This window comes from Roseicella aerolata (assembly GCF_020523605.1).
Taxonomy (GTDB): Bacteria; Pseudomonadota; Alphaproteobacteria; order Acetobacterales; family Acetobacteraceae; genus Paracraurococcus; species Paracraurococcus aerolatus.
Map to the genome: position 1 here is coordinate 56,823 of NZ_JAJAQI010000016.1, position 55,907 is coordinate 112,729.

Below are 55,907 nucleotides of genomic sequence, written 5' to 3' on the forward strand. Positions count from 1 at the left end.
ATCTCGACGTCGTTGTTCTTCGCGCCATGCGCCAGCCGCTTGTAGTGGTTGTGCACGGCCACCGAGAGGACCCGCTTTGCATGGTCCTGACCGATGACATAGTCATCGAGGACCTTGCAGATCTCCTTCGGAGTCGGCACACCATCGCGGCTCTTCACGAGGTGCGTCTTGTGCTCCTCGCGGATGATGTCCATGCACAGCTCGACGCATTCGTCGCAGATGAACACGGTGGGTCCGGCGATGAGTTTGCGGACCTCGTGCTGCGACTTGCCGCAGAACGAGCAGTAGAGGGTGTTCTTCGAGTCGCCGGACTTGCTCATGGGCACTCCGCCTGGATGGGCCGGCCGGGCCGCTCGCGCCTTCCCGACAGGAAAGGCGCGAGCGGTCCCGGCCCCTCCCCCCGTTAGCCGAGGGGGGACCTTGGATGAAACTCTAGCCCCCCTGTCACCGGGGGGGAAGCACGACGGAAGCTCCGGCCCCAGCCGGCAGCCCGCCGGACCGGCAACATCCCGTCAGGATGGCACCGGGGGCACGCTGCCGCTGGCGCGGCGGGCGGGGTGGCGGTCAGCGCCGTCCCCGGCTCAGGCCTTGGTCTCGGCCCCGGGCGCCGCCGGCCGCTGCTCGACCACCTGGTCGATCAGGCCGAAATCGCGGGCCTCCTCGGCCGACATATAGGTATCGCGCTCCAGCTTGCGCTCGATCGCCTCGATGGGCTGACCCGTGTGTTTCACATAGATCTCGTTCAGCCGCTGGCGCAGCTTCAGGATCTCGCGGGCCTGGATCTCGATATCGGTCGCCTGCCCCTGGGCACCGCCGGAGGGCTGGTGGACCATGATCCGGCTGTTCGGCAGGGCGAAGCGCTTGTCCTTGGCACCGGCGCAGAGCAGGAGCGAGCCCATGGAGGCCGCCTGGCCGATACAGACCGTGCTCACGGGGGACCGGATGTATTGCATGGTATCATACATCGCGAGGCCGGAGGAGACCACGCCGCCCGGGCTGTTGATGTAGAAGGCGATGTCCTTGTTCGGGTTCTCGCTTTCCAGAAACAGCAGCTGGGCGCAGATCAGCGAGGATACCTGGTCGAAGACCGGCCCGGTCAGGAAGATGATCCGCTCCTTCAGCAGGCGCGAATAGATGTCGAAGGCCCGCTCGCCCCGCGCCGTCTGCTCGACGACCATCGGAACCAGGGTGTTGTTGTAGACCTCGACCGGATCACGGTCCCGCATGGTGCAACCTTTCACTCTCTACCAGCCCGCCGGGCCGGAGCCCGGGGGAGCAGGTGGCCGGGGCGGCCACCCCGCCCGATGGCCAGACCTGCCTCAACCAATGTGGGGCAAGGTCGGGGCCGCCGGAAGTCCCCGCCATTCGGCGGGGGTGCCCGGCTGGTTGCCGCCGGGGCTTGCCCCGCTCAGGCCGCCGCCGGCGCGGTCAGCTCCTCCGGCGACACCTGCCGGTCGGTCACCTGGGCCAGTTCCAGCATGAAATCCACGACCTTCTCCTCGAAGACCGGGCTGCGGAGGTTTTCCGCGGCCTGGGGGTTCTTGCGGAAGAACTCCATGACCTGCTGTTCCTGGCCCGGGTACCGGCTTGCTTCCTGCCGCATGGCCCTTGCCAGTTCGTCACCACTCACGGAGATGTTGTTTGTCCGGCCGATCTCGGAGAGCAGCAGGCCGAGGCGGATCCGGCGCTCCGCGATGCCGCGGTACTCCGCCTTCAGCGTCTCCTCGTCCTTGCCCTTGTCGTCCTCGTCGAGGCGCCCGGCCTTCAGGTCCTGCTCCACCCGCTGCCAGATCTGCGCGAACTCGGCCTCCACCATGCCCGCCGGCACGGGGAATTCGGCGCGGGAGGAGAGCGCATCCAGCAGCGCCCGCTTCACCTTCAGCCGCGCGAGCTGGTCGTATTCCTGCTGCAGGCTGCCGCGCACGGCCTCCTTCAGGGCGTCCAGCGTCTCGAAGCCGATGGACTTCGCCATCTCCTCATCCGCCGGGGGGACGATGGAGCGCTTCAGTCCCTTGGCCGTCACCGTGAAGGTCGCCTTCTTCCCGGCCAGCGCCTGGGAGCCATACTCCTCGGGGAAGGTGACCTTCACCTCGCGCACATCGCCGGTATTCATGCCGACCAGTTGCTCGGTGAAGCCCGGGATGAAGCCCGGCCCGTCCACCTCGACCGGCATGTCGGTCGCCGTGCCGCCCGGGAAAGCCTCGCCCGGCCCCTCCTCGCCCTCGGCCGGGTCGAGCCGCCCGACGAAGTCGCAGACCAGGATGTCACCCTTCTCGGTCGCCTTCGGCTCGGTGACGTCCTCAAGCTTGCGATTGCGGGAGGCAATGGTCTCCAGCGCCTTCTCCACCTGCTCGTCCGAGGGCTCGGCCTTCAGCCGCTCCACCGCAATCCCGGCGAAGTCCGGCATCGGGATCTCGGGCAGGATCTCCAGCTCGACCTTGAACTCCAGGTCTGCCTCGGGGGCGAAATTCACCAGCTCGATCTTCGGCTGCAGGGCCGGGCGGAGGCCGCGGTCGGTGACCACCTGGTCGGTCGCCTTGTTGACCGATTGCTCCAGCACCTCGCCCATCACGGCCTGGCCGTAGCGCTGCTCGACCACCTTGGCCGGCACCTTCCCTGGGCGGAAGCCGGGCAGGCGGAGGTCGCGGCCCAGCTCGGCCAGGCGCTTCTGGCGCTCGGCCGCGATGTCGCCCGCGGGGACCACCACCGTATAGGCCCGCTTCAGCCCCTCGTTCGCGACCTCGGTCACCTGCATCGTATCGTTTCCATCAGCCCAGGAAGGCGGACGGCCTGGTGCGGGCGGAGGGACTTGAACCCCCACGGCTTGCGCCACTGGAACCTAAATCCAGCGTGTCTGCCAATTCCACCACGCCCGCGCGGCCAGCCCGCGGTATCGAAGAGGGCGCGTGTAGCGCAGAGCCGGCGGCTTTGAAAGGAGGGGCCCGGCGCCGGCGCCGCCGGCTCGGAAACCGGCAAGGATTCGCGGCTTTGCCTCCCGGACTGCCCGTACCGGGAGCGGACATGGCCATCATCTTCGAGGACGACCACCTGCAGGTGCTGCACGCGCCGGGGACCTCGCCCTATGCCGTCGCCAGCTTCAACGCCCGCGACCAGCGGGCGAACGGGCGGGATTTCTGGGCCCGGGTGCTGGCCGATCGCTACGGCGTGGAATGCGTCGGATTCGTTACGAAAGGCCCCAACTGGTTTCCCGCCGCCTCCATGGCGGCTGCCGCGACGGCATTGGCGTCACGCCGGTCGAAGCCCCTGCTCGGCTACGGCCACAGCATGGGTGGCTATGCCTGCCTGCGCTATGCCGCGCTGCTCGGGCTGGAGGGTGGCATCGCGAGCGCACCCCTGCTCTCCATCGCCCCCAACCACCGCTTCGACGACCTGCGCTACGCGGCGGATTACGATCCCCTGTTGCACCGGGACATGCCGATCCGGGCGGAGCACCTCGCGGGCCGGCTCATCCTGGCCTACGACCCGCGCTTCCCGGCGGACCGGCAGCATGCCGAGGCGATCCTCCATCTCTCGCCCAGGGTCGAGGCGCTGCCCCTGCCCCATCTCCGCCACCGCGCCGCGCTGGCGCTGAAGCCGGCCAGCGTGCTGCTGCCGGCCTTCGAGGCGATTCGTTCCGGTGTCAGCCTTGCACCGGTCAGGGTGTCGGCCCGTCGCAATGCCCGGGCGCAGCCGCTCTATCGCATCCATCTCGCCCGGGCCCTGCTGATGTCCGGCCGGGCGGCCACGGCCCGCCGCCTGCTGGAGGCCCTGGCGGAGCCGCTGGAGGCCGATGCGGCCCTGGAGCGCCGGCTCTACCTGGCGCGGGCCTGCGCCCGGACCGGAGCGGTGCCCGAAGCCGTCGCGCTCCTGCAGGAGCTGGTGGGCCGACGGCCGGAGAATCCGGCCTACCGGCATGAGCTGCACCGGATCCGGAGCCTCCGGGCGGCTTGACCCGGTGGCGGATCGCGGTCCGCCCTGCCCCTGCCCCTGCCCCTGCCCCTGCCCCTGCCGCGACGGCGCGGCGCGTTCCGGCATCACGGCCGCCTGCCAGCCGATGGACGCTGCCGCTCGCGGACCGGGCTGCCTGGCGCCGGCCCGCCGCCACCCGGTCTCAGGTGCCGAGCAGGGCCTGGGCACAGGCATCCAGGATCGCGTCGGTGTCGAGGCCGTACTCCCGGTAGAGGTCGGGGATGTCGCCCGCTTGGCCGAAATGGTCCACGCCAAGGGGCACCACGCGCTGGCCGCGCACCGCGCCCAGCCAGGCATGCGCCGCCGGGTGGCCGTCCAGCACCGTCACCAGCGCGGCATCCGGCGCCAGCGGCGCCAGCAGCGCCTCGATCCAGGAGGGCGCGCCGAAGCCCGCCCGCGCCTTCCGCCGCGCCGAGAGCCATTCGGCATGCAGCCGGTCGGCCGAGGTGATGGCGAGCAACCCGGCGCCCGGCTCGTCCTCCCGCAGCGCCTCGAAGGCGGCCATGGCCTCCGGCGCGACCGGCCCCTGATAGGCGATGGCGATGCGCGCCCCGGGGGCCGGCGGCACCATCCAGTGTGCGCCGGCGATCACCGCCGCCGGGTCGAGGCTGCGCTGCGGCTGCTCCAGCCCGCGGGTCGAGAGCCGGAACCAGACGGCGCTGCCATCCGGCTTCTGCATGTGCTCGAAGCCCCAGCGCATGAGGATGGCCAGCTCATCGGCGAAGGCCGGCTCGTAACTGGCCAGGCGGTCCTGCGCGATGCCGATCAGCGGCGTATTGACCGACTGGTGCTGCCCGCCCTCCGGCGCGAGCGTCAGGCCGGACGGCGTGCTCACCAGCATGAAGCGCGCATCCTGGTAGCAGGCATAGATCAGCGCATCGAGGCCGCGATTGACGAAGGGGTCGTAGACCGTGCCGACCGGCAGCAGCCGCGCCCCGTAGAGATCATGCGCGAGGCCGAGCGCGCTCAGCAGCAGGAAAAGGTTCTGCTCGGCGATGCCGAGCTCGATATGCTGCCCCTCCGGGCTCATGCCCCAGCGCTGGGCGCTGGCCAGCTTGGCATCCCGGAAGACGTCGTTCTTGAGGTGCCGGTCGAAGATGCCGCGCCGGTTCACCCAGGGGCCGAGATTGGTCGAGACCGTCACATCCGGGCTGGTGGTCACGATCCGCCTGGCGAGCTGGGCCGCCTCGCCCTGGCCACGGCCGAGCTCGGCCAGCACCTCGCCGAAGGCGGCCTGGGTGGAGAGTTTGCGGCCGGCCGGCACCCGCGGCACCGGGAATTGCGCCATGGGCACCGGCACGGGCGGGGCGGTCAGGCGCCGGCCTTCCGGCGCGATCGGCGTCGCGAACGGCACGCCCTCAATGAAGGCCTGCAGCTCCGCCTCGGGGATGTCGAGCCCCTCGAAGCGGTCCCATTCGTGGCCGTCGCGGATGCCGAGCTCCTGCCTGAAGCTCGCCATCTGCTCCTTGGTCATCAGCCCGGCATGGTTGTCCTTGTGCCCGGCGAAGGGCAGGCCCATGCCCTTGATGGTATAGGCGATGAAGCAGGTCGGCTGGTCGCCGGCAGCGTCCTGGGCGCGGAAGGCCTCCAGCAGCGTCGCCACGTCATGGCCGCCCAGATTGGTCATCAGGGCGCCGAGCTCCTCATCGGACATGGGATCGATGATCGCCCGGATCCCGTCCTCCCGGCCCAGATCGGTCAGCAGCGCGCTGCGCCAGGCGGCGCCGCCCTGGAAGGTCAGCGCCGAGTAGAGGCTGTTCGGGCAGTCATCGATCCAGCGGCGCAGCGCCTCCCCCCCCTCCCGCGCGAAGGCGGCCTGCAGCCGGCGGCCGTATTTCAGGGTGACGACGTTCCAGCCCATGTCGCGGAACAGGCCCTCGATCCGGCCGAAAAGCCGGTCCTGCACCACGGAATCGAGGCTCTGGCGGTTGTAGTCCACCACCCACCAGACATTGCGGATATCGTGCTTCCAGCCCTCCAGCAGGGCCTCGTAGATATTGCCCTCGTCCAGTTCGGCGTCGCCGACGATCGCCACATGCCGGCCGGCCGGAATCTCGGCCCGGCCGAGGCCGTGCAGGCGGACATAGTCCTGCACCAGGCTGCCGAAGCTGGTGAGCGCGACGCCGAGGCCGACGGAGCCGGTGGAGAAATCCACCTCCGCCCCGTCCTTCACGCGCGAGGGATAGGGCTGGATGCCGCCGAACTGCCGCAGCGTCTCCAGCTTCTCCCGCTGCTGCCGGCCGAACAGGTAACTCACCGCATGGAAGACCGGCCCGGCATGCGGCTTGATCGCCACCCGGTCCTGCGGCTTGAGGATTTCGAAATACAGCGCCGTCATGATGGAGATGACGGAGGCGCAGGAGGCCTGGTGGCCGCCCACCTTCAGCCCGTCCCGGTTCGGGCGGGTGTGGTTGGCGTGGTGGATCATCCAGGCCGAGAGCCAGAGCAGCTTGCGTTCGATGGCATGCAGCTGTCGCAGGCGCGCGGCCTCGGGGTTGCGGTCGTCCGGGGCGGTTGCCGCATCGGGCCCGCTGCTGGTCAGGACGTTCACCCTCTCGTCTCCACCGCTTGGTTTGGCTGGCATGTGGCCCCTCCGGCGGGGATGCGGCAAGGGCCCGGGCGGCCAGCCAGTGCGAAATCAAGGCTGATGGGGCTTCCACTCCCCGCCAGACGCTGCCCTGCGGCCGGCAGTCGGCACCGGCCCAGCGCCGTTCAGCGCTCCCAGCCCCACCAATGGAAGCCCTTGCATGGATGCCTCCGTCATCCGCGAATTCGCCGCTCCGGCCCAGGCTTCGCTCATTCCGATCAAGTCATTGTTAGTATTACGACATGTCGTGGCCGGGCTCGTACTACGCCGCTATGGTCCGGCGCGGCATTTCGACGGAGCACGCCCCGCATGCGACATCCCGGCCTGTTGGTGCGCCTCCTGCTCGGCACGCTCATTCTGGCCGCCCCGGCCTTCCTCAACCGCCAGCCGTTGCTCTACGAAGACATCTTTGCCTATTTGCGCGGGCCTGCGGTCCTCTCGCTCCAGCTTGGCGGGCCGCGCTTCGAGAACAGCTGGTCGAGGGTGCAGACGCCGCTCGCCGCCCCCACAAGTGAGGCCGCTGCGGGCCAGGCTGGCGCGCCGGCCACCATGCCGGCACCACCGCCCAAGGCGGAGCGCGATGTCGAGGCAGGCCGATCGATCTACTGGGGCAGCCTCGCCTATCTGAGCTGGCTTGCCGGCGGCTTCTGGCTGCTGGTGGTGCTGCAGGCGGCGATCATCGCCTGGCTGCTCGACCTGCTCCTCCTCCGCTGCCTTCGCCTCGGACCCGGCTGGTATGCCGGGACGCTGGTCGCGCTGCTGCTGCTCTCACCTCTGTCGTATTATATCGCCTACGTCATGCCGGACCTCTTCGCGGGGATCGTCATCCTCGGCGCCGGGCTGCTGGTCGCCTTCTGGCGGGACCTCCGCCAGCCGGAGCGTGCCGTCCTGCTGCTGCTGGTCGCCTTCGGCGTCGCGGCGCATGGCAGCCACCTCGCCACGCTGATCCTGCTGCTCGTCGCCGGCACCCTCGCCGCGCTGCTCCGCCTGACGCCGGCGCCGCGCCGCGCGCCCCTGATCGCCCTGGCCGCCTGCGTTGTCATGGGGATCGCTGCGGAGCTGCTCTTTGCCCAGGCGGTGCGCCTCGCCCTCGGCCATCCGCCGCTCCGCCTGCCGCACATGACCGCCCATCTGATCGAGCTGGGCCCCGGTCTCGACTATCTCCGCCAGCATTGCGGCCTGGGGGCGCCCTTTGCGGTCTGCACCTATCTCGACCGGCTGCCGACCGACTGGATCTCCTTCCTGTTCGAGAGCGATCCCGCGCGCGGCGTCTTCGGCGTGGCGGATGCCGCGACGCGACGGCGCATCTCCGAGGAGCAGGCACGCTTCCTGCTCGCCGTCCTGGCGCATGACCCCTGGGGCACCATGCTCGGCCTCGCCGCGGACGGGTTGCGGCAGGTCGTCACCTTCGACCTGGACGACATCCTCTACACCCCGAAGCGGCTGGACTTCTTCGCCACCTATTTCCCGGCGGAACTGGCGCAGGGCAGCACCACGACCTTGCTGCAGACCCGTCCCTGGATCCCGCCGCTGCACCAGGCGGTGATCTACGCCGCCGCGCCGCTCGCCGCCGGGGCCGCCGGCTTCGCCCTGCTGCGCCCGGGGCCGGCGGTCCGCGACCCGGCCTGGGGGCAGGCCGGGATCCTGGCCCTGATCGTGGTGGCCGGGCTGCTGGCGAATGCGGTGGTCTGCGGCGTGCTCGCCTCGCCCTATGGCCGGTTCCAGGCCCGGGTCGTCTGGCTGCTGCCGATGGTCGCGCTGGCGCTGATGGCGCTTCGGGCCCGCAGCCTGGCCCGGCTGCGGGTCCGGCGGGGGCGTGAAGCCCTGGGCCCGGCCTGATCACGGGCGGCCAGCCGCCCCGCCCATCAGGGCGGGGCGGGCGACCGCCTACTGCCAGCCTTTCACCAGCCGGCGGATCGCCGCGGCCGCGGGGCGCCGCCCCTCGCCCACATAATCCTCGTGGTGCTCCTCGATCCGCGCCGGGTCATAGAGGTAGTTCACCATCAGCCCGGCGCTCTCCTTGAGCCCCTTCTCCGAGATATCGCCGCGCCAGTTCAGCCGCTCCACCCGCGCGCCGTTCGAGAGGTGGAAATGCGCGACCGGGTCCCGCGCCCGCTTCGGGTGGCGCGGCGAGGCTTCCTGCAGCAGGTAGCCGGCGCAGAGCCGGGTCAGCACCGGCTCGAGCGCCTTCGCAACCGCCTCCTCCCGCAGCCAGCCGCGGCGGGCCAGGACGCGCAGCAGCGTGTCGGAGGGGTGCTCGGCCAGCACCAGCGCGCTCGCCGCCCCGGCGGCCGCCGGCACGGGTAGCGAGGCCGGCGGCGGGGCCGCGGCGCGCAGGGCAGCGGCTTCCTCCTCGGTCAGCAGCGGGCGGTCGCGCTCCGCCGCGCGGGCCTGCAGCCAGCGCGTGAAGCCCGGAATGGGCGAGAGGGTGGCGAAATTCTTCAGGTTCCGCAGTTCGCCCCCCAGCAGCGCCACCACCCGCTTGATCAGAAAATTGCCGAAGCTGATGCCGTCCAGGCCCCGCTGGCAGTTGTTGATGGAATAGAAAATCGCGGTGTCCGCCTGAGTGGGGTCGAGCACCGGCGCCTTCTCGTCCAACAGGCGCTGCACGCTGTCCGCCATGCCCTTGACCAGCGCCACCTCGACGAAGATCAGCGGCTCCTCCGGCATGCGCGGGTGGAAGAAGGCGTAGCAGCGCCGGTCGCTGTCCAGCCGGTTCTTCAGGTCCCGCCAGGTGCGGATGCGGTGCACCGCCTCATAGCGCACCAGCTTTTCCAGCAGCGCGGCCGAGGAGTTCCAATCGATCCGCCGCAGCTCCAGGAAGCCGACATCGAACCAGCTCGCCAACAGGCCCTTGAGGTCGGTCTCCAGCGCCTGCAGCAGCGCATCGCCCTGCATCACCTGCAGCAGCTCGTCCCGCAGGTCGACCAGGAACTTCACCCCGTCCGGGATGGTGGTGAACTGGGTCAGCAGCCTGACCCGTGGCGGCTCCAGCGCTCGCCGCAGCGCCGCCTTGGCCGAGGCGCGCTCCGCCGCATCGCGCGCCCGTGCGGCGCGGTCGATCGCCGCCTGCATCGCGGCCTCATCGGAATCGAAGGCGGCCAGCGCCCGCAGGAACTCCGTGCGCCCCGCCAGGTCGAGGGCCAGATAGTCCTGGGCCAGCCGGGCCGCGCGGTTGCGCGCCGAGACCTCGCCGCCGCGGCCTTCAAGGCAGGCGCGCATCTGGTCGGTGATGCTCTCCGTCTCGCCGCCCGTCACCCGCTCGGCCATGTCGCGCCACAGGCTGGTGACGCGCCGGAGGGCGCGGTCGAAAAGGCCGGTTTCCAGGGCGAGGTCGGACATCGCGAGGCTCTCCGGGACACTGTCAGAAACGTGGTGAAACCTTGTGCGATTTCGAGGCCGGAGTCAGTTCACGCGCGCGGTTTCGAGCGCGCGTGGCAGCAGCGTGATCAGATCCTCTGCAACCAGACCGGGTCCATGCCGGCGCGCCGCCTCCCCCTGCGCCCAGGCGCCGCAGCAGGCGGCCTCGAAGGCCGGCATGCCCTGCGCCAGCAGCGCGGCGATGGTGCCGGCCAGTACATCGCCCGTGCCGCCGGTGGCGAGGCTCGGCGGTGCGTTGTCATTGATGGCGGCGCGGCCATCCGGCGCGGCGATCACGGTATCGGCGCCCTTCAGCAGGACCACCGCGCCGGTCGTCGCCGCGGCGGCGCGGGCGGCGGCGAGGCGGTCCGGCCCTACCGGGCCGAAGACACGGGCGAACTCCCCGGCATGCGGTGTCAGCACCGCCGCCCCTGTCAGGGCCGCGGGCGCGCCGGCGCAGGCGGTCAGCGCCCCGGCATCGGCCACCACCTGCCGCCCGGCCTCGATCAACCTGCGCAGCGCGGCGCCGGTTGCCGCATCGGCCGGCTGGCCCGGGCCGATCAGCCAGGCGCGCCGGCGCTCATCGGCCAGCAGGGAATCGAGCCCCGCCTCGCTCACGATCGTCCCCGGATCGCCGGCGCGATAGAGCGCGGCGGCCGCAGCGTCGGGGGCCGCGATGGTGACCAGCCCGGCCCCCGCCCGGTGCGCCGCGCCGGCGGCGAGCCGCGCCGCCCCGGTCATCTGCGCCCCGCCCAGGATGGTGAGGTGGCCGCGGCTGTATTTGTGCGAGTCGGGGCCGGAGGCCGGCGGGCGCCACGGACCCGGCGCGTTGCGGAAGGCGCGGGGTGCGACCTCGGCCAGCACGGCATCGGGCAGCCCGATATCGGCGAGGATGGTCTCGCCGCACAGCGTCCGGCCCGGCAGCAGGAGGTGGCCGGGCTTCAGGCGGAAGAAGGTGACGGTCAGCCCCGCCTGCGGCGCGAAGCCGCGCGGCTGCCCCGTCCCGCCATCGAGGCCCGAGGGCACGTCCACCGCCAGGAGCGGCGCCCGGATGGCGCCGAGCGTCTCCGCCACGATCCCGTCCACATCGCGCGCCAGCCCGGCGCCGAAGACCGCATCGATGACAAGCCCGGCGCGCGCCGCCTCGGCCGGGGAGAAGGATGCCATGGGCCCGCGCCAGGCCGCGGCCGCGAGCGCCGCGTCGCTCCCCGGCCGCGGCGGGGCGAGCGCGGCGACCGCGACCGGCCAGCCCGCCTGCTCCAGCAGCCGCGCCGCGACATAGCCATCGCCGCCATTGTTGCCCGGGCCGGCGAGCACCAGGCTGCGCACCGGACGGAATCGGCGCAGCGCCGCCCGCGCCACCGCCCGGCCGGCCGCCTCCATCAGGCGGATGCCGGGAATGCCGCGGGCGATCGCCAGGGCGTCGGCGCGGCCCATTTCCTCCGGGGTCAGCAATTCCAGGCGTTCCGGCTGCGGCATGGCGGGGCCTCCTCGGCGCGCAGCCTAGGCAATGCCCGGGAGGTTTGCGCCCCATGAAAACCTGCCGGGTGCCCCGGGCCAGGAGCCCGCCACCGCGAGGCACGCTGCTTCCCGCCGCCATGCCTCTCTGGCGGTCTCCATGGGCCGCCAGCCCCATCCCCATCCCCGCGCCCAGCAGCACGACACATGGCTGCACCGGGCACCCGTGCCCAGGTGGTGGCTCGCCATGCCCTGCTGATGCCCTGCGTCCTCCATCGGGTACCGCGCGCATCCGGGGTCAGGCAGGTGGCGGAGGACGGGGCGGCGAACCCGGCTGCCCGCCGCGCGCTTTGCCAGGGGCCTGCCCCCGCCGGACGCAACCGCCGGAAGCGACGATTCGGGAACAGGCCACGGAGACCATCGGCTCCTGGACCCGGAACCGCAGGCGCCACGCGGTGGCAGCCCTGTGGTTCCGGGCATGTGCCGATCCATACCGGGGGACGCCCATGCCGCGCCTGTCGCTTGCCGTCATCATTCCGCCGGCCCTGCTGGCCATTACCCTTGTGCTTTTCATTCGGAGTTGGACCGCGGAGCCGCCGGCCGGTCCGCCACCGCCCACCACCGCGGCGATGCGGGAGCAGCAGGGCCTCGCCGCCGCCGGTTCGGATGTCGGCGGTCAGGGCCTGGCCGCGGGCGGCCTTGGCATGGCAACCGGCAACCAGGTGCAGCAGCCCGCGGCCAATGCCGCCCTGCCGCCGGGCGAGATGAACCCGGTTCCGGCCGGCACGCCCGACCTTGGCGTACCCGGCAACCCGCCCGCCGCGGCGACGCCGACCGCGCCCTCGGGCGAACCGGCCCGCGCCCCGGGCGGCGGTTGAGCCTCGCGTCCAAGGCCGTGCGGCATCGGATCGGGTCGCCCCCCGATCCTGTTGCTGGCCAGCCTGGGAAGGTGCTTGCCCGGCGGGGCCTTGCACCCGGCCAGGGTATCGGCCCGCCGGGTCTCCTGCTGCCCCTGGCCTTGGCCCGGCCAGCCTGGCCGAGGTCCGGCGACGCGCGCCCGAGGCTCCACCCCTTCGATTCCGCCGCCTGAGTGGGATCCCCTCAGCCGTCATTTGCTCTAGCCTCCACATGGCAGGGGCGGAGTCGCGGACATGGCCTTCGTGGTGGCGGTGGCGCAACAGAAGGGGGGCGCCGGGAAGTCGACCGTGGCGGCCAATCTCGCCGCCGCGCTCGCCGCCGAGGGGCACAGCGTCGCCCTGCTGGACACCGACCCGCAGGCCTCCCTCGCCCGCTGGCACGAGGAGCGGGTGAAGCAGGGGGCGAAGGCCCGGCCCCTCGCCTTCGATACCTCTTCCGGCTGGCGCGTGCCCGCGACGCTCGACCGGCTGCGCCGTGCGCATGACTTCGTCATCCTGGACACCCCCCCGCATGCCGAGACCGAGGCGAAGGTCGCGATCCGCGCCGCCGATCTGGTGCTGATGCCCCTGCAACCCTCGCCGGCCGATTTCTGGGCCTGCGAGGCGACGCTGAAGCTGGCGCAGGAGGAGAGGCGGCAGGTCGCCGCGGTGCTGAACCGCGCCCCTGCGCAGGGAAGGCTGAAGGCGACCGTCCTGGCTGCGCTCGGGCAGAAGGGCGTGCCTGTGCTCGATCAGGCGATCGGCAACCGGGTGCAGTTCGCCAATGCCTTCCTGGACGGGCTGGCGGTGACCGAGGCGGCGCCGAGGAGCCCGGCCGCCGCCGAGATGCGCGCCGTGGCGGCCGAGATCATGGCCATCACGCGCCGAAGGTAATATGGCGCCCCGGAGGCGGGAACGCCCCCGGCCGGCAACACCATGGCTCGCCAGCCGGGAACACGATCCAATCGGACAAGGGGCCGGGATGCTGGGAAATCTGTTGTACATGCTGCACGTGCTGGGCGCCGTGCTCTGGGTGGGGGGCATGGCCTTCGCGCTGCTGGCGCTCCGCCCGGCGCTGGGCGCGCTGGAACCGCCGCAGCGCCTCGTGGTGCATGAGGGCGCGCTGCGCCGCTTCTTCCTGATCGTCTGGATGGTGGCTTCCGCGGCGCCGGCTGGCATGTGCATGCCATGCACCTGACGGCGCTGATCATGGCCGGCATCTTCGTCGCCCTCTTCACCGGGCCGTGGAAGGAGTTCCGCGCTGCCCAGGCGGCGGGCGACCGCGCCCGGGCGGCGCAGGCCATGGACCGGGTCCGCCAACTGGTGAGCATGAACCTCGTGCTCGGCCTGCTGACCGTGGCGGTCGCGGCCTGGGGACGGTTCGGCGGCTAGCGCGGATCGCGGAGGGGCATGAACGCCCCGCAGCGTGAATCTGCTCTACAAACAACGACCTGCAGCGGATTGGCGTTCAATTTCAAACGCAATCCGCTGTAGCGCGGATCGCGGACGGGCGTGAACGCCCGGGAGCGTGACTCTGCTCGGAACACAAGGAGCCACAGCGGATGGGCGTTCGGATATGAACGCCTGGGCGCATGCATCCGCTCGAGGGAGGGCGCCTGCCAGCGGGTCGCGGCGCGGCGGGGGTGCCAGGGCCACCCCCCTGCCCCGCTCCGGCCGGACCCTTCGGCGGAGGAGCGTCCGGACCGCGGCGCAATCCGCCTGCCGCCGCGATTTGCGCCCCTGGCAGGAAAGCGGGAGCATGCGGCATCCCGTTGCTCCAGGCGGGAAGCGGCGGTGCGCGCCGTGATCCATCAAAGGGCAACTCCCCGGCTGCAACCTGCTTCTCAGGGCGAAACCGGGACCAGGACATCCGGAGGCACATGAGCGTCGGCGGCATCGAGATCAGCGAGGACGACTACCCGGAGATGGAGGCGGTGGCCGCCATCCAGCGCGGGCTGCACGCCTTCAACCAGGAAATGGGCGGCCCCTATGACCGGGAGCCGGTCACCGTCCTGGCGCGCGACGCGAACGAGACGGTGCGCGGCGGCCTGCTCGGCCTCACCTACTGGAACTGGCTGTTCATCGACTGGCTCTGGCTGGCGCGCGACGCCCGCGGCCAGGGGCTGGGGAGCGAATTGCTGCGGCGGGCCGAGGACATCGCCCGCCGGCGCGGCTGCACCGACGCCTATACCGATACCTTCAGCTTCCAGGCCCCCGGCTTCTGGGAGCGGAACGGCTATCAGGAGTTCGGCCGGCTGGACCACATGCCGCGCGGCCATGCCCGCATCTGGTTCCGGAAGACGCTGTGACGGAAGGCCTGGCCCTGGAGGTCACGGCCGAGCCCGCGGAGGCGGACCGGCATGCGGTCGGCCGCGGCCTCGGCGCCTATAACCGGGCCGCCTATGGCAGGCTGGCGCGGGAGGAGCGCTGGATCCTCGCGCGCGACGCGGCCGGCGCGGTGCAGGGCGGCGCCCGCTGCGAACTGGCCTGGGGCTGGGTCTATGTGGACTGGCTCTGGGTGGCGGAGGGGCGGCGGCGGCAGGGTCTCGGCGCCCGGCTGCTGGCGGCGGCCGAGGCGCTGGCACGGGGGAATGGCTGCCTCGGCGTTCATCTGAATACCTGGAGCTTCCAGGCGCCGGATTTCTACCGCAAGCAGGGCTATGCCGAGGTCGGGCGGGTCGAGGACATGCCGCCGGGCGCCGCCCGCTACTGGTTCGCGAAGCGCTTCCAGGCTTAGCTCGCCCCCCTGAAGCGAGAGGGGGAGCAAACGCCATGAAAGCCGCCATCGTCACCGAATCCGGGGTGCAGGTGAAAGACGTGCCGGAGCCGCAGCCGGCCCCGCATGAGGTTCTGGTCCGCGTCCGCGCCGCCGGGCTGAACCGCGCCGATCTCGGCGTCGCCGCCGGCCATGCGCATGGCCGCATGGGCGGGCCCGGCACCATCATCGGGCTGGAATTTGCCGGCGAGGTCGCGGCGGTCGGGTCCGAGGTGCCGGAGTCCATCCGCCCGGGCATGCGGGTGATGGCGAGCGGCTCCGGCGGCTATGCCGAATATGCGGTGGCGGACTGGGGCCGCTGCACCCCGGTGCCGGATGCCAATATGGGCTGGGTGCAGGCGGCGACCCTGCCCGTCGCGCTGCAGACCATGCATGACGCGGTGGTGACCAATGGCGGGCTGAAGGCGGGCGAGAGCATCCTGATCCAGGGCGCGAGCTCGGGCGTCGGGCTGATGGGCATGCAGATCGCGAAGCTCATGGGCGCGAAGCAGGTGCTCGGCAGTTCCACCAATGCGGCGCGGCGGGCGAAGCTGGCCGAGTTCGGCTGCGACCTGGCCATCGACACCAGTGATCCCGCCTGGCCGGACAAGGTGCTGGAGGCGACGGGGGGCAAGGGCGTCGAGGTCATCGTGGACCAGGTCTCCGCAAGTGTCGCCAACGGCAACCTGCGGGCCTGCGCCATCCTCGGGCGCATCGTGAATGTCGGGCGTCTCGGCGGCAGCAAGGGCGAGTTCGACTTCGACCTGCATGCGATGCGGCGCATCTCCTATATCGGCGTCACCTTCCGCACCCGCAGCCTGGAGGAGGTGCGGGAGATCAACCGGCGCATGCGCGCGGATCTGTGGGGCGCGGTGGAGGCCGGGAAGCTGCGGCTGCCGATCGACCGGACCTTCCCGCTGGCCGAGGCGGCCGAGGCGCTGGCGCATATGAAGGCCAATGCGCATTTCGGGAAGATCGTCCTGGAGTGCTGATGCCCTCCCCCGGCCCTCGGTCGCGACGCGGAACATCCTTCCGCGCCGAGCCTCCTGTGCCAGGATCGCCTCGCTAAAGGCTGGCGGCGGCATGCCGGACGGCCGGGGGTACCGGGATCGCGCCTCCGGCATGGCGCCGGCGGGGTCCGGACCTCAGCCAATCACTGGACCGGGAAAGGACGGACCCATGGCACTCAAGGAACTGCTGGTCTATCTCGACGGCTCAGACCGGTCCGAGGCACGGCTGACGCTGGCCGTCGGCCTCGCCCGGCAGCACGGCAGCCGCCTGACCGGGCTCTGCGTGACGGATCCCTCCTATCCCCTGGCCATCCGGACCGGGCAGGCGCGGCAATCCGATCCCGCCACCCTCGACCTGCTGGTCAAGCGGGCACGGCAGGAACAGCGCGACCATGCGGCCGGGATCGAGCGGGGATTCCGGGAGCGGACGGAGCGCGCCGGGATCCAGGCCAGTTGGCGACTGCTCGAGGGAGAGGTGGCCAGGACGGTGGCGGCGCAGGCGCGGTCCGCCGACCTGGTCGTCGTCGGCCAGCCCAATCCGGACGACCCCGGCGCGGACGGCGAGGATGAGTTGGTCGAGCGCGCGCTCATCTCGGCGGGATGTCCGATCCTGCTCGCACCTTTCATGGGCCGTTTCGATGGCGGTGTCCGGACCGTGCTGGTGGCCTGGAAGTCCACCCGGGAATCCGCCCGTGCCGTGCGGGACGCCCTGCCCCTGATCGAGAAGGCGCAGTCGGTCAGGGTGCTCACCATCGGGGGGCGCCTCGGGGGCGGCGAGCGGGACGTCCCGTCCGGGGCGGATATCGCCGCCTACCTGACCCGGCATGGCGTCGCGGCTACGGCGCTCGAGACGGAGCGCCAGGGCACGAGTGTCGCCGATACGCTCCTCAACCACGCGGCCGATATGGGTGCCGACCTGCTGGTCATGGGGGGCTATGGGCATTCGCGCCTCAGGGAACTCGTGCTGGGCGGCGTCACGCGGGACATCCTGCGGCACATGACGATTCCGGTGCTGATGTCCCACTGACATGCGGGCCGGAGAGCCCTGGCTTTCCAAGCCGGCACCAAGGCGCGGGGCTGGTATGGCGGCTCCGTCCGACGCAGGTGACGATGTGCATCGGATGGTCCGGCGCATTTTTGTTCGGACGAGCCGAGCACGCCGCCTGAGTCGCTCCGCTCGGCTGTCATCCGCTCCGGCCCTGCGGCCGGATTTCCGGATTCCTGGCAGCCGGCATGCGGGCCTTCGCCGCCTTCGCTCCCGCATCCGCTGCCGCCGCGGGGGCGGCGGATGCCGGGGGCACCCGGCCGGGCGCCCTCCCACTGTTACCCCCTCGCCGCCAGCACCACCCCGCCGAGGGTCAACCCCAACGCCACCACATGCCGCATCCCCAGCGGCTCTCCCAGCAGCATGCCGCTGGAGAATACCCCGATCACCGGCACCATCAGGTTGCCGATCGCCGCCGTCCCCGCCGGCAGCAGCTTCAGCGCCCGGAACCAGGCCAGATAGGCCAGGCACTGCGCCACCAGCCCCAGATAGACCAGGCACCCCCACCCCACCCAGGTGATGCGGGCGAAGTCCACGCTCTCGAAGCCCAGGGCGATCACCCAGACCGGCAGCGTCCCGATGGCGATCTGCCACGCCACCAGCGGGACAGGCGTCATCTGCACCGGCCAGCGCTTGGAGAAGACCGCACCGCCCGCGAACATCAGCGCGGTGGTCAGGATCGCCACCACCCCCGGCAGCTTGCCCCAGAGCGCCGATGCCCCACCCGCCGCCAGGGTGCCGGCCATCAGCAGCGTGACGCCGGACAGGCCGAGCGCCAGCCCCGCGAGCCGGCGCCAGGTCGGCCGCTCCCCCAGCACCGGCCAGGCCAGCACAGTCGCCCAGACCGGCATGGTATAGGCGATGATCGCCGCCTCCGCCGCGTCCAGCCAGAACAGGGACAGCGGCGCCACCACGCTCCAGGCGGAGACATTCAGGACGGCGCAGGTGACGAGCCGCCCCCACTGCCCCCGCCGGGGCCAGAGCGAATCCCGCTGCGCCGCCGCCACCAGCGCCAGCACCGTCACCGCGCCCAGCGCCGCGAAGACGCGGATGGTGTAGGGTGGCCAGTCCTGCATCAGCGCCTTCATCACCGGCCAGTTCAGGCCCCAGGCGAAGGCGGTGATGGCCAGGAAGGAAAAGCCCCGCAGCGGCACCCGCGCCGCCGCGCCCTCGGCCGCCGCGCTCACGCCAGCAACGCGCCCATGCGCTCCACCGCACCGGGGGACAGCGGCCCCTTCTCCACCGCCGCGATCGCCGCCTCCAGCTGCTCGACCGAGGCGGTGCCGATCAGCGCACAGCCCATCCCGGGCGCGAAGGCGGCATGGCGGATGGCGAGCTCGGCCAGCGACCCGGCCATCCCCGCCTCCACCAGCGGCAGCAGCCGCCGTGCCGCCGCCAGGTCGGCCTCGTAGGAGGGGCCGGAGGCGATGGGTGCGACCGCCTGCATCGCCACCGGGTGCCGCCCGGCCTCACCCGAGAGCGCGCCGGCCGCGAGGATGCGGATGCCGATCAGCCCCATCCCCCTGGCCGCCGCCAGCGCGCCGAGCCCGGTGAAATCCTGCGCCGGCAGGCCGGGATGCCCTGGCGCCAGCCAGCTCGGGTTCAGGGCGTTGAAGGGGATCTGCGCCGTGTCGAAGACGCCGGATTCCAGCACTGCCCGCAGCGCCGGCACCTCGCCAAGGGCGGTGATGCCGAGAAATCGGCACTTCCCCTGCCGCTGCAATCGCTGCAGGGCCGGCACCGCCTCCCCCAGCACCTGCTCGACCGTCAGCCCTTCCGGCGTGCCGATCTCGTCATGCAGCTGGAACAGCTCGACACTCTCGCGGCCGAGCCGCCGGAGGCTCGCCTCCAGGGAGGCAGCGATGGCGCCGCCGATATCGCCCCGCGCCTCGGCCGGCAGCCGCACCTTGGTGCCGAGGACCGGCTCCGCCCCCAGCGCCCGCAGCGCCCGTCCCAGGTTCTTCTCCGACTCCCCATTGCCGTAGAGGGGAGCGGTATCGACATAGGTGATGCCGGCCTCGAAGGCCCGGGCGAGCGAGCGCTCCTGCTCCGCCGGGCTGCCGCGCACCATCAGCCCGCCCACCGCGCCGGCCCCATAGCCCAGCGCCGAGACCGTCAGCCCCGTCCGCCCCAGCACCCGCTGTTCCATCCGCCCGTTCCTCCCGCTAGGAGCAGATCGCCGGGAAGCGCCCCGGGGCGCCGCCCCGAACCCTTCGCCGGCGTCACTCTGCCCGCCAGACACGCGTCCGGCACACCATCCCGCGCCCGCGCCGGCCGGTCCACCTCGCCCCGAGACCCATGATCCGCCTCACCGAGCTCCGCCTGCCGCTGAATCACCCCGAGGAGGCACTGCGTCCTGCCATCCTCCAGCGCCTCGGCATCCCCGACCGGGAGCTGGAGGAGGTGCGCGTCTTCCGCCGCGGCTATGACGCCCGGAATCCGCGCGCGATCGTGCTGGTCTACACCCTGGATCTGGCGGTGCGCGGGGAGGCCGCGCTGCTCAGGCGCCATGCCGGAGACCCGCGGATCGGCCGGGCGCCGGATACCGGCTACAATTTCGTCGCCCGCGCGCCTGGCGGCGCGACGCGCCCCGTCGTCATCGGCACTGGCCCCTGCGGGCTGATGGCGGCGCTGGTTCTCGCCCAGATGGGCTTCCGCCCGATCATCCTGGAGCGCGGCAAGCTGGTGCGGGAGCGGACCAAGGACACCTGGGCGCTGTGGCGCCGCGGTGTGCTGACGCCCGAGAGCAACGTCCAGTTCGGCGAGGGTGGCGCCGGCACCTTCTCCGACGGCAAGCTCTATTCAGGCATCAAGGACCCGCGCTTCTACGGCCGCAAGGTGCTGGTGGAGTTCGTGAAGGCCGGCGCACCGGAGGAAATCCTCACCGTCTCCAAGCCGCATATCGGCACCTTTCGCCTGGTGACGATGGTCGAGAGCATCCGCGAGCAGATCGAGGCGCTCGGCGGCGAGTACCGCTTCGGCAGCAAGGTCGTGGATCTGGTGATCGAGCCGGATGGGGAGGGCCAGCGCCATGTCCGCGGCGTGGTGCTGGAGGGCGGCGAGACGCTGCGCACCGACCAGGTGGTGCTCGCCATCGGCCACAGCGCGCGCGACACCTTCGGGATGCTGCGCGACCGTGGCGTCTACATGGAGGCCAAGCCCTTCTCCATCGGCGTCCGGATCGAGCACCCGCAGTCGCTGATCGACCGCGCCCGCTTCGGGCCGAATGCCGGCAACAGGCTGCTGGGCGCGGCCGACTACAAGCTGGTGCACCATGGCCGCAACGGGCGCAGCGTCTACAGCTTCTGCATGTGCCCCGGGGGCCGCGTGGTGGCCGCGACCAGCGAGCCGGGCCGCGTGGTGACGAACGGGATGAGCCAGTACAGCCGCGCCGAGTTCAACGCCAATGCCGGCATCGTCGTCGGCATCACGCCGGGCGATTATCCGGAGCATGTGCTGGCCGGCGTCGATTTCCAGCGCAGGTGGGAAAGCCTGGCCTTCGAGGCCGGCGGCGGCGACTACCGCGCGCCGGGCCAGCTTGTCGGCGATTTCCTGCAAGGGCGCGCCAGCACCGCGCTCGGCGATGTGGAGCCCAGCTACAAGCCCGGCGTCACCCCGACCGACCTGGCCCGCTGCCTGCCGGATTACGCGATCGACGCGATACGTGAGGCGCTGCCGGCCTTCGAGGCGCAGATCCCCGGCTTCGCCCGGGCGGATGCCGTGATGACGGGCGTCGAAACCCGCACCAGCAGCCCCATCCGCATCCGCCGCGGCTGGGATTTCCAGAGCCTGAACACCGCCGGTCTGTTCCCCGCCGGCGAGGGCGCCGGCTATGCCGGCGGCATCCTCTCGGCGGGCGTCGATGGTATCCGCGTGGCGGAGGCCGTCGCCCTCACCGCCACCGGTCAGCCCGTGCCGCGGGAGCTGAGCCGCGGCGCAGAGGCGGCGATGGCCTATGGCTGATATCGGCCTCGGGTGGGCGTGAGCGTCCGGGAGCGTGAATACGCTCGGAAACAATGACCTACAGCGGATCGGCGTTCAGTTCTGAACGTGACCCGCCATAGGCCCGTCCGCCTGCTGAGCCCTCGCCAGGGGGCCGCACCCGGAGACGAGGGCGGCCCGCTCCCTCCTCATGCGAAGAGGTGATCCTTCAGCACGTCGTGCGACCCATACCCTGCATGGTCCACGCCGTGATGCGCCGCCTCCGTCTCGGACCGCGCCTGCAGCAGCGGATGTACGGCCGTCTCACGCCCGCCGAGCGGCCCGACCGGCTCATGGTCATGGCGAGACGAGATGTCGGAAGACGCCTCGCGGTCGGCCGCCGCCAGCCGCACCGACAGTGCCGCCTGGTCCGGGTCGAGAGCACTGACGGCCGCCGCCTTGGCGCCCTGCGGCCCCTCGTCCCGACCCATCGCGCCCTGCGTCCGGGCGGGGAGGCTCGGCGACGCACCATGTCCCGCCTCAGTCGCCTCCCAGGCGGGTCCGGCGCGGTCCGCCACCTCCACGGCGTCCTTCGCTGCTTTCGCGGCTGCCCATGGTCGGGCCTGATGCGAGTCCGAAGCCTGATCGGCCCCCGCGGATGGCTTCGCGGTCGGCAGCGCCACCGCATCGCCTTGGCCGGAGGCAGGCGGCGCCTCCGCCATCGCAGCGGGCTTATTGGCCTGAGCGAAGGCCGGCGCCTCCATCGGCATCCCCAGTCCCGTCTCGGGCCCAGCCGATCCCTTCCCTGGCACGGAGGACGCGACAGGGTCGGCCAGCTTGCCTTTGCCAATCCCATCATATGTCCGGGGCGCAACACCCTCCTCGGCCTTGGCCCATTGCACCGGCGCAGGGATGGCGCCACCAGGCGATTCCGCCAGCGCGCCCTTCGCCTCCTTCGCCGTTGCACCGGACCCGCCCGGCGAGGCATCCTCGGCCGAGCCCGACGGCGTACCGCCCTTGATGCTGTCACCCGGCTGATCAGCAGCCTTGGACGGTTGCGCCAAGTCGGAGACGATGCTGTCGATTGCCTTCGGCACTCCGCCCGGCTTGCCGGCCTGTGCGCTCCCGCCGGCAGCGCCCGGCTGACCACCACCGGCTCCGGGCTGTGCGATGGCCGGCGCCACATCGGCCAGAACCACACCCAGCCCATCCGGCATCCCAGCCGGCTTGCCGGATGGCACGCTTTCGACCGCCGGTGAGCCGCCTTCCGTGGCGTTGTCTGGCTGATCGGTTGCGGTCCCAGGCCGCGCGACGGCAGGCATCACCTCGCTCAGGACCGCGTCCGCGCCGTCCAGCGATCCACCCGGCTTGCCGGGCTGCTCCTTCCCGGCTGCCAGCTTGCCGTTCGCGGCGATCCCGGTTGGCTGGTCACCGGCCGCCTCCGGCTGGACCTTGACGGGACTCAGTCCGGCCAGGGGCACCCCAACCCCATCGAGCCACCCACCCGGCTTGCCGGGCTGCCCCTCCTCGGCTGTCACCTCGCCGCTTGCGACAGCCTTGGTCGGCTGGTCGTTGCCCGCTTCGGGCTTGGCCTTAGCCGGGATTACGCTGCCCAGCACCGCACCCAGCCCGTCCAGCCATCCGCCCGGCTTGCCCGGCAGCGCGCGCTCCGCCACCACCGCCGTGCCATCCGCGCCGGCATTGCCCGGCTGGGCGTCCGTCGCCGCGGGCTGCGCCACGGCAGGGATCGCGCCGCCCAGGGCCGCATCCAGCCCGTCCAGCCATCCGCCCGGCTTGCCCGGCAGCGCGCCCTCCGCCACCACCGCCGTGCCATCCGCGCCGGCATCGCCCGGCTGGGCGTCCGTCGCCACGGGCTGCGTCACGGCAGGGATCGCGCCATCCAACCCAGGTTCGATCGCGCCGGGCATGGCCGGAGGCGTGCCCTCCGGCTCCAGGACAGCGCCGGAAGCCTCCGCCACCTGGCCAGCCTTCTCCCCGCCGGGCGTCGCGACAGGCAGCTTGGCGGGAGACGCACTCCCCGCGGCGGCATCCTCCGTCGAGGTCACCGCCTTGGCGGGGGGTGCCTTCACCTCGCCCAGCGCCGCCTTGCCGGCCTCCGTCGCCGTCGCAAGCTTCACCGGTTCGGTCGCCGTGCCCGATACGGCCTTCGCCAGCCCCGCGCCCGCCTCCTGCGCCCCCGCAGTATCGGAGGCACCGGAGCGCGTCCCCGCAGCCTCCGTCGCCTGCTTCACCGGGCCAGACGCCTTGTTCCCGACCGTGGAGGCACGCATCGCCGGCTCGAGCGGAGTCTCCGCCGGGCTGGCCATCCATGCCTTGGCCTGGCCCGGGCCCTGGTCCGGCGCCGCGGCCTTGCCGGCCACCGGCTCGTCGAGGACCGCCTTCACTGGCACCGGGGCCTTCAGCGCCGTCGCAGGCTCGACGATGGGCGCGGCCGGCGGCACGCGCGCCTCGGCGGCGACCACGGCGATCTTCGGCGTCCCATCGGCCGGCTCCGCGGCGCGCGCCGGCGCAGTCTCGGCCTTGGCGGTGGCGGCCGCCGGCTCGGCCGGCTGGGCCTTGGTCGCGGCCTCGACCTGCATGGTCCGCGCACCGAGCGCCGCAGCCTTCCCGGCCTCCGCGCGCGCCGTGGCGGCCTCCATGGGCAGCGCCTCGCGCAGCGGGGCCCGGAAGCTCGCCGGCAGCACCTCGCCGAGCGCCTCGGCAACGCCGCCCTGCACCGCAGTTCCGACCGGCTGCAGGACCTCGCCCTGGCCCGTGGCTGGCCGCAGCACCGCGACATCCACCATCTCGCCAGTCGGGGCGGGCGCTTCCAGGGCTGCCAGGGCCGGCGCGACGGTGCCGCCCGTCCCCTGCGCCGAACGCGGCAGCGGAGCGGCATCACCGCCGAACTGGCCCGGCTCCGGTTCGTCCCCCCCGGCATCCGCGGGAAGGCTCGCCTCGGCCAGGTGCATCGCAGGGTCCGCCCCGCCACGGAGCGCAAAGAGCGGCGCCTTGGGTTCAACCAGCGGCAGACCTTCCTGCGGGCCGTTCGGGACTTGCCGACCCAGCAGCAGCAGGAACAGCGCACCATACAGGCCGAGTCCGGTTGCCTCGGTCCAGGTCAGCTTGCCGCGGAATTTCTGGTGCAGTGCGGCACGCGCCCAGGCGGCGTTGCTCGCCTTTTCCTCCGCGCGGGTGATGATGCGGGCCGGCCTGCCGGGGCGCGGCTTGCGGAGCGGCGGCAGTTCGCCATCCTCGAAGAAGGAGGCATCACGGCGCGAGGCGGGGCGGAACCGAAACCGGATGCGGCCTGGCCGATGATGCACCATGAATGGCGTCTCCCTCGCTGGCGTGGCATGGGCGCCCATCCGCCCTGCCCGAAGCCCGGCGATGCGACGCCAGGCGCATCTGAGGGAATAGTATACGATTCCGCCGGGTGCCCATGGCCCCCCGCGCACGAAGCCGTGGGTGCCCCCTTCCGCCTGCCCCCTGCGGCGCCCGCGCAACGCCAGTCAGGCTTGCCGCGGGCCACTCGCCTTGCGACGCTCCCCGCACAAGAGAAAAGGGGAGAGGAATGCCATGCGCGTCGCCAACAAGGTCGCCCTCGTCACCGGCGCCGCCTCCGGGATGGGGGCCGCGACCGCCCGCCTCCTCGCGCGCGAAGGCGCGAAGGTCGCCGTCGCCGACATGCTGGAGGCAGAAGGCCAGGCCGTCGTCGCCGAGATCGAGAAGGCCGGCGGCACCGCGCGGTTCATCCACCTCGACGTCGCGGAGGAGGCGCAGTGGGAAGCGGCGATCGGCACCGTGACCTCCGCCTGGGGCCGGCTCGACATCCTGGTGAACAATGCCGGCATCTCCGGCAGCAACACCAACAACCTCTACGACACCGCGCTGTGGGACCGGATCATGGCGGTGAATGCCCGTGGCGTCTTCCTCGGCGTGAAGCATGCGATTGCCGTGATGCGCGGCCAGGGCGGCGGCAGCATCATCAATCTCTCCTCCATCTCCGGCGTGGTGGGGCAGGAGCGGATCCACTGCGCCTACAACGCCTCCAAGGCAGCGGTGCGGCTGTTGAGCAAGTCGGTGGCGGTGCAGGAGGGGCCGGCGCGCATCCGGGTGAACACGGTGCATCCCGGGCTGATGCCGCCGATGCGCACCAGCGGCGCCACGGCCGATCCGGTGTTCCGCGCCAAGATGCTCGGCCATGTGCCGCTCGGGCGGTCGGGCGAGGTGGACGAGGTCGCCTATGCCATCCTGTTCCTCGCCTCGGACGAGAGTTCCTACATGACCGGGACGGAGTTGCACGTGGATGGCGGGTATCTGGCCTGCTGAGAGAGACGCCGCCCCCGGTGCTGGGCGGAATGGACAAGCGGAGCGTCCGGCATCCGAGGAGCCCATCTCGCGCCGATCGGCGGCCGTGGCTTGGCGGAGTGGCCGCCCGCCCCGCCGGTAGGCCGGGCGGCGGGGCCGGACGCGCCGCCGCCGCGATTCCGCCACGCGCGCCCCGCTCCCGCCGCGAAGGCGCCGAAGACCCGCCTTTCCGCCCCGGCATGATCGGATCACAGGAGGTTCCCGACCATGCCCAACCGCTTTCTCGCCGCCGCCGGCCTTTCCGCCGCCCTGCTGCTGGGCGGCTGCCAGAACCCGGACGGTTCCACCAATTGGGGCAATACCCTGCTGCTGGGCGCCGGCGTCGGCACCGCCGCGGCGCTGGTGGCCGGCGCGGCCTCGGACCAGCCCCGCCACAAATACTATGCCGGCGGGGGGTATGGCGGCGGGTATCGCGGCGGCTACCACCCCAGCCATGGCCGGGGCTATGGCGGCTATGGCCGCCCGGGCTACGGCTACGGCCACTACCGCGGTTGGTGACCGCCGCCGGCATGGAGCGGGCGGGCGCCTCCCCGCCCACCCGGCGCATCGCCGCCCTGGGCTCCCTTGGGGCGCCGCCTTCAGTCGAAGCCGAGGAAGCCCTCCATCCCGCTGATCGGCGCTGCCGCCCGCAGCGCCGCGAGGTCCGGCACCGGTCGGCCCAGCATGGCATCGCCGGCGAAGGCCTCCTCCAGCGCCGCCGCGACGCCGAGCACGAAGGCATCGCCGCCGCGCGGCCCGACGATCTGCAGGCCGAAGGGCATGCCCTGCGCATCGCGGCCGAGCGGCAGGCTGATCGCGGGATGGCCGGTCAGCGTCACGTAATAGGCCAGCGCCAGCCAGTGGAAATAGGTCCGGGTCGGCTGGCCGTCGATCTCGCGCGGGAAGAGTTCCCGCCAGTTGCGCGGGCTGATCGTGATGGCGGGCGTCACCAGCACGTCATGCCGCTCGAAGAAGCGCTGGAAATCGCGGTAGATCCGCGTCTGGATCTGCGCCGCGCGTGCGGCGTCCTCCAGTGTGTAGCGCAGGCCCTCCTCGACATTGGCGATGATGTTGGGGCCGCAATCCTGCGGCCGGGTCCGCACCTTCTCGCCATGCGCCGTCAGCATCATCGTGGCGCGCAGGATCTCGAAGGCCTCGTCGCCGCCGCCGCAGTCGGGATGCGCTTCCTCGGCCGCGCGGAAGAGCGGCGCGAGGGCGCCGACGCGTGCCCGGAAGGCCTCCCGCACCACGCGCTCGGTCGGCGCCTGGCCGAGATCCTCGCTGAAGCCGAGGCGGAGCCGCGCCAGGTCGATCCCCTGCACGGGGTGGAAGAGCGCGGGCTCGCCCCGCACCGGCCGACCATGCAGGGTGTAGGCCAGCGGGTCCCGGGCATCGTCCGAGGCCATGGCCGAGAGCAGCAGCGCCGTGTCGGGCACCGTCCGCGCCATGGGGCCGAGGACGGGCAGCGGCGACCAGCCATGCGCCCGCTTCTCCGAGCAGACCAGGCCGGCGCTCGGCCGGTAGCCGACGATGCCGCAGAAGGCCGCGGGGTTGCGCAGGCTGCCGCCGGTGTCGGAGCCGGAGCAGAGCGGCGCCATGCCGGCCGCGAGCGCAACGGCCGAGCCGCCCGAGGAGCCGGCGGCGGAGCGGGTGTTGTCGAAGGGGTTGCCCGTCGCGCCATAGACCCGGTTGCGGGTATTGGCGCCGAGGCCGAATTCCGGCGTGTTGGTCTTGCCGATGACGATGCCGCCGGCCCGGCGGATATTGGCCACCATGCCGCAATCCTGCTCGGGCACGAACTCGGCGAAGATCGGGCTGCCATAGGTGGTCCGCAGCCCCGCGGTCTCCTCCAGGTCCTTGATGCCGACCGGCAGGCCATGCAGCAGGCCGAGTTCGTCGCCCCGCATCACCGCCGCCTCGGCCGCCTTCGCCGCCTCGCGCGCGCGCGCCTCATCGAGCGCGACCATGGCATTCACCGCCGGGTTCACGGCGACGATGCGGGCGAGGCAGCTCTCCAGCAGTTCGACGGGCGATAGCGCCTTGCGGCCGATCAGGCGGCGCGCCTCCAGCGCGGTCAGGTCGCAGGACTCGGTCACGGATCCAGTTCCTTCTCATAGAGCGCAAGGGTGCCGGCATCGAAGCAGGCGAAGGTGACGTCGAGATCGCCATGGGCGGCGAGGTCCTCCCGCACCGTGGCGACGGCGATCGCAGCCGCCCGGCCGGCGGGGTAGCCGAAGATGCCGGTCGAGATGGCGGGGAAGGCGATCGAGCGGCCGCCCGCCCGGCGCAGCAGGGCCAGGCTGCTGCGGTAGCAGGTGGCGAGCAGCGCCGCCTCCCCCTGGCCGCCACCATGCCAGACCGGCCCGACGGCATGGATCACCTGCCTGGCCGGCAGGCGGAAGCCGGGCGTGATCCGGGCCTCCCCGGTCGGGCAGGGCGCGAGCGGGCGGCAGGCGGCGGCCAGCGCCGCCGGGCCGGCGCCACGGAAGATGGCGCCGCAGACCCCGCCGCCCGCGGCCAGCGCCTCATTGGCCGCGTTGACGATGGCATCCACCGCCAGCGTGGTGATGTCGGCGATGCGGGCTGTCATCGGCATGCCGGATCCTCCCCGGGCGGGTGGCGAGCGGCGGTGCTGCCCGATCGAAGGCCGCCGGCATGGCGCCCCTGCACGGGCAGCGCCACCACGCCCCGACGCCGCCCGCGGCGGCGCCTTAGAAGCCGAGCGCGCAGCCATCCTTGCGGGGGTCGCTGCCGCCGACCAGCAGCCCCGCCTTGCGGTCGATGAAGATCGCCTGGCCGCCGCCATGCGGCTTGTCGATCAGCTTCACCTCATGGCCGAGCCGCGTGAGCCGATCGACGATATGGCCCGGGATGCCGCGCTCCAGTTCCACCGGTCCGTTGCCCGGCGCGGGGAAGAGGCGCGGGCAGTCCAGCGCCTCCTGAACGTCCAGGCCGAATTCGAAGTGGTTGGTAAGGAACAGGGTCTGGCCCATGGGCTGGAAATGCCCGCCCATCACGCCATAGGGCATGATGGCCTCGCCATTCTTCATCACCATGCCGGGGATGATGGTGTGCATCGGCCGCTTGTTCGGGGCGATGCAGTTCGGGTGACCTTCCTGCAGGCGGAAGCCGAAGCCGCGATTGTGCAGCATGACGCCGGACTTCTCCGCCAGGATGCCGGAGCCGAAGCTCTGGAACAGGCTGTTGATGAAGGAGCAGGCATTGCCCTCCGCATCCACGACGCAGAGATAGACCGTGTCCTTGTGCCTCGCCCAGTCGCTCTCGCCGGCCGGCGGCAGCTCGCGCAGCGCCCGGTCGTCGCGGATCAGGCCGCGTAGCGCGGCGAGATAGGCCGGGTCGGTCAGGCGCGCGACGGGCACATCCACCTGGGCGGGGTCGGCCAGGAAGGCGTCGCGGTCGCGATAGACCAGGCGCGCCGCCTCGATGTGGCGGTGGTAGCGCTCGGCGCTGATCGGGCCCTGCTCCGGCGTCTCGAAGCCGTCGAGGATGCCGAGGAGCTGGAGCACATGCAGGCCGCTGCCGTTGGGCGGGCACTGATAGACCTCCATGCCGCGCCAGCCGGTCCTGATCGGCTCGACGAACTCGGCTCCGGCGAGGGCGGCGGCGAAATCCTCCTCGGTGTGCAAACCGCCCAGGGCGCGCAGCGTCGCCACCATGTCGGCCGCGATCTCGCCCTCATAGAAGGCCCTGGCGCCCCTGGCGGCGATGGCGCGCAGCGTCCGGCCGAGCTCCGGCTGGACGAAGCGGTGGCCGATCTCCGGCGCCATCCCATCCACCAGGAAGCGGCGGGAGGAGGCCTCGTTGCCCCGCAGCTTGTCCGCCGCGTCGTACCAGTCCATCGCCACGCGGGCATGCACTGGCCAGCCTTCCTCGGCGCAGCGGATGGCGGGCTGCAGCAACTCGCCGAGCGGCAGCTTGCCATGCGTCCGGTTCAGCAGGTCCCAGGCGGAGACGGCGCCGGGGATGGTGACGACATGCGCCGAGGTATTCACCAGCCTGTCCACGCCCCGGGCGCGGAGCGCCTCCGGCGTCGAAGCCGCCGGCGCCCGGCCGCTGCCGTTGATCGCGACCACCTTGCCGGTGCCGGACGGAGCGTAGAGGCAGAAGCAGTCGCCGCCGATGCCAGTGCTCTGCGGCTCCACCACCGCCAGCACGGCGGCGGCGGCGATGGCGGCATCCAGCGCGTTCCCGCCCTTTCGCAGGACCTCCAGCGCCGTGAGGGTGGCGATGGGCATGGAGGTGGCGGCCATCCCGGCGGTGCCATAGACGGCGCTGCGGCCGGGGGCGTGGAAGTCGCGCTTCATGGGTTGTCCGTTCTTCTTCTGGGCGTGCGATCTCGGTCCGGTCGCGCGGGCCGCGGCGGCGGCCTCCTCCCGGGTGCTGGGGGCCGTGTGGCATGGGTGCCGCGACCGGGCAACCCGCCCCTTCCCTGACCCCGGCCGGCCGGGCTATGCCATCGCGATGGCGGACACGATCAGCTATGGCGACTTCGAGAAGGTCGACATCCGGGTCGGCACCATCGTCGATGCCCAGCCCTTCCCCGAGGCCCGCAAGCCGGCCCTCAAGCTCTGGGTGGATTTCGGCGCCCCGCTCGGGGTGAAGCAATCCTCCGCCCAGGTCACGGTGCACTATCTGTGCGATCGGCTGATCGGCCGGCAGGTGCTGGCGGTGGTGAATTTCCCGCCACGGCAGATCGGCCCCTTCACCAGCGAGGTGCTGGTGCTGGGCGTGCCGGACGAGAATGGCGCGGTCGTGCTGCTGAAGCCCGACCTGAAGGTCCCGGACGGGGGCAGGATGTACTGACATGGCAAATCGTTACTACACCGTCTCCTGGGACCAGCTGCACCGGGACAGCAAGGCGCTCGCTTGGCGGCTCATGGAGCGCGGGCCCTACAGGGGGATCGTGGCGATCACCCGCGGCGGGCTGATCCCCGCCGCCATCGTGGCGCGGGAGCTGGAGGCGCGGCTGATCGAGACCGTCTCCGTGGTCACCTATGATGAGGAGGAGCGCGGCCTGCCGCAGGTGGTGAAGCCGGCCGCCGCCGCGGGGGACGGCGAGGGCTGGCTGCTGGTGGACGACCTGGTCGATACCGGCACCACGGCGAAGGTGGTGCGCGCCCTGCTGCCCAAGGCGCATTTCGCCACCGTCTATGCCAAGCCGAAGGGAAGGCCGCTGGTCGATACCTTCATCACCGAGGTGAGCCAGGACACCTGGATCCTCTTTCCCTGGGATACCGAGGCGCAGTTCATCGCGCCGATCGCCCGCAGCGCGGGGAAGTAGAATTGTCATCACCCAGCCGCAAAGAAGCGGTGATTAGCGAATCCTAAGCACTCCGCCCGGCAGCATCACCCCATGCCTGTCCGGGATGTCCTCCCAGCCCTGGCGCTCTGCCTGCTGGTGTCCATTGCCGTTGCGCTCGGCCGCATCATGCAGGCCGGCGAGGGACCTGTGCTGGTCCGGATCGGCCCGTCAGGCCTCACGCGGCTCGCCGCGGATCCCACACTCGCCGATATCGCCCTGATCGACCTGCCGGCCCCGGGCTTCGCGCTGCTGCGCGGAGATGTGCCGCGCATCCGCGCGGCCTTCGGTCTGGCAGTCGCCTGGAAAGGACGCCCTGCTTGCTTGCCCAGACCCCACGGCCAGCCACGGCCGGCCAACTCGTGAGCCTGCGTGCCGCCTCGGAGCGCGCCATCCTCCTCATCATCCTCCTGCACGGGCCGGCGCTTGCGCTCACCGGCTGGCAGCTCGGCGGCGCCTTGCTGGTCCCACTGCTGCTCTGGGCCGGCATCACCCTGACCGCCATGGCGGCTTGGTGGACAGGCGCGGGCCGGCCGATCTCCCGCAGCACGCTCGCCGTCGCGCTCTGCCTCATGCCGGCCGTGCTGGTCGAGCAGCTCTGGGACCATCCCTGGCAGGCCGATGCGCATATGCATTTCTTCGCGGCGCTGGCCGTCACGGCCGCCATGATGGATCGCCGCGCGGTGCTGGTTGCCGCCGGCGCCATTGCACTGCATCACCTGGTGCTGAATTTCGCCCTGCCGGCGGCGCTTTTCCCTGGTGAGGCAGAACTGGGCCGCGTGCTGTTCCACGCCTTGATCGTCATCTTCGAAGCCGCGGCGCTCTGCTGGCTGGTGGAACAGGCGGCAGAGGCGATCGCAAGGGCGGAGCGTGGCGCTGCCGAGACGGCACGCCTTGCCGCCCTGAGGGAGGAGGAGGAGAAGGCCGCGCAGGCCCGGGCGGCGGCAGCGCGCCGTGCGACACTGGCCGAGACCGCCTCGGAACTCGAACACTCGCTCGGCGCCGTTGCTGACATGCTGGCCGCATCCGCCCGTGCGCTCACCCAGTCGGCCGATGCCCTGGCCGCCTCGGCCGAGCGGACCACCGGTGATGCGGCCGGCGCCGCATCCGAGGCACGGGAGGCAGCGATGGGCGTGCAGACCGTGGCCTCGGCCGCCGAGGAACTGACGGCGACGGTGGACGAGATCAGCCACCGCGTCGGGGAAACCGCGAACATCGCCCGTGCCACGGTGCAGGAGGTGCGGGCGACGGACCATGTGGTGCGCGAGATGTCGGACGGGGCTGCCCGCATAAGCGAGGTCGTCGGGCTGATCAACCAGATCGCGGGCCAGACCAACCTGCTCGCCCTCAATGCGACCATCGAGGCAGCGCGCGCCGGCGAAGCCGGGAAGGGCTTCGCCGTGGTCGCCGGCGAGGTGAAGGCTCTTGCCACCCAGACCGCGAAGGCGACCGAGGAAATCGGGGCCCAGGTCGCGCATATGCAGCAGGTCACGCAGAAGGTTGTCGATGCCATTCGCGGCGTCGGCAATGCTGTGGGACGCACGAGCGAGGTTGCGACGGCCATCGCCGCCGCGGTCGAGCAGCAGGGCGCCGCGACGCGGGAGATCAGCCGGGCAGCGCAGGGCGTGGCCGCCAACACGGAACGCGTGACGGTCGGCATCGCCGATGTCAGTGCCGCCGTTTCGGAATCGGGCGGAGCGGTGGAGCGGGTCCGAATCTCGAGCAGCGAGGTCGCACGGCAGGGCGCGGCGCTGCGCACCGCGATCCAACAGGTGACGGAGCACCTCCGTCGGCAGAGCGCGGCTGCCTGAGCGACCGGGCGGGGGCGATCAGACCGCCCCCGCCGCCTCCTCCTTGCTCGCCAGCACCTTGTCCACCCGGCGGCCATCCATGTCGATGATCTCGAAGCGCCAGCCGGCCCAGACGATCCGGTCCCCCTCCCGTGGCACCCGCCGCAGCAGCGCCAGCATCAGCCCCGCCACCGTGTGGTAGGTCCCGGCATAGGGCAGCGCCGGCAGGTCGAGCTGCGCGCGCAACTCGTCGCTCGGCATCATCCCGTCCAGCAGCAGCGTGCCGTCGGCCCGCTGGATGGCCTCGCCCGGCTTCTCCGGCTCGTCCGGCGGGCCCAGCTCGCCGACGATCGCCTCCAGCAGGTCGGAGGTGGTGACCACCCCCTCGAAGCTGCCGTACTCGTCCAGCACCAGCGCCAGCCCCACCGGGTCATGCCGCATCCGCTCCAGCGCATCGATCGCCGGCAGGCTGTCCGGCAGCACCAGCGCCTGGCGCTGCGCCCGGGCGATCGACAGCGGCGCGCCGTCCAGCGCCTGGTCCAGCAGGTCCTTCGCCGCCACCACGCCCACCACATTGTCGATCCGCCGGTCGGCCACGACGAAGCGCGTCACGCTTTGCGCCCGCAGCCCCGCCTTGATCTCCTCGGGCGGGGCGTTGCGGTCGATCCAGGCGACATCGTTGCGGGGCGTCATCAGCGCGCGCACCGGCTTGTCGGCCAGCCGCAGCACGCGCTCGATCATGTGGCGCTCCTCATGCTCCAGCGCGCCGGCCTGCGCGCCCTCGGCGACCACTGCCTTGACTTCCTCCTCCGTCACCGACTGGTCCTGCGGGCGGTGCGCGCCGAACAGCCGCAGCACGCCGGAGGAGGAGCGTGAGAGCACCCAGACCACCGGGGCGCTGACGCGGGAGAGCCAGGCCATGGGCCGCGCCACCACCACCGCGAAGCGCTCCGGGTCGCGCAGCGCCAGTTGCTTCGGCACCAGTTCGCCCAGGATGAGGTTGGCATAGGTGATGGCCACCACCACCAGCGTGAAGCCGACCTGGGTGGCAAAGGGGGCGAAGCCGGGAATCTCCGCCAGCGCCTCCCCCACCGGTCCGGCCAGTTGGGCGCCACCGAAAACGCCGGCCAGGATGCCGACCAGGCTGATGCCCACCTGCACCGTCGGAAGGAAGCGCTGCGGGTCCTCGGCGAGCGCCAGCGCCGCGGCAGCCCCCGGGCTGCCGGCGCGCTGCATGGCCATCAGCCGCCCCCGGCGCGCCGAGACGATCGCCAGTTCGCTGAGGGCGAAGACGCCGTTCAGCACCACCAGCAGCAGGATCACCGCGATCTCGAACCAGATACCCATGCCCGTCCCCGTTCCGGCGCGGTTCTTACGCCCGGCGGCGGCGCGAGGGTAGCGCCGCGGGCGGGATCAATCCCCGGCGAGGCAGCCGGGGGTTGCGCTGGCGCCGGGCGGCGCGATCTGCTGGCGCATGGAGTCGCCCCTGCCCCGCCCCGCCCTCTGGCTTGGCCTGTCCGGCCTGCTGCCCTTCCTCGCCACGGCGCTGCTGTCCTGGATCGCACCTGAGGACTGGCGCGGCGTCGCCCTCTATGCCCTGGCCGCCTATGGCGCGGTCATCCTCAGCTTCCTCGGCGCCGTGCATTGGGGACTGGCCCTGCGCGCCCCGGCCTCCGAGGCGGAGGCGGCGGCACCGCGGCTGGGCCTTGGCGTCCTGCCATCCCTGATCGGCTGGGTCGCGCTGCTGCTGCCGCCCGGCCTTGGTCTGCCGCTGCTCGCCCTCGGCATCCTCGGCACGGCCACGGTCGAGACCCTGGCTGCGCGGCGCGGCCTGCTGCCGCCGGCCTATCTGCGGCTGCGCTGGATCCTGAGCCTCGGCGCCGCCTTCAGCCTGCTGGCCGGGCTCGCCTCGCCGGCGTGAGTGACGGGCATGTGCATTGGGCGAGGCGGCGGAAACGTTTACCAAAAATTAGACGTTTCCACGGGGCCCAGCCATGACCGAATGCTCCGCCACCCTTCTTGCCTTCCCCGCCCGGGAGGATGACCGGCTGCGCTTGGCGCTGCGCGGCCTGGTCGCCGCGCTGGACGCGCAGTCCGAGGCCGTCGCGGGCCTGCGGAGCGAGTTGCGCCACTTGGCCGGCGCGATGGAGGACCTGCAGGGCTCCGTCGCCGGCTATCGCGATGGGCTGGACACGACCCTGGCGGCGCTGCGCCGGGCCGGCGCGAACGCCCGGACCCTGGAGCGGACCGCCGAGGGCTGGCTGGCCGCCGCGCGATCCTGAGGTCCGGCACGGACAGTCCGGCGTCCTGCGGCCGGCACCCGCGCGGGGTTACGGTACCCGCTGCGCGCCGAACGAGGTCGCATACCGGCCGGGCGATCGCTGACCATCGGCCGGGCTCGCATGCGGCCCGGCCGAAAAAGCGCAGCGCTGGGCCCGCCCTGACCATCAGGCTGCGTGGCGATTCCCGCCAGGCCCGATTGCTTCCGGCCGGCGGCTCGAAGCCTCCTCAACCGGCCCGTGCGGCCGGCATGCGGGGCCGGGCAGGCGCGCCCCTGGCCCCGCTCCGCCCTTCGCCGCAGGATGGCAGCCTGGCAGGGAGGCCGCCCATGACCCATCCGTTGATTCCTGAATTGCGCCGGGCGCGCGTGGTGCCGGTGATCCGCACCTCGACCGCCGCCCTGGCCGCCACCGCCTGCCAGTGGTTGCGGGAGGCGGGCATGACCGTCCTGGAGATCACGCTCACCATCCCCGATGCCATCCCGCTAATCCGCGAGATGGCGGCCGAGCCCGGCCTTGTGGTCGGCGCCGGGACGGTGCCGGATGCCAGGGCCGCCGAGGCCTGCCTTGCCGCCGGAGCCCGCTTCCTCGTCACGCCCTGGACCGATCCGGATGTCATCGTCGTGGCCCGCGCCGCCGGCGCCTGCGCCATGCCGGGCGCCCTGACGCCCACCGAGATCCGCGCCGCGCTGGCCGCCGGCGCCGATGTGGTGAAGATCTTCCCGGCGGGTTCCGCCGGCGGCCCGGCCCATGTGAAATCCCTGCGGGCCGTCTTCCCGCGGGCGGTCTTCTGCCCGACCGGCGGCGTGGATGCCGCGAATGCGCCCGCCTATCTCGCCGCCGGCGCGGATTTCGTCGGCATCGGCGGCAAGCTGGTGGATGAGGCGCGCATCGCCGCTGGCGACAAATCCGCGATCCAGCGCGCGGCGCGGGACGCGCTCGGCCTGATGCAGGCGTGACGGCCATGCCCGAATTGCTCTGCATGGGCGAGCCCATGCTGGAACTGAACGCCCAGCCGCCGGGGCCGGACGGGCGGAGGCTCTATCTGGAAGGCCATGGCGGCGATACCAGCAACGCCGCCATTTGCGCCGCGCGGCAGGGGGCGAGCGTCGGCTACATCACCGCCATCGGCCAGGACCGGCCAGGCGACAGCTTCATGACGCTCTGGGCTGCCGAGGGCGTGGACACCGGCACGGTGCTCCGCAATCCCGACGCACCGACCGGCCTCTACCTCGTCACCCATGACGCGGGCGGCCATGCCTTCACCTTCTATCGCGGCAACAGCGCAGCCAGCCGCTACCGCGTGGCGGATGTGCCGGAGGCCGCGATTCGCAGCGCGCGCATCCTGCATGTCTCGGGCATCAGCCAGGCGATCTCGACCAGCGCCTGCGATGCGGTCTTTCATGCCATCGCCCTGGCCAAAGCCGCCGGGGTGAAGGTCTCCTACGATACCAATCTGCGCCTCCCGCTCTGGCCACGGGCGCGCGCCGCGGCGGTGATTCATGCGGCAGTGGCGCAGGCGGATATTGCCCTGCCCTCCCTCGACGATGCCCGCTTGCTGACGGGGCTGGAGGCGCCGGAGGCGATCGCCGAATTCTACCTGCGGCTCGGCTGCCCGCTGGTGCTGCTGAAGCAGGGCAAGGATGGCGTGCTGGTGGCGACGCCCGAGGAGCGCAGGGTGCTCAGGCCCCACCGGGTCAAGGCTGTGGATGCAACCGGCGCGGGGGATGCCTTCGCCGGCGCCTTCCTGGCGCGCAGCCTGGCGGGCGACCCGCCGCTGGCGGCGGCGCGCTACGCCAATGCCTGCGCCGCGCTGTCCACCACGGGCTATGGGGCGGTGGCACCGCTGCCGCGGCCGGAGGCCGTGACCAGGCTGCTGGAGGATGGTGCCAGCGGCCCGGATGCGTGACCGCATCCGCGCAGGAGCACCGCATGGCGGCGGGCGGCAGAAGCCGCTTCGGCACGGGCTGCTGCCCCCCGCTCCAGGGCTCACCGATCACTGCCGCCGGTCCCAGGCTTGACCCGCGGCAGGCGGGCGGAATCGCGCCTCCGCCGCCCCTTTACCGGTTCGCGCCTGGCCGCAGGCGCAGCCCCGGCCGCAGATCGGTGAAAGGCAGCACCGCCGGGTCCGCCACCACCGGGCCAGGCGCCGCCACCACGATCACCTTCTCCGCGATCGGCTGGAAATGCGCGCGGAAATGCACGCTGGACTTCAGCGCGACGATTTTCTGCGCGGCGGGCTCCACGCCGATATGGGTGAAGAGCGCCTGGTCCAATGCCTGCATCTTGCGCGTCACGACGATGACCCGGACACCCGGGACACTTACGTTCCGCGCACCTTGCGGCGCGACCCGGATCAGCGCCGTCGGGCCCAGGTCGCAGGGATTGCCCTTCGACATCGGGCCGGTCGCGGTAAAGCGGCCATCGGTCAGCGCCTCCACCACGGCCGTCACGGCCAGCGGCGCGCCGTCGCTCCTGCCGCCGAGCGAGAGGTCGAGCATCGCGCCGACCCCGGCGGCATGGCAGGCCGCTGCGCTCTCCGCATCGTTGATCAGGCCGAGCACCGCGCCTTGGGCATCCTGCCGGATCAGCTCCGCCAGCAGGCCGGTGGTGTCGCCATGGCCACCGCCGCCGGGATTGTCCTGGGTATCGGCCATGACGACGGGCTTTGACGCGCCGCGCGCGATGGCGATGGCCTCCGCCACGCCCTCCTCGGCCGGGGCGACGCCGCCGGCGAAGTCCGGCTCATGCGCATCGAGATAGGCCTTCAGCCCGGCGACCGCGGCATCGGCGGCGGCCTGGGTCTCGGCATAGCCGGCAATGGCGACGCCACAGCCGGGGAAATCGGCATAAGGAAAGCCGAAGCAGAAGGCGAGTTCGGCACAGCCATGCGCCGCCTCCAGCCGCGCCCGCTCCTCCAGCACCCGGGACATGGGCGGGACCATGGTGCATTGCATGGTCAGCGGAATCAGGAAGTCGATCTCGGCGAAGGCGCGCGCCCAAGGGGACAGACCTTGCTTCCCGCGCCGGATGCGCTCCAGCAGCAGCCGCGTCGCCTGCGCGCCAGCCGGCTTCATGTCCACATGCGGATAGGTGCGGTACGGCACCAGCGCATCCGCGAGGTCCACCATCTGCCGGGTCATGTTGGCATGCGGGTCGAGGCTGACGGTGACGGGAAGCTCCGGCCCGACCACCGCGCGGATCCGACGCAGCAGCTCGCCCTCGGCATCCGGAAAGCCGACCGCCACCATGGCGCCATGCAGTTCCAGATAGAGGCCGTCGAGCGGCCCCTCCTCCAGCGCATCAGACAGCGCGGCGATCATCAGGGCGGCGATGCGCTCGAAGGCCTCGGCCGTCACCGGGCCGGCCGGGTTGGCGAAGCACCAGGTGAGCGGGACGATGGTGGCGCCGGCCGCTTCCAGCACCTCGATGGCGCCGGCGCAGGGGACGGAGGTGGGGCGGAGGGCCTCGACCAGCGTCGCCGGCCGCTGCAGCGGCGGGAAACCGCCGGGCTTGACGAATTCGCGCCAACCGGTCGGCAGCGGGGCGAAGGAATGGCTCTCGTGCTGGAAGCCGCCGATGGCGATGCGCAAGGCGTTACTCCGGGGCGTTGGCGGTTTCGATGACGGCATCGGCCAGCACGCGCAGCCCGATCTCCGCCCAGGCGCGGGAGATCGACTCGGTCGGGTGGTGGCTGATGCCGCCGTGGCAGGGGATGAAGAGCATCACCGCCGGCATGCGCGCGGCGGCGTGGTAGGCATCATGGCCGGCGCCGCTCAGCATGTCGCGGTGCTTCGCGCCATGCCGCGCCGCGGCGGCGCGAAGCCGGGCGGCGAGCGACTCCTCGAACACCACGCGCGGGAAGGACCAGTAGGGCTCGCGCCGGACGCCCACGCGCCGGCGCGCGGCGATGGCGGCGATGGCCGCATCCGCCGCGTCCAGCAGGGCGCGCAGGGTGGTGTCGTCGGGATGCCGGTATTCAAAGGCGAAGCGGGCGCCGCCGGGCACCACGCCATCTGCGCCGGGGTCCACCAGCAGGCGGCAGACCGTCATGCGGCCCTCGGGGGCGCGCTCGTAGAGGATGCGCTCGCCGGCCGAGATCATCTCCACCGCGGCCAGCAGCGCGTCGCGCCGCATCTCCATCGGCGTGGTGCCGGCATGGCTGGTCTCGCCGGTCACGGTCACCAGGGCGCGCTCAGTGGCGAAACCGCCGGTGACGATGCCGAGATCGTATCCCTCCGCCTCCAGCACCGGGCCCTGCTCGATATGCGCCTCGAAATAGGCCGCGGCCTCGCGCAAGGCGGCGGGATCGGCCGTGCCGGCCCAGCCGGTGCGGGCCAGCGCCTCGCCATAGCGCTCCCCGTCATCCATGGCGGGCGCGGCGAGGACGGTCGCCTCGTCCAGCACGCCCATGGCGCCGGCGGCGCCGATCATGGAGGGGCTGAAGCGGCAGCCCTCTTCGCTGGTCCAGTTGACCAGCACGATCGGCGCCTCGGTCTCCGCCCCGGCCTCGTGCAGCGCCCGCAGGATCTCGAGGCCCGCCAGCACGCCATAGGGCCCGTCGAATTTCCCGCCGGAGGGCTGGGTGTCGAGATGGCTGCCGACCAGCACCGGCCTGCGCCGGGGATCCCGGCCCTCTCGACGCAGCGCCATGTTGCCGAGGCGGTCCACGCTCAGCGTCAGGCCGATCTCCCGGCCCCACTGCGCCAGCAATGCCCGCGCCTCGGCATCCATGGCCGACAGGGCGGGCCTGTTGCAGCCGCCCTCCGGCGTGGCGCCGATCCGCGCCATCGCCATCAGGCTGTCCCAGAGCCGGTCGGGCGAGAGCGGCAGGTTCACCGCCGGACCAGCCCCGCAGTGGCCAGAGCCGCATCGGCCAGCACCTGTAGCCCGGCCGTCGCCCAGTCCGGCGTGATGCTCTCCGCCTCATTGTGGGAGAGGCCGCCATGGCAGGGGCAGAAGACCATCACCGTTGGCACCTTGCGCGCCATGTAGACCGCGTCATGGCCAATGGCGGTCGGCATCTCCTGCCACGTCAGCCCGCGCGCCTTGGCCGAGTCGCGCGCCCGGGCGACCAGCGTCGGGTCGAACGGGGTGTGCGGCGAATACCAGAAGGGCGTGACGGTCGCCTTCACCTTGCGGGCCGCCACGATCTCCGCCGCGCGCGCTGTCAGCGCCTCACCCATCCTCGCTAAGGCGTCCGGGTCGCTGTGGCGGAAATCCACGCTGAAGAAGACGCGGCTCGGCGCGACGTTGCGGGAGGCGGGATGGACCTCCACCACGCCCACTGTCCCACGCCCCGGCTCGCCCTGGGGCGAGAGCGTCCCGAGCGCGATCTCCTCCACCGCCGAGATCAGCGGCGCCGCCGCCATCATGGCATCCTTGCGGCCGGCCATGGGGGAGCCGCCATGGGCATCCTCCCCCTCCACCACCACCTCGAACCAGTGCTGCGCCAGCGCATGGGTGACGATGCCGACATCGAGGCCGGCATCCTCCAGCAGCTTGCCCTGCTCGATATGCAACTCGAGATAGGCGCCGACCTTCTGCAGCGCCGCCGGATCGGCCTCGCCCTGCCAGCCGATGCGGCGGAGTTCCTCGCCGAAGACGGCGCCGTCCGCGGCGCGCTTCGCCAGAATCTCCGCCTCGGTGAAGATGCCCATCGCCGCGCCGCTGCCCATCATGGGCGGGGAGAACCGGGCGCCTTCCTCATTCGTCCAGTTGATGAGCAGCAGCGGCGCCTCGGTCTCCGCCCCCGCCTCGTGCAACGCCCGCATGATCTCGAGGCCGGCCAGCACGCCGAGCACGCCGTCGAACTTCCCGCCTGTGGGCTGGGTGTCGAGATGGCTGCCGATCGCGACCGGCGCCCGCGTCGGGTCCCGGCCCTCCCGCCGGAAGATCATGTTGCCGAGGCGATCGACGGTGAGCGTCAGGCCGCAGGCCTCGCCCCAGCGCTTGAAGAGGGCGCGCCCCTCGGCATCCAGGTCGGTCAGGGTCTGCCGGTTGCAGCCGCCCTTCGGCGTGCCGCCGATCTTCGCCATCTCCATCAGGCTGTCCCAGAGTCGGGCGCCGGACAGCGGCAGGTTCGTCGCGCTCATATCCCTCAGACCCTCTCCACCCCGCACCACTCGGCCATGGCGAGGGCGATGGTGCGGGTGATGCCATGCATGCTGTCGAGCCCGACATTCTCGTCAATGCCATGGATGTCGACCGCGTCGGGGCCGAAGCATGCAACCGGCGTGCCTTGATAGAGCGCAAAGAAGCGCCCGTCGGTCAGCCCGGTCGCGGGGTAGTCGCGGAGCGACCCGCCCGTCACCTCGGCATAGTTGCGCCGCGCCAGTCGGACGATCTCGGCTTCCGTGTCGAAGACGCAGGGATCGGCCATGAAGCCCTTGAATTCCAGCTTCACCTGCGCGCCGCGCAGCCGCTCATGCTGCCTCGCCTGCTCGACGATCCGCTCGATATCGGCCCGGGTCTGCGCCGCGGTGTAGCCCATCATGATGCCGACGCGGAGCCCGATGCGGCAGCGGGTGGCGACGGAGGAGTTCCACTCGCCGCCCTCGATGGTGCCGAGGTTCACATTGACCGGGTGGTTGACGCCGCGGAAGGCCGGGTGGATGCGCGAGCCGTCATTCATCTCGCGCTCATAGTCCTTGAAGGCGGCGCCGATGATCTGCGCCGCCTCGATGGCGTTCAGCCCGGCCTGCATGTCGCGCACATGCGCCGGCCGGCCGCTGACCGTGACCCAGGCCCAGACCACCCCGACCTCGGCGGTATAGAGCGCATCGAGCCCCGGCCCCGGCTCCGGGATGATCACCGCATCCGCCTTGGGCAGCGCCAGCATGCAGGCGAGCGCGCCATTGCCGGTGCACTCCTCCTCGATCACCGACTGCATCTGCACCTCGGCCGCGGGCTGCAGCCCGGCCAGTTGCATGGCCTTGAAGGCCGTCAGGTAGCTGACGATGCCGGCCTTCATGTCGCCGGCGCCGCGGCCATACATCCGGCCATCCCGGACGCTCGGCTCATAGGGCGGCGTCTCCCACATATCGGCCGCGCCCTCCGGCACGACATCGACATGGCCCTGCAGCGCCAGGCTGCGGCCGCGCGCCTCCCGCGGCCGGTGGACGGCCACGACATTGTCCCGCCCCTCATAGGGGATCAGCGGCGGCGAGAAACCGGAATGCGTGGCGAGCTCGGCCGGAACGGTCGGCACCCGGCGCGGCGACAGGCCCAGCGCCTCGTAGTTGCGCGCCATCGCCTCCAGCGCCGACTGCTCATGGCCGAGGGTCGAGGGGCAGCGGACCAGCCGCGCCAGCGTCTCGACCGACCAGTCCCGCAGCGCATCGACCGCGTCGAGGATGGCGCGCCGGGCGCCGGGATCGAGGGGCTGGGTCATGGGGGCTCCGTGTTGCAGCGCGGCAGTCCACTCCAGAGCCCGGGCCCTGTCCAGCCACCCGGCGCATGGACAAGGACGCCGCCGCTGCTAGCCTTCCCGCCATGCGCGCCTTCCACCATCCCGACCAGATGCGGCACACGCCGCGCTTCTTCCTCGTGCGCGGCGCCGTCCGCCCGAATTTCGAGGTGCCCGAACGCGCCGCCTCGCTGCTCGCGGGGCTGGAGGCGCTGGGCATCGCGCCGGACCTCGCGACGCCGGCGGACCGGGCGGCGCTGACGCGCGTCCATACTCCCGACTATGTGGAATTCCTCGCCAGCGCGGCCGCGGCCTGGGCTGAGCTGCCCAACCCAGGGCCGGAGGTGGTGGCGAACATGCACCCCTCGCCGGAGATGCTGGCCCATGGCGCCCGCCGCGGCCCGCACATCATCAGCGACGCCGGCTGGTTCACTGCCGATGCCGCCTGCCCGATCGGCCCCGGCACCTGGGAGGCCTGCGCCGCCGCCGCCGGCGTCGCCCTCGCCGCCGCGGCGGAGGCGGCTGCGGGCCGCAGCGCCTATGCCCTCTGCCGCCCGCCCGGGCACCATGCCTATGCCGCCCGCGCCGGCGGGCACTGCTACATCAACAACGCCGCCCTCGCGGTGGAGGCGCTACGCGCCGCCGGCGCGACACGGGTCGCCACCCTCGACATCGACAGCCATCACGGCAACGGCACCCAGGGCATCTTCTGGGAACGGGACGACGTGCTCACCGTCTCGGTCCATGGCGACCCGACCCGCTACTATCCCTGGTATGTCGGCCATGCCGAGGAACGCGGCGCCGGCGCCGGCGATGGCCGCAACATCAACATGCCGCTCCCGATCGGTAGCGGCGACGCGGCCTGGCTGGAGGCGGTGGAACGCGGCGTGCAGGCCGCGCGCAACTTCGGGGCGGAGGCCCTGGTCGTCTCCCTCGGCTTCGATGCCAGCGAGCATGAGCCGCTGAACGCCCTCTCCGTCACCGCCGATGGCTTCGCCCGGGCCGGCGCGCTCATCAGCGCCCTCAGGCTGCCGAGTGCGATCGTGCAGGAGGGGGGCTACAATGTCGATCTGCTCGGCACGCTGCTGCAGCGCTTCCTGACCGGCTGGGGCGAGGCCTGATGGACGCGCAGGCGATTCACGCGGCCACCCTTTCGCTTGATACCCATATCGATCTCCGCTGGCCGGAACCGCCGGACCCGCTGACCGAGACGGCGATGCGGGTGGATTTCCCGAAGATGGCGCGCGGCGGGCTGAATGCCGCGATCTTCATCGCCTATGTCCCGCAGGGGAGGCGCGATGCGGCCGGCCATGCCGCGGCCGCCGAACGGGCGGAGGCCATGCTGCGCCATATCCGCGCCCGCGCCGACGGCATCCACCGCCGCTTCTGCGCGACCGCCGATGCGCTGGAAGCCTGCTTCGCCGCCGGCGCCCAGGCGGTGATGTCGGCGGTCGAGAACGGCTATGCCATGGGGCATGACCTGTCCGCGCCGCAGCGCTGGAAGGCGCTCGGCGCCTGCTACCTGACGCTGACGCATGACGGGCACAACGACCTGGCGGACAGTGCCCGGCCGCGCGCGCCGCTCGGCGATGCTCCGGAGGAGCATGGCGGCCTCTCCCCGCTCGGCCGCGCCGCCATCGCGGCGCTCAATCAGGCAGGGATGCTGGTCGATGTCAGCCATGTCTCGAAGAAGGGCATGCTGCAGGCGGCCGAGGTCTCCCGCACCCCCATCGTCGCCACCCACACCGCCTGCCGCGCGCTCTGCGACCATCCGCGCGGCGTGGATGACGAGCAACTCGACATGCTGCGGGCCGTGGGGGGCCTGGCGCAGATCACCGCCGTGCCGGCCTTCCTGCGGCGCGTGCCGGAAGGGCAGAAAAACCCGGCGAGCGTCGAGGACATGGCCGACCATGTGGACCATGCGGTGACGCGCATCGGCGTCGAGCATGTCGGCCTCTCCTCCGACTTCGACGGCGGCGGCGGGGTGGAGGGCTGGCAGAACGCGGCCGAGACCGCCGGGCTGAGCGCGGCGTTGCTGCGGCGCGGCTATGGGGCACGGGAACTCGGCCTGCTCTGGTCCGGCAATTTCCTCCGGCTGATGCGGCAGGCGGAGGCCGCGGCCGGCTGACCGCCTGACTTCGATTTGCTAACCGATTGTCTTGTTGCGTGTCGGCATTGAGATCGTCATGGTCCCGCACCATGACGATCGCGCGAGTCGCCAGCTTCGCCTTCTCCGGCATCGAGGCCCTGTCGGTCGAGGTGCAGGTGCAGATCGCCGCCGGCCTGCCGGCCTTCCTGGTGGTCGGCCTGCCGGACAAGGCGGTGGCGGAGAGCCGGGAGCGGGTGCGGGCGGCGCTGGCCGGCCTCGGCCTTTCGCTCCCGCCCAAGCGGGTGCTGGTGAATCTGGCGCCGGCCGACATCCAGAAGGAGGGCAGCCATTTCGACCTGCCCATTGCGCTCGCCGTGCTGGCCGCCATGGAGGTGCTGCCGCGCGAGGAACTGGCCGGCTATGCCGCGCTGGGAGAGCTGGCGCTGGATGGCGGCATCAACCCGGTAGCCGGCGTGCTGCCGGCCGCGCTCGGCGCCTCGGCCCGCGAGTTGGGCCTGATCTGCCCGGCGGCACAGGGGGGCGAGGCCGCCTGGGCCGGGCGGATCGAGGTGCTGGCCGCGCCCGACCTGCTGGCCCTGATGAACCATTTCCGCGGCACCCAGGTGCTGACCCCGCCAGAGCCGCCGGCCCCTGATGCGGCGCCCTGGCGCGGACCTTGCCTCTCCGAGGTGAAGGGGCAGGAGAGCGCCAAGCGCGCGCTGGAGGTGGCGGCGGCCGGCGGCCATAACCTGTTGATGATCGGCCCGCCGGGCGCGGGCAAGTCCATGCTCGCCGCCCGACTGCCCGGCCTGCTGCCGGAGCTGACGCCGGCCGAGGCGCTGGAGGTCAGCCTGGTGCATTCCATCGCGGGCCTGCTGCGCGATGGCCGCCTCGTCACCCGCGCGCCCTTCCGGGAGCCGCATCACAGCGCCAGCCAGGCCGCCCTGATCGGCGGCGGCAACCGCGCCAAGCCGGGTGAGATCAGCCTGGCGCATCATGGCGTGCTATTCCTGGACGAATGGCCAGAATTCCCCCGCCCGGCGCTCGAGGCGCTGCGCCAGCCCATGGAGACCGGCCGGGCGACGATCAGCCGCGCCAACCACCACGTCACCTATCCCGCGCGCTTCCAGTGCATCGCGGCGATGAATCCCTGCCGCTGCGGCTATCTCGGCGATGCGCCGCGGGAATGCGGCCGCGCTCCCCGCTGCGGGGAGGACTATCAGATGCGCCTCTCCGGCCCGCTGCTGGACCGCATGGACCTGGCGATCGAGGTGGTGCCGGTGCCCCCCGCCGAACTCGCGCGCGCCCCGGCCGGCGAGACGAGCGAGGCGGTTGCAGCCCGCATCCGCGCGGCGCGTGAGCGGCAGCGCGCCCGTTACGGCCCGGACGGTCCCCGCTGCAACGCCGCTGCGGAAGGCAGCGCGTTGGAGCGGACCCTGCAGGCCGATCCGCAGGCCCGGCAACTCGCGGAACAGGCGGCGGAGAAGCTGCGCCTCTCGGCCCGAGGCTATACCCGCACGCTGCGGGTGGCGCGCACCATCGCCGACCTCGCCGGCAGCCCCGTGGTGCAGCGCGCCCATGTGGCGGAGGCGCTGGCCTTCCGGCACCGTGGCGGGGCGCGGGTCACGCCGGCCTGACCGGGGCAGCGTTCCCGCTCCCTCGGCACCCCGCTACAAGGGCATGATCGCCGAGAGGAGCATAATGATCCGCCTGGTCCTGTTGCTCCTGCTCGTCGCGCTCGCCGCCTCCGCCCCCGCCCGGGCGCAACGCCAGATGGTGGCCGCGGCGCATCCGCTGGCCGCCGAGGCGGGCATGGCCATGCTGCGGGCCGGCGGCACGGCGCTCGATGCCGCCATCGCCACCCAGGCGGTGCTCGCCGTGGTGGAGCCGCAATCCTCCGGCCTCGGCGGCGGCGCCCTCATGCTGCACTGGGATGCCGGGGCACGGCGCCTCTCCGCCTGGGACGGGCGGGAGACCGCGCCGGCCGCCCTCCCCTCCACGCTCTTCCTGCGGGATGGCCAGCCCATGGGCTTCCACGAGGCCGCGGTCGGCGGTCGCGCGGTCGGGGTGCCCGGCGCGCTGCGCATGCTGGAGGCGGCGCATCGGGAGCAGGGCCGGCTGCCCTGGGCGGATCTCCTCGTGCCCGCCATCGCCATCGCCGAAGCCGGCTTTCCCATCACGGCACGGCTCGCCGCGCAGATCGCCGGCGATGCGGAGCGGCTGCGACGCGATCCGCAGGCCCGCGCACTCTTCCTGCCGGAGGGACGGCCGCTCGCCGAAGGTGCGGTGCTCCGCAATCCGGCGCTCGCCGCGACGCTGCGCGCCGTGGCCGAGCAGGGCGCCGATGCGCTGCATCGCGGCCCGATCGCGGCCGAGATCGCCGCTGCGGTGCGCGCCAGCCCGAATCCCGGCTTCATGACCACCGATGACCTGGCGGGCTACGAGCCGCGGCGGCGCGAGGCGCTCTGCGCCCCCTACCGCATCTGGACCCTCTGCGGCTTCCCGCCGCCTTCCTCCGGCGGTGCCACCGTGCTGCAGATCCTGGCATTGCTGGCACATCAGGACATGGCGGCGCTCGACCCGCGCGGCGCCCCTTCCGAGGCGCGGGCGCTGGATGCCGCGCATCTGCTGGGGGAGGCCGGGCGGGTCGCCTTCGCCGACCGCAACCGCTACCTCGCGGATGGCGACCATGTGCCGGTGCCGCTGCCCGGGCTGCTCGACCCCCTCTATCTGACAATCCGGGCGCAACTCATCGACCGCGACCGAGCCCAGGCGGTGCCGCGCGCCGGCAACCCGCCCTGGGCCGGCGGGACGCCGCTTGCCTCCCAGCCGCCGCAGCCGGAGAACGGCACCAGCCATCTGTCCGTCGTCGATGCCGCGGGCAATGCCGTGGCGCTGACCACCACCATCGAGGATCTCTTCGGCGCGCGGCTGATGGTGCGGGGGATGCTTCTGAACAACCAGCTCACCGACTTCTCCTTTCTGCCGGAAATCGAGGGGCGGCCGGTGGCGAACCGGGTGGGCCCGGGCAAGCGGCCGCGCTCCTCCATGTCCCCCACCATTGTCTTCGGCGCGGACGGGCAGCCGGTCGCGGTGCTCGGCTCGGCCGGCGGCACGCGCATCATCGGGCATGTCGCGCAGACGCTGGTCGCGCTGCTGGACTGGGGGATGGAGCCGCAGGCGGCGGTCGCCCTGCCCCGCATCGGCGCGGCCAATGCCATGCTGGAACTGGAAGCCGGCACCGCCGCCGCGGCGCTCGCCCCGGCCCTGCAGGCGCGCGGCTTCCCGGTGGAGGTGCGCATCATGACCAGCGGGCTGCATGCCATCCGCATCCTGCGCGGTCCGGACGGCGTCCGGCTGCAGGGCGGTGCCGATCCGCGGCGGGACGGGGTGGCGCTCGGCGAATAGCGCCTGCCGGCACCGGAGAAAGCCGCACGCCATGACCGGCGCGGCCGGCACGCCGTCCCGGCATGTCGTGGCCCGCTGCGCCCGGGTCACATCCGCGCTGCCGGCACGTTTTCTGCTCGCCCATCGGCACGGCCGATGCCGAAACCCGTTTGCGCCAAGCCCAACCGAGAGGACCCTGCCATGCCCCGCCTCGCCACCCTTGCCGCCGCGCTGCTGCTGCCCCTGGCAGCCCCCTGCGCCGCCTTCGGGCAGGAGACGAAGGAGATCGGCCACGTCAACACGGCCCTGACCAATCTTGGCCTGACCCGCAGCCATCGCGTGGTGGTGGAGCGCTTCGACGACCCGAAGGTGGAGGGCGTCTCCTGCTACATCGCCCAGGCGCGCACCGGCGGGGTGAGCGGCATGGTGGGCCTGGCCGAGGACCCGGCGCGCTTCGCCCTGTCCTGCACCGTGACCGGGCCGGTGCGAGTGAGCGAGGCCGCGCGCCGGAGCCCGCGCGGCGAGCGGGTCTATGAGAGCGCCACCAGCCTGTTCTTCAAGGAAACCCGGGTGCACCGCTTCCTGGACGAGGAGCGCAACGTCGTCGTCTACATGGCCTGGTCCACCAAGCTGGTGGAAGGCTCTCCCTTCAACGCCGTCGCGGTCGTGCCGATGCGCTGAGGCGGCCACGGCCTCCCGGATCGGGGGTCCGGCACGCCCCCGGGCCAGGCCGATCGCGGCGCGCATCCTCCGGCCGCGCAGGTGTTCGTGCCCTGGCCCGCACCCTGTGCGGGCCAGGGCACCGATGAAAAGGCCCGCTGTAGCGCCGTGTGACGCGCGGACCTCCGGAGATCCGCTCAGACGCCGGTGGCAGCCGCCGGCAAGGGTGGGACGGTGGTGCCGGGCACCACGCCGTCACGCTCCTCCTCCACCGCATGGCAGGCGACGATCGTGTCCGGCTGGCCACGCGGCGGCAGCAGGGCCGGCATCTCCGCCTTGCAGCGGGCATTCGCCAGCGGGCAGCGCGGGTGGAAGGGGCAGCCGCTCGGCGGGTTGATCGGGCTCGGCACCTCGCCGCCCACCGGGATGCGCTGCCGCCCCGTCATCTCCAGGTCCGGGATCGCCTCCATCAGCGCGCGCGTATAGGGATGCCGCGGCGCGATGAAGAGCGTCTCGGCCGGCGCCAGCTCCACCAGCCGGCCGAGATACATGACGCCGATGCGGTCGCTGACCTGCCGCACCACGGCAAGGTTGTGGCTGATGAAGAGATAGGTCAGGCCCAGCCGTGCCTGCAGGTCCTTCATCAGGTTCAGGATCTGCGCCTGCACCGAGACATCAAGCGCGCTCGTCGGCTCGTCGCAGACGAGGAATTCCGGGTTGGAGGACAGCGCGCGGGCGATGGAGATGCGCTGGCGCTGGCCGCCCGAGAATTCATGCGGGTACTTCTCGCCATCCAGCGGCGAGAGTCCGACCTGCATCAGCAGCTCGGCCACCCGCTCGCGCTGCGCCGCGCCGCCCTCCACCAGGCCGAAGGCACGGACCGGCTCGGCGATGATGTCGCGGACCCGCCAGCGTGGATTGAGCGAGGCATAGGGGTCCTGGAAGATCATCTGCATCCGGCGCCGCTGCGCCGCATCGGACCGTGCCGTCTCCAGGTCCATCCCGTCGAAGAGCACGCGGCCGCGGCTCGGCCGGTAGAGGCCGACGACGAGGCGCGCCACGGTGGACTTGCCGCAGCCGCTCTCGCCCACAAGCGAGAGCGTCGTGCCCTTCGGGATGTCGAAGGAGACGCCGTCCACCGCCTTCAGCGTGCGCCGCGCCTCCCCCGCCAGCACGCGCTGCAGCAGCGGGCGGGAGACGTCGAAATGCTTCGCCAGGTCCTCGGCGGCAAGCATCGGGGCGCCGGCGGCGCGCGGGTGGGGCCTGCGGTCAGTCATCTTTCAGCAGCTCCGGCACCTGCTTCTCGGAGGCGGGGTCGTACAGCCAGCAGGTCGCAAGGGTGGTGCCGGTCTCCAGCAGCTCCGGCCGCTCGTGCCGGCAGCGATCGAAGACATGCGGGCAGCGCGTGTTGAAGGCGCAGCCCTTCGGGATGGCGGAGAGGCGCGGCATCGCGCCCTCGATCCCGGCCAGATGGTCCACCTTGCGGTCGAGCGGCGGGATGGAGGCCATCAGCCCTTCGGAATAGGGGTGCTTCGGCGCCTTCACCACCTCCCGCACCGGCCCGATCTCGGCGATGCAGCCGGCATACATGACGGCGACGCGGTCGGCGGTCTCGGCGATCACGCCCATGTCGTGGGTGACCAGCATCATCGCGGTCCCCTTCTCCCGCGCCAGGCGCTTGAGCAGGGCGATGATCTGCGCCTGGATGGAGACGTCGAGCGCGGTGGTCGGCTCATCCGCCACGATCAGCTTCGGCTCGGCGCAGAGCGCGAGGGCGATCACGACGCGCTGGCGCATGCCGCCGGAGAATTCATGCGGATAGCTGTCCACCCGCTGCGCCGCGGCCGGGATGCCGACCATCTCCAGCCAGCCGATGGCGCGCTGCCGCGCCTCCCGGTCGGAGATGTCGAGATGCGTCTGCATCGTCTCGGTCAACTGGCGGCCGACGGTGTAGAGCGGGTTCAGCGTGGTCAGCGGGTCCTGGAAGATCGCGCCGATCTCCTTGCCGCGGATGCGCCGCATCTGCTCATAGGGCAGGTTGTCGATGCGCCGGCCGTTCAGCAGGATCTGGCCGCCCGCGATGCGCCCGGGCGGTTCCAGCAGGCCGATGATGGCGGCGCCGGTCATGGACTTGCCGGCGCCGGACTCACCCACCACGCCGAGCACCTCGCCCGGGGCGATGTCGAAGGAGACGTCGTCGAGCGCCGTCAGCACGCCGCGCCGGGTCGGGAATTCGACGCGGAGATTGCGGACCTCAAGAATGGGGCCTCCATCGCGCGAGTGCGATGGGGTGGAAAGGATGGGGGCGGCCATCAGCGGAGCCTCGGGTTCAGGGCGTCGCGCAGCCAGTCGCCCAGCAGGTTTACCGACAGCACCATCGCGATCAGGGCGAGCCCGGGAAAGATCGTGATCCACCACTCGCCGCTGAACAGGAAGTCGTTGCCGATCCGGATGAGGGTGCCGAGGGAGGGCTGGGTCGGCGGCACGCCGACGCCGAGGAAGGAGAGCGTCGCCTCCGCCAGGATGGCGAAGCCGAGATTGAGCGTGGCGATGACCAGGACGGGCCCCACCACATTGGGCAGCACATGGGTCAGCATGATCCGGATCTGGGAGATGCCGATGACCCGCGCAGCCAGCACATATTCCTTGTTGCGCTCGACCAGCGTCGAACCGCGCACCGTGCGCGCGAATTGCGGCCAGGCGCTGATGCCGATGGCGAAGATCACCACGAAGAGCGCGATCTGGTCATGCACTTCCCGCGGCAGGGCGGCACGGACCACGCCATCCACCAGCAGGGCGATGAGGATGGAGGGGAAGGTGAGCTGGATGTCGGCGATGCGCATCAGCAGGCTGTCCAGCGTGCCGCCGACATAACCGGCCAGCAGGCCGATCGCGACGCCGACGAAGGTGGAGAACAGCACCGCCGCGACGCCGACCAGCAGGGAGACCCGCGCGCCATACATGATGGCGGAGAGCACATCCCGTCCCTGATCATCGGAGCCGAGCGGGTAGAGCAGCTCGCCCTCCTCCGCCCAGGCCGGCGGCTTGAAGGCGTCGCCGAGATTCAGGCTGGCCAGGTCGAAGGGGTTGTGCGGTGCGATCCAGGGGGCCAGCACGGCGCCCAGGATGCAGACCAATGCCACGATGGCCGAGACCACCGTGACGGGCGAGCGCTTGAAGGACCACCAGAGATCGCTGTCGAAGGCGCGGGCGAGAACACCGGCGGCCATGTCAGTGCCCTCCCCGCGCCGCGCCCATGCTGGAGCGCAGCCGCGGATCGACGAGGTAGTAGAGCAGGTCGACGATCAGGTTGATGGTCACGAAGACCAGGGCGATCAGCATCAGATAGGCCGCCATGACCGGGATGTCGGCGGCGCCGACGCTCTGGATGAAAAGCAGGCCCATGCCCGGCCACTGGAACACCGTCTCCGTCACGATGGCGAAGGCGATGATGCCGCCGAGCTGCAGGCCGGCGATGGTGATGACCGGCACCAGGGTGTTCTTCAGCGCATGGCCGAAATGGACGGCGCGGTTGCCGAGGCCCCGGGCCCGGGCGAATTTTATGTAGTCGGTCCGCAGCACCTCAAGCATCTCCGCGCGCACGAGCCGCATGATCAGCGTGAGCTGGAAGAGCCCGAGGGTGATGGAGGGCAGGATCAGCGCCTTGAGGCCCGACCAGGTCAGGAAGCCGGTGCTCCACCAGCCAAGCTGGACGACGTCGCCGCGGCCGAAGCTGGGCAGCCAGCCGAGCCAGACGGAGAAGACCAGGATCAGCAGGATGCCGATCAGGAAGGTGGGCAGCGAGACCCCGATCAGGCTGAAGGTCAGGAAGGCGCGGCTGAGCCAGGAATTCCGGTAGAGGCCGGTATAGACCCCCATCGGCACGCCGACGAACATGGCGATGGCCGCAGCGCAGAAGGCAAGCTCGAGCGTGGCCGGGGCGCGCTCCGCGATCAGCTCCGCGACGGGGCGGGAGAGGCGGTAGGACAGGCCGAACTCACCCTGGAGCGCATTGCCGATGAAGGTGCCGAATTGCACGAAGAAGGGCCGGTCCAGCCCGAGGTCCTGGATCAACTGCTGGCGTTGCGCCTCGGTGAAGTCCTGGCCCAGCATGATGGAGACCGGATCGCCGACATAGGCGAACATGGCGAAGCTGATCAGCGCCACGGTCAGCATGACCGGGATCGCTTGCAGGATGCGGGAGAGGATGAAGGCGAACATCAGACGCCGCCCCCTGCCCTGGCGGACCGGGCATGGAAGGCAGTGCCCGGGTCAAGCCCGGGCATCACGGTGTCGGGGTGCAAGGGGCGTCTCGGCATTCAGTTCACCACGGCCCATCGGAAATAGGGCTGGTTGTTGGCCATATGGGGGATCTGGATGTTGGACCGCATGGCCCAGGGGATCATCTGGTGGTGCAGCGGGATATGCGGCACGTCCTCGCGGTAGAGCCGCAGCGCCTCGGTGATCGCGGCCTGCCGCGCCTCGCCCGTCTCCGACTTCATGCGCTGGATCAGCGCATCCATCCGCGGGTTGGAATAGCGGCCGTAATTCCAGATTCCGTCGCCCTGCTCCCCGTTCCGGGTCGCCAGCAGCGACTGGAAGGAATAGAGCGCATCCAGCGTCGGCACGCCCCAGCCCAGCATGTAGACCGAGGTGTCGTCGCGCTGGATCTGGGCGAAGAAAGGCGCCAGCGGCTGCGCCTTCAGCGTGGTCCGCACGCCGATGCGCGACCACATGGCGGCGATGTTCTGGCAGATCTGCTCGTCATTGATGTAGCGGTTGTTCGGACAGTCGAGCGTCACCGCGAAGCCCTGGGGATAGCCGGCCTCCGTCAGAAGGGCGCGGGCACGGGCGGCGTCATGGGGCAGCCGCACATCCTCCGCCTTGACGTAGCCGTTCACCTGCTCGGGGAAGAGCGTGCCGGTCACCACGGACTGGCCACGCATGGTGGTGCGGTGGATCGCCTGGATGTCGATGGCGTGGTAGAGCGCCTGCCGCACGCGGACATCCTTGAAGGGGTTCCTGCCCTTCACGTCGCTGTACAGCAGCTCATCCCGCTGGGTGTCGAAGGCGATGAACAGGGTCCGCACCTCCGGCCCCTCCAGCACCTTCACCCCGGACGCGTTGCGCAGCCGGTTGAGGTCCTGCAGCGGCGGATCCAGCACGAAATCCACCTCGCCCGAGAGCAGGGCGGCGATGCGCGTGGCATCCGAGGCGATCGGGCGGTAGACGATCTCCGTCACGTTCCCGCCATTGCCCTCGACGCTCCAGCCCCACCAGCCATCGTTGCGGGCCAGCACGGTGCGCACATCCGGCTCGCGCGAGGCGAGACGATAGGCGCCGGTGCCATTGGTGTTGCGGACCGTGAACATCTCCTCCCGCTGCCGCGTGTTCTGCGGGCGGGTGGCGTTGTGCTTCTCCGACCAGGTCTTGGACATGATGAAGACACTGGCCAGCTTGTTCGGCAGGATCGGGTCGGGGCGCTTCAGGATGATATCCACCGTGCGCTCGTCTACCGCCGCCACGCGGTCGATAGTGTCGACGAAGATCCCGAAATTGCTGGTCGGCTGCAGGGCGCGCTGGAGGGAGAAGACGACATCCTCGGCGGTCAGCGTCTCGCCTTCATGGAAGGTCACGCCCTGGCGGAGCAGGAAGCGCCAGCGCGTCGGCTCCTCCTGCCGCCATTCGGTGGCAAGGCCCGGCGCGATCGACAGGTCCTGGTTGCGCTTCACCAGGGGGTCGTAGATCTGCTGCAGCACCATCGTCACGGTGCCGGTATTCTGGCTGTGCGGATCCATGGTGTTCGGATCGCCGCTCGCCGCCCAGCGGACGGTCTTCGCCTCGGCGGCACCCGCCCCCAGCATGGCCAGCACGGCCAAAGCCACGGCGGTCCGGCGGACCGCCCCTGCCCTCATCCCCATCGCCTGTCTCCCGCTCCGGCCCGGTATTCCGGTTCCCGGACCCGCCCTATAGGCCGCCGGCCACCCCGCCGAAAAGGTGTCAGACCGGACCTTTGGCCGGAGTGGTGCCCTCATCCGCCCAGTCCTTGAGCAGGGTGAAGCCGACCGCCAGCAGCACCGGGCCCAGGAACAGGCCGAGGAAGCCGAAGGCGAACACCCCGCCCAGCGCGCCCAGCAGCGTCAGCAGCAGCGGCAGATCGGCGCCGCGCGAGATCAGCCAGGGGCGGATGACATTGTCTGCGCTGCTGATCCCGAAGGCGCCGTAGAGGCCGAGGAAGATGCCCCAGCCCGTCTGCCCCTCGGCGAAGAGCCAGAGCGTGGCGGGAATCCAGACCAGCGGCGCGCCGACCGGCAGGATGGAGATGCAGCCGGCAATGACGGCGAGCAGCGCCGGCCGCGGCACGCCGGCCAACCAGAGGCCGAACCAGGTCATGACACCCTGCGCCACCGCGGTGCCGAGCAGGCCGTAGACGACGCCGCGCGTGACGTCGCCCGTCAGCTCGACGATATGGCGGGTCTGGTCGCCGGCCAGCCGGGCCAGCGCCGCCTCGGCCCGCTTCGCGATCGCCGGGCCGTCCCGGTAGAGGAAGAAGGCCAGGAGGATGGCGACCAGCACCTCGGCCAGGCCCGAGAGCACCGCCAGCAGGATGCCAAGGGCGCCCTGCGCCAGCGTGCCCGCATAGGGGCTGATCAGCCCGGCCAGACCGGAAAAGCCGAAATCCACCCCGGCCAGGTAGCCCTGCAGCATCGGTCCGACCATGGGCAGCCGCCCGAGCCAGTCCCCCAGCCCCGGCATGCCCTGGGTCAGGAAGCTCTCGACCGCGGCGCGCAGCCCCTCGATCTCATCCCGGCTCGTCGGCGTGGCATAGACCAGCGGCAGGCCGATGACGAGAAACTCCGCCAGCACCATCACCAGCGCCGCCAGGCCGGGCGAGAGCCGCGTTTTCTCCCGCAGGAAGCGGAAGGCCGGCCAGGTCGAATAGACCAGGATCGCGGCCCAGAGCAGCGCCGAGAGGAAGGGCCGCAGCACCATCAGGCACCCGACCACCAGCGCAAGCGCCGCGAGCAGCCCGAGGAAGCGGACCGGGTTGGCACTGTCAGGCTGCATCATCCCCTCCGTCCGGGCCCAGCCGCTTCGGGGCGTGAGCCGGTCCGGGCTGCTCTAGCATCGGCCCTCGCGGCGTGCATCCGCGCCAGTAGCCAGCCCGGCGCAGCGCCGTTAGCTTCCGCTCCCAACCCGGGGAGGACTCCGCGCCATGCCGCGCTTCGCCGCCAACCTGTCGATGATGTTCACCGAATTGCCCTTCCTCGACCGCTTCGCCCGCGCCCGGGCAGCCGGCTTCCAGGCGGTGGAGTTCCTTTTTCCCTACGAGTTCCCCGCGGCCGATATCGCGCAACGGCTGAAGGACAACGGGTTGCAGCAGGTGCTGTTCAACGCCCCGCCCGGCGACTGGGCGGCGGGCGAGCGCGGCCAAGCGGCGCTGCCTGGTCGGCAGGCGGAGTTCCGGGAAGGGGTGAAGAAGGCGCTCGACTACGCCGCGGCCCTCGCCTGCCCGCGGCTGCACCTGATGGCCGGCCTCGCGCCCGCGGGCGTGCCACGCGACACCCTGCTGGCGACCTATGCCGCGAACCTCGCCTGGGCGGCAGAGGAATGCGGCAAGGC

At 71.8% G+C, this 55,907-nt stretch carries 50 protein-coding genes and 1 tRNA gene (2 of these 51 cut by a window edge); 27 read left to right on the plus strand and 24 right to left on the minus strand.

Annotated features, from left to right (window positions below; translation table 11 throughout):
• From clpX to LHA35_RS12275, 4 genes are all read right to left on the minus strand, one after another.
• Positions 1-320, minus strand: the beginning of a protein-coding gene (gene clpX, locus LHA35_RS12260) for an ATP-dependent Clp protease ATP-binding subunit ClpX (protein ID WP_226608556.1). It extends 937 nt beyond the left edge of the window; 320 of the gene's 1,257 nt are visible here — the first part of the coding sequence; it begins with the start codon at positions 318-320; its stop codon lies off the left edge, out of view.
• 261 nt (positions 321-581) lie between these two features.
• A complete protein-coding gene (gene clpP, locus LHA35_RS12265; RefSeq protein ID WP_226608557.1) occupies positions 582-1,226 on the minus strand; it encodes an ATP-dependent Clp endopeptidase proteolytic subunit ClpP in 645 nt (214 codons plus the stop codon).
• A 182-nt stretch (positions 1,227-1,408) separates the two neighbouring features.
• Complete coding sequence (tig, locus tag LHA35_RS12270) at positions 1,409-2,755, minus strand: trigger factor (protein WP_226608558.1); 1,347 nt, start codon at positions 2,753-2,755, stop codon at positions 1,409-1,411.
• Between the two features lie 36 nt (positions 2,756-2,791).
• Positions 2,792-2,876, minus strand: a tRNA-Leu gene (locus LHA35_RS12275).
• 145 nt (positions 2,877-3,021) lie between these two features.
• Between LHA35_RS12275 and LHA35_RS12280 the strand changes: the two genes are divergently transcribed.
• The gene (locus LHA35_RS12280; protein WP_226608559.1) at positions 3,022-3,951 is read left to right on the plus strand and encodes a tetratricopeptide repeat protein; all 930 of its coding nucleotides are present in this window, start codon (positions 3,022-3,024) and stop codon (positions 3,949-3,951) included.
• Positions 3,952-4,111: 160 nt separating this feature from the next.
• Here the strand turns inward: LHA35_RS12280 and LHA35_RS12285 are convergent, their stop codons facing one another.
• On the minus strand, positions 4,112-6,397 hold the full coding sequence (locus tag LHA35_RS12285) for a 1-deoxy-D-xylulose-5-phosphate synthase N-terminal domain-containing protein (protein ID WP_226608615.1): 2,286 nt from the start codon (positions 6,395-6,397) through the stop codon (positions 4,112-4,114).
• A gap of 468 nt (positions 6,398-6,865) precedes the next feature.
• On the opposite strand from LHA35_RS12285, the gene LHA35_RS12290 reads away from it, so the two are divergent.
• The gene (locus tag LHA35_RS12290) at positions 6,866-8,395 is read left to right on the plus strand and encodes a hypothetical protein (protein WP_226608560.1); all 1,530 of its coding nucleotides are present in this window, start codon (positions 6,866-6,868) and stop codon (positions 8,393-8,395) included.
• A 48-nt stretch (positions 8,396-8,443) separates the two neighbouring features.
• On the opposite strand, the gene LHA35_RS12295 is transcribed toward LHA35_RS12290, so the two are convergent.
• Both LHA35_RS12295 and LHA35_RS12300 read right to left on the minus strand, forming a co-directional pair.
• Positions 8,444-9,898 carry a malonyl-CoA decarboxylase domain-containing protein gene (locus tag LHA35_RS12295; protein ID WP_226608561.1) on the minus strand — a complete coding sequence of 485 codons (1,455 nt, stop codon included), beginning with the start codon at positions 9,896-9,898 and terminating at the stop codon, positions 8,444-8,446.
• Between the two features lie 63 nt (positions 9,899-9,961).
• A complete protein-coding gene (locus LHA35_RS12300; protein ID WP_226608562.1) occupies positions 9,962-11,395 on the minus strand; it encodes an NAD(P)H-hydrate dehydratase in 1,434 nt (477 codons plus the stop codon).
• Between the two features lie 485 nt (positions 11,396-11,880).
• Here LHA35_RS12300 and LHA35_RS12305 point away from each other — a divergent pair, with 485 nt between their 5' ends.
• The 8 genes from LHA35_RS12305 (at position 11,881) to LHA35_RS12340 (ending at position 17,062) form a co-directional block, all read left to right on the plus strand.
• Complete coding sequence (locus LHA35_RS12305; protein WP_226608563.1) at positions 11,881-12,252, plus strand: hypothetical protein; 372 nt, start codon at positions 11,881-11,883, stop codon at positions 12,250-12,252.
• A 273-nt stretch (positions 12,253-12,525) separates the two neighbouring features.
• On the plus strand, positions 12,526-13,164 hold the full coding sequence (gene parA / locus LHA35_RS12310) for a ParA family partition ATPase (protein ID WP_226608564.1): 639 nt from the start codon (positions 12,526-12,528) through the stop codon (positions 13,162-13,164).
• A gap of 109 nt (positions 13,165-13,273) precedes the next feature.
• The gene (locus LHA35_RS12315) at positions 13,274-13,468 is read left to right on the plus strand and encodes a hypothetical protein (protein WP_226608565.1); all 195 of its coding nucleotides are present in this window, start codon (positions 13,274-13,276) and stop codon (positions 13,466-13,468) included.
• Complete coding sequence (locus LHA35_RS12320) at positions 13,459-13,662, plus strand: hypothetical protein (protein ID WP_226608566.1); 204 nt, start codon at positions 13,459-13,461, stop codon at positions 13,660-13,662. Before LHA35_RS12315 ends, LHA35_RS12320 begins: the two co-directional genes overlap by 10 nt.
• Before the next feature lie 488 nt (positions 13,663-14,150).
• Positions 14,151-14,579, plus strand: coding sequence for a GNAT family N-acetyltransferase (locus LHA35_RS12325; protein ID WP_226608567.1), 429 nt, complete (start codon positions 14,151-14,153; stop codon positions 14,577-14,579).
• Complete coding sequence (locus tag LHA35_RS12330; protein WP_226608568.1) at positions 14,576-15,007, plus strand: GNAT family N-acetyltransferase; 432 nt, start codon at positions 14,576-14,578, stop codon at positions 15,005-15,007. The genes LHA35_RS12325 and LHA35_RS12330 overlap by 4 nt, the downstream gene beginning before the upstream one ends.
• Before the next feature lie 35 nt (positions 15,008-15,042).
• Complete coding sequence (locus LHA35_RS12335) at positions 15,043-16,017, plus strand: zinc-binding dehydrogenase (protein ID WP_226608569.1); 975 nt, start codon at positions 15,043-15,045, stop codon at positions 16,015-16,017.
• 187 nt (positions 16,018-16,204) lie between these two features.
• Positions 16,205-17,062: a universal stress protein gene (locus LHA35_RS12340; protein WP_226608570.1), complete on the plus strand. Its 858-nt coding sequence runs from the start codon at positions 16,205-16,207 to the stop codon at positions 17,060-17,062.
• A gap of 296 nt (positions 17,063-17,358) precedes the next feature.
• On the opposite strand, the gene LHA35_RS12345 is transcribed toward LHA35_RS12340, so the two are convergent.
• Both LHA35_RS12345 and LHA35_RS12350 read right to left on the minus strand, forming a co-directional pair.
• Positions 17,359-18,267 (minus strand): DMT family transporter, encoded by a 909-nt coding sequence (locus LHA35_RS12345; RefSeq protein WP_226608571.1) that lies wholly within the window; start codon positions 18,265-18,267, stop codon positions 17,359-17,361.
• A complete protein-coding gene (locus LHA35_RS12350; protein ID WP_226608572.1) occupies positions 18,264-19,229 on the minus strand; it encodes an aldo/keto reductase in 966 nt (321 codons plus the stop codon). Before LHA35_RS12350 ends, LHA35_RS12345 begins: the two co-directional genes overlap by 4 nt.
• Before the next feature lie 149 nt (positions 19,230-19,378).
• On the opposite strand from LHA35_RS12350, the gene LHA35_RS12355 reads away from it, so the two are divergent.
• Entirely contained in the window at positions 19,379-21,043 is a 1,665-nt protein-coding gene (locus LHA35_RS12355) for an NAD(P)/FAD-dependent oxidoreductase (RefSeq protein WP_226608573.1), read from the plus strand.
• 167 nt (positions 21,044-21,210) lie between these two features.
• Here the strand turns inward: LHA35_RS12355 and LHA35_RS12360 are convergent, their stop codons facing one another.
• Positions 21,211-24,330 (minus strand): hypothetical protein, encoded by a 3,120-nt coding sequence (locus LHA35_RS12360; protein ID WP_226608574.1) that lies wholly within the window; start codon positions 24,328-24,330, stop codon positions 21,211-21,213.
• A gap of 250 nt (positions 24,331-24,580) precedes the next feature.
• Between LHA35_RS12360 and LHA35_RS12365 the strand changes: the two genes are divergently transcribed.
• Positions 24,581-25,333, plus strand: coding sequence for an SDR family NAD(P)-dependent oxidoreductase (locus LHA35_RS12365; protein ID WP_226608575.1), 753 nt, complete (start codon positions 24,581-24,583; stop codon positions 25,331-25,333).
• A gap of 246 nt (positions 25,334-25,579) precedes the next feature.
• Positions 25,580-25,870 carry a hypothetical protein gene (locus LHA35_RS12370; protein WP_226608576.1) on the plus strand — a complete coding sequence of 97 codons (291 nt, stop codon included), beginning with the start codon at positions 25,580-25,582 and terminating at the stop codon, positions 25,868-25,870.
• Positions 25,871-25,950: 80 nt separating this feature from the next.
• Here LHA35_RS12370 and LHA35_RS12375 read toward each other — a convergent pair whose 3' ends face one another.
• From LHA35_RS12375 to ggt (LHA35_RS12385), 3 genes are all read right to left on the minus strand, one after another.
• A complete protein-coding gene (locus LHA35_RS12375; RefSeq protein WP_226608577.1) occupies positions 25,951-27,447 on the minus strand; it encodes an amidase in 1,497 nt (498 codons plus the stop codon).
• Positions 27,444-27,947 (minus strand): macro domain-containing protein, encoded by a 504-nt coding sequence (locus tag LHA35_RS12380; RefSeq protein ID WP_226608578.1) that lies wholly within the window; start codon positions 27,945-27,947, stop codon positions 27,444-27,446. Before LHA35_RS12380 ends, LHA35_RS12375 begins: the two co-directional genes overlap by 4 nt.
• Positions 27,948-28,062: 115 nt before the next feature.
• Complete coding sequence (gene ggt / locus LHA35_RS12385) at positions 28,063-29,676, minus strand: gamma-glutamyltransferase (protein ID WP_226608579.1); 1,614 nt, start codon at positions 29,674-29,676, stop codon at positions 28,063-28,065.
• Between the two features lie 157 nt (positions 29,677-29,833).
• Here ggt (LHA35_RS12385) and LHA35_RS12390 point away from each other — a divergent pair, with 157 nt between their 5' ends.
• The 4 genes from LHA35_RS12390 (at position 29,834) to LHA35_RS12405 (ending at position 32,482) form a co-directional block, all read left to right on the plus strand.
• Positions 29,834-30,175: a tRNA-binding protein gene (locus LHA35_RS12390; protein ID WP_226608580.1), complete on the plus strand. Its 342-nt coding sequence runs from the start codon at positions 29,834-29,836 to the stop codon at positions 30,173-30,175.
• Between the two features lies 1 nt (position 30,176).
• Entirely contained in the window at positions 30,177-30,653 is a 477-nt protein-coding gene (gene gpt / locus LHA35_RS12395; RefSeq protein WP_226608581.1) for a xanthine phosphoribosyltransferase, read from the plus strand.
• Positions 30,654-30,800: 147 nt separating this feature from the next.
• Entirely contained in the window at positions 30,801-31,037 is a 237-nt protein-coding gene (locus LHA35_RS12400) for a hypothetical protein (RefSeq protein WP_226608582.1), read from the plus strand.
• Positions 31,034-32,482 carry a methyl-accepting chemotaxis protein gene (locus LHA35_RS12405; RefSeq protein ID WP_226608583.1) on the plus strand — a complete coding sequence of 483 codons (1,449 nt, stop codon included), beginning with the start codon at positions 31,034-31,036 and terminating at the stop codon, positions 32,480-32,482. The genes LHA35_RS12400 and LHA35_RS12405 overlap by 4 nt, the downstream gene beginning before the upstream one ends.
• Positions 32,483-32,500: 18 nt before the next feature.
• On the opposite strand, the gene LHA35_RS12410 is transcribed toward LHA35_RS12405, so the two are convergent.
• Positions 32,501-33,808: a hemolysin family protein gene (locus LHA35_RS12410; protein ID WP_226608584.1), complete on the minus strand. Its 1,308-nt coding sequence runs from the start codon at positions 33,806-33,808 to the stop codon at positions 32,501-32,503.
• 127 nt (positions 33,809-33,935) lie between these two features.
• On the opposite strand from LHA35_RS12410, the gene LHA35_RS12415 reads away from it, so the two are divergent.
• The 4 genes from LHA35_RS12415 (at position 33,936) to LHA35_RS12430 (ending at position 36,649) form a co-directional block, all read left to right on the plus strand.
• Positions 33,936-34,382: a DUF3429 domain-containing protein gene (locus tag LHA35_RS12415; protein WP_226608585.1), complete on the plus strand. Its 447-nt coding sequence runs from the start codon at positions 33,936-33,938 to the stop codon at positions 34,380-34,382.
• Between the two features lie 73 nt (positions 34,383-34,455).
• The gene (locus LHA35_RS12420; protein WP_226608586.1) at positions 34,456-34,743 is read left to right on the plus strand and encodes a hypothetical protein; all 288 of its coding nucleotides are present in this window, start codon (positions 34,456-34,458) and stop codon (positions 34,741-34,743) included.
• Between the two features lie 326 nt (positions 34,744-35,069).
• Positions 35,070-35,699, plus strand: coding sequence for a bifunctional 4-hydroxy-2-oxoglutarate aldolase/2-dehydro-3-deoxy-phosphogluconate aldolase (locus LHA35_RS12425; RefSeq protein ID WP_226608587.1), 630 nt, complete (start codon positions 35,070-35,072; stop codon positions 35,697-35,699).
• Between the two features lie 5 nt (positions 35,700-35,704).
• The gene (locus LHA35_RS12430) at positions 35,705-36,649 is read left to right on the plus strand and encodes a sugar kinase (RefSeq protein ID WP_226608588.1); all 945 of its coding nucleotides are present in this window, start codon (positions 35,705-35,707) and stop codon (positions 36,647-36,649) included.
• Positions 36,650-36,800: 151 nt separating this feature from the next.
• On the opposite strand, the gene LHA35_RS12435 is transcribed toward LHA35_RS12430, so the two are convergent.
• The 4 genes from LHA35_RS12435 to LHA35_RS12450 are packed head-to-tail and all read right to left on the minus strand — an operon-like array spanning position 36,801 to position 42,133.
• Positions 36,801-38,333, minus strand: coding sequence for a M81 family metallopeptidase (locus LHA35_RS12435; protein ID WP_226608589.1), 1,533 nt, complete (start codon positions 38,331-38,333; stop codon positions 36,801-36,803).
• Between the two features lie 4 nt (positions 38,334-38,337).
• The gene (locus LHA35_RS12440; protein WP_226608590.1) at positions 38,338-39,579 is read right to left on the minus strand and encodes an allantoate amidohydrolase; all 1,242 of its coding nucleotides are present in this window, start codon (positions 39,577-39,579) and stop codon (positions 38,338-38,340) included.
• Positions 39,576-40,835, minus strand: coding sequence for a Zn-dependent hydrolase (locus LHA35_RS12445; protein WP_226608591.1), 1,260 nt, complete (start codon positions 40,833-40,835; stop codon positions 39,576-39,578). The genes LHA35_RS12440 and LHA35_RS12445 overlap by 4 nt, the downstream gene beginning before the upstream one ends.
• Positions 40,836-40,840: 5 nt before the next feature.
• On the minus strand, positions 40,841-42,133 hold the full coding sequence (locus LHA35_RS12450; protein WP_226608592.1) for an ArgE/DapE family deacylase: 1,293 nt from the start codon (positions 42,131-42,133) through the stop codon (positions 40,841-40,843).
• A 65-nt stretch (positions 42,134-42,198) separates the two neighbouring features.
• Between LHA35_RS12450 and LHA35_RS12455 the strand changes: the two genes are divergently transcribed.
• The 5 genes from LHA35_RS12455 to LHA35_RS12475 all read left to right on the plus strand — a co-directional run bounded on the left by LHA35_RS12455 (position 42,199) and on the right by LHA35_RS12475 (position 48,305).
• On the plus strand, positions 42,199-43,269 hold the full coding sequence (locus LHA35_RS12455; protein ID WP_226608593.1) for a histone deacetylase family protein: 1,071 nt from the start codon (positions 42,199-42,201) through the stop codon (positions 43,267-43,269).
• Positions 43,269-44,276 carry a dipeptidase gene (locus tag LHA35_RS12460; protein WP_226608594.1) on the plus strand — a complete coding sequence of 336 codons (1,008 nt, stop codon included), beginning with the start codon at positions 43,269-43,271 and terminating at the stop codon, positions 44,274-44,276. Before LHA35_RS12455 ends, LHA35_RS12460 begins: the two co-directional genes overlap by 1 nt.
• A gap of 71 nt (positions 44,277-44,347) precedes the next feature.
• Entirely contained in the window at positions 44,348-45,874 is a 1,527-nt protein-coding gene (locus LHA35_RS12465; RefSeq protein ID WP_226608595.1) for a YifB family Mg chelatase-like AAA ATPase, read from the plus strand.
• Positions 45,875-45,938: 64 nt separating this feature from the next.
• Positions 45,939-47,645: a gamma-glutamyltransferase gene (gene ggt / locus LHA35_RS12470; RefSeq protein ID WP_226608596.1), complete on the plus strand. Its 1,707-nt coding sequence runs from the start codon at positions 45,939-45,941 to the stop codon at positions 47,643-47,645.
• A gap of 180 nt (positions 47,646-47,825) precedes the next feature.
• On the plus strand, positions 47,826-48,305 hold the full coding sequence (locus LHA35_RS12475) for a CreA family protein (protein ID WP_226608597.1): 480 nt from the start codon (positions 47,826-47,828) through the stop codon (positions 48,303-48,305).
• 176 nt (positions 48,306-48,481) lie between these two features.
• Here the strand turns inward: LHA35_RS12475 and LHA35_RS12480 are convergent, their stop codons facing one another.
• The 6 genes from LHA35_RS12480 to LHA35_RS12505 all read right to left on the minus strand — a co-directional run bounded on the left by LHA35_RS12480 (position 48,482) and on the right by LHA35_RS12505 (position 55,352).
• Positions 48,482-49,561 carry an ABC transporter ATP-binding protein gene (locus LHA35_RS12480; protein WP_226608598.1) on the minus strand — a complete coding sequence of 360 codons (1,080 nt, stop codon included), beginning with the start codon at positions 49,559-49,561 and terminating at the stop codon, positions 48,482-48,484.
• Positions 49,554-50,597, minus strand: a complete 1,044-nt coding sequence (locus tag LHA35_RS12485) for an ABC transporter ATP-binding protein (RefSeq protein WP_226608599.1) — start codon at positions 50,595-50,597, stop codon at positions 49,554-49,556. The genes LHA35_RS12480 and LHA35_RS12485 overlap by 8 nt, the downstream gene beginning before the upstream one ends.
• Positions 50,597-51,514: an ABC transporter permease gene (locus LHA35_RS12490; RefSeq protein ID WP_226608600.1), complete on the minus strand. Its 918-nt coding sequence runs from the start codon at positions 51,512-51,514 to the stop codon at positions 50,597-50,599. The genes LHA35_RS12485 and LHA35_RS12490 overlap by 1 nt, the downstream gene beginning before the upstream one ends.
• 1 nt (position 51,515) lies before the next feature.
• Positions 51,516-52,505 (minus strand): ABC transporter permease, encoded by a 990-nt coding sequence (locus LHA35_RS12495; protein WP_226608601.1) that lies wholly within the window; start codon positions 52,503-52,505, stop codon positions 51,516-51,518.
• A gap of 98 nt (positions 52,506-52,603) precedes the next feature.
• Complete coding sequence (locus LHA35_RS12500; protein WP_226608602.1) at positions 52,604-54,205, minus strand: ABC transporter substrate-binding protein; 1,602 nt, start codon at positions 54,203-54,205, stop codon at positions 52,604-52,606.
• A gap of 79 nt (positions 54,206-54,284) precedes the next feature.
• Positions 54,285-55,352: an AI-2E family transporter gene (locus tag LHA35_RS12505; protein ID WP_226608603.1), complete on the minus strand. Its 1,068-nt coding sequence runs from the start codon at positions 55,350-55,352 to the stop codon at positions 54,285-54,287.
• Positions 55,353-55,500: 148 nt separating this feature from the next.
• Between LHA35_RS12505 and otnI the strand changes: the two genes are divergently transcribed.
• Positions 55,501-55,907: the 5' portion of a 2-oxo-tetronate isomerase gene (gene otnI, locus LHA35_RS12510; RefSeq protein WP_226608604.1), read on the plus strand. 373 nt of this gene lie beyond the right edge of the window; only the first 407 of its 780 coding nucleotides appear in the window; the start codon lies at positions 55,501-55,503; its stop codon lies off the right edge, out of view.

What these genes read in the sequence shown, in the direction of transcription:
- clpP (WP_226608557.1), bottom strand. Translation starts at nt 1,226, where the DNA reads ATGCGGGACCGTGATCCGGTCGAGGTCTACAACAACACCCTGGTTCCG.
- tig (WP_226608558.1), bottom strand. Translation starts at nt 2,755, where the DNA reads ATGCAGGTGACCGAGGTCGCGAACGAGGGGCTGAAGCGGGCCTATACG.
- LHA35_RS12280 (WP_226608559.1), top strand. Translation starts at nt 3,022, where the DNA reads ATGGCCATCATCTTCGAGGACGACCACCTGCAGGTGCTGCACGCGCCG.
- LHA35_RS12285 (WP_226608615.1), bottom strand. Translation starts at nt 6,397, where the DNA reads ATGATCCACCACGCCAACCACACCCGCCCGAACCGGGACGGGCTGAAG.
- LHA35_RS12290 (WP_226608560.1), top strand. Translation starts at nt 6,866, where the DNA reads ATGCGACATCCCGGCCTGTTGGTGCGCCTCCTGCTCGGCACGCTCATT.
- LHA35_RS12295 (WP_226608561.1), bottom strand. Translation starts at nt 9,898, where the DNA reads ATGTCCGACCTCGCCCTGGAAACCGGCCTTTTCGACCGCGCCCTCCGG.
- LHA35_RS12300 (WP_226608562.1), bottom strand. Translation starts at nt 11,395, where the DNA reads ATGCCGCAGCCGGAACGCCTGGAATTGCTGACCCCGGAGGAAATGGGC.
- LHA35_RS12305 (WP_226608563.1), top strand. Translation starts at nt 11,881, where the DNA reads ATGCCGCGCCTGTCGCTTGCCGTCATCATTCCGCCGGCCCTGCTGGCC.
- parA (WP_226608564.1), top strand. Translation starts at nt 12,526, where the DNA reads ATGGCCTTCGTGGTGGCGGTGGCGCAACAGAAGGGGGGCGCCGGGAAG.
- LHA35_RS12315 (WP_226608565.1), top strand. Translation starts at nt 13,274, where the DNA reads ATGCTGCACGTGCTGGGCGCCGTGCTCTGGGTGGGGGGCATGGCCTTC.
- LHA35_RS12320 (WP_226608566.1), top strand. Translation starts at nt 13,459, where the DNA reads ATGCACCTGACGGCGCTGATCATGGCCGGCATCTTCGTCGCCCTCTTC.
- LHA35_RS12325 (WP_226608567.1), top strand. Translation starts at nt 14,151, where the DNA reads ATGAGCGTCGGCGGCATCGAGATCAGCGAGGACGACTACCCGGAGATG.
- LHA35_RS12335 (WP_226608569.1), top strand. Translation starts at nt 15,043, where the DNA reads ATGAAAGCCGCCATCGTCACCGAATCCGGGGTGCAGGTGAAAGACGTG.
- LHA35_RS12340 (WP_226608570.1), top strand. Translation starts at nt 16,205, where the DNA reads ATGGCACTCAAGGAACTGCTGGTCTATCTCGACGGCTCAGACCGGTCC.
- LHA35_RS12350 (WP_226608572.1), bottom strand. Translation starts at nt 19,229, where the DNA reads ATGGAACAGCGGGTGCTGGGGCGGACGGGGCTGACGGTCTCGGCGCTG.
- LHA35_RS12355 (WP_226608573.1), top strand. Translation starts at nt 19,379, where the DNA reads ATGATCCGCCTCACCGAGCTCCGCCTGCCGCTGAATCACCCCGAGGAG.
- LHA35_RS12360 (WP_226608574.1), bottom strand. Translation starts at nt 24,330, where the DNA reads ATGGTGCATCATCGGCCAGGCCGCATCCGGTTTCGGTTCCGCCCCGCC.
- LHA35_RS12365 (WP_226608575.1), top strand. Translation starts at nt 24,581, where the DNA reads ATGCGCGTCGCCAACAAGGTCGCCCTCGTCACCGGCGCCGCCTCCGGG.
- LHA35_RS12370 (WP_226608576.1), top strand. Translation starts at nt 25,580, where the DNA reads ATGCCCAACCGCTTTCTCGCCGCCGCCGGCCTTTCCGCCGCCCTGCTG.
- LHA35_RS12380 (WP_226608578.1), bottom strand. Translation starts at nt 27,947, where the DNA reads ATGCCGATGACAGCCCGCATCGCCGACATCACCACGCTGGCGGTGGAT.
- ggt (WP_226608579.1), bottom strand. Translation starts at nt 29,676, where the DNA reads ATGAAGCGCGACTTCCACGCCCCCGGCCGCAGCGCCGTCTATGGCACC.
- LHA35_RS12390 (WP_226608580.1), top strand. Translation starts at nt 29,834, where the DNA reads ATGGCGGACACGATCAGCTATGGCGACTTCGAGAAGGTCGACATCCGG.
- gpt (WP_226608581.1), top strand. Translation starts at nt 30,177, where the DNA reads ATGGCAAATCGTTACTACACCGTCTCCTGGGACCAGCTGCACCGGGAC.
- LHA35_RS12400 (WP_226608582.1), top strand. Translation starts at nt 30,801, where the DNA reads ATGCAGGCCGGCGAGGGACCTGTGCTGGTCCGGATCGGCCCGTCAGGC.
- LHA35_RS12410 (WP_226608584.1), bottom strand. Translation starts at nt 33,808, where the DNA reads ATGGGTATCTGGTTCGAGATCGCGGTGATCCTGCTGCTGGTGGTGCTG.
- LHA35_RS12415 (WP_226608585.1), top strand. Translation starts at nt 33,936, where the DNA reads ATGGAGTCGCCCCTGCCCCGCCCCGCCCTCTGGCTTGGCCTGTCCGGC.
- LHA35_RS12420 (WP_226608586.1), top strand. Translation starts at nt 34,456, where the DNA reads ATGACCGAATGCTCCGCCACCCTTCTTGCCTTCCCCGCCCGGGAGGAT.
- LHA35_RS12425 (WP_226608587.1), top strand. Translation starts at nt 35,070, where the DNA reads ATGACCCATCCGTTGATTCCTGAATTGCGCCGGGCGCGCGTGGTGCCG.
- LHA35_RS12430 (WP_226608588.1), top strand. Translation starts at nt 35,705, where the DNA reads ATGCCCGAATTGCTCTGCATGGGCGAGCCCATGCTGGAACTGAACGCC.
- LHA35_RS12445 (WP_226608591.1), bottom strand. Translation starts at nt 40,835, where the DNA reads ATGAGCGCGACGAACCTGCCGCTGTCCGGCGCCCGACTCTGGGACAGC.
- LHA35_RS12450 (WP_226608592.1), bottom strand. Translation starts at nt 42,133, where the DNA reads ATGACCCAGCCCCTCGATCCCGGCGCCCGGCGCGCCATCCTCGACGCG.
- LHA35_RS12455 (WP_226608593.1), top strand. Translation starts at nt 42,199, where the DNA reads ATGGACAAGGACGCCGCCGCTGCTAGCCTTCCCGCCATGCGCGCCTTC.
- LHA35_RS12460 (WP_226608594.1), top strand. Translation starts at nt 43,269, where the DNA reads ATGGACGCGCAGGCGATTCACGCGGCCACCCTTTCGCTTGATACCCAT.
- LHA35_RS12465 (WP_226608595.1), top strand. Translation starts at nt 44,348, where the DNA reads ATGACGATCGCGCGAGTCGCCAGCTTCGCCTTCTCCGGCATCGAGGCC.
- ggt (WP_226608596.1), top strand. Translation starts at nt 45,939, where the DNA reads ATGATCCGCCTGGTCCTGTTGCTCCTGCTCGTCGCGCTCGCCGCCTCC.
- LHA35_RS12475 (WP_226608597.1), top strand. Translation starts at nt 47,826, where the DNA reads ATGCCCCGCCTCGCCACCCTTGCCGCCGCGCTGCTGCTGCCCCTGGCA.
- LHA35_RS12480 (WP_226608598.1), bottom strand. Translation starts at nt 49,561, where the DNA reads ATGACTGACCGCAGGCCCCACCCGCGCGCCGCCGGCGCCCCGATGCTT.
- LHA35_RS12485 (WP_226608599.1), bottom strand. Translation starts at nt 50,597, where the DNA reads ATGGCCGCCCCCATCCTTTCCACCCCATCGCACTCGCGCGATGGAGGC.
- LHA35_RS12490 (WP_226608600.1), bottom strand. Translation starts at nt 51,514, where the DNA reads ATGGCCGCCGGTGTTCTCGCCCGCGCCTTCGACAGCGATCTCTGGTGG.
- LHA35_RS12495 (WP_226608601.1), bottom strand. Translation starts at nt 52,505, where the DNA reads ATGTTCGCCTTCATCCTCTCCCGCATCCTGCAAGCGATCCCGGTCATG.
- LHA35_RS12500 (WP_226608602.1), bottom strand. Translation starts at nt 54,205, where the DNA reads ATGGGGATGAGGGCAGGGGCGGTCCGCCGGACCGCCGTGGCTTTGGCC.
- LHA35_RS12505 (WP_226608603.1), bottom strand. Translation starts at nt 55,352, where the DNA reads ATGCAGCCTGACAGTGCCAACCCGGTCCGCTTCCTCGGGCTGCTCGCG.